This window comes from Nocardia sp. NPDC052254, from assembly GCF_040679495.1.
Taxonomy (GTDB): domain Bacteria; phylum Actinomycetota; class Actinomycetes; order Mycobacteriales; family Mycobacteriaceae; genus Nocardia.
The window spans coordinates 57,672-114,209 of the sequence record NZ_JBFAUW010000014.1; the positions used below are offsets into that span (position 1 = coordinate 57,672).

Here is a 56,538-nt window from a genome sequence, read left to right on the forward strand (position 1 = left end):
GCCAGACTGCCGTAGAACAGTGCGTAGCCGCCGAACGCGATCAGATGCGCCACGAAGTAGACCCCCGCGGCGGTGGCCAGCACCGTCAGCTGGGTGGCCCAACTCGGAACAGCCGGACCGCTCGCGGCCGTCACGGCCGCCGCCACCAACCCGACCAGACCGAGGCCGAAGGCGACCGGCAACGCGGTGATCGCCGCGAATCCCTCCCGGGATATCAGCGCTATCCCGTTGACCAGCAACGCGATACCGACCACGGTCGGCGGAACGGCCAGCACGGCGATCAGCCCGAGTTGTGAGGGCGTGTCCCGCGACAGCCGGACGATCACCGTCGCACTTCCGCTGCCCAGCAGCGTGAGCGCGGCCAGTAAGACGAAGGCCGACGAGAGCCGGCGCGGTTCCCGCGCCACCCGTAGCGCGCCGGCGAATGCCAGGACCACCCCCGCGGCCACCGAAAGCCCGCCGATCGACACGTACGCCACCGTCTGCATCTACCCACGACTCCTTCCGGCCACTGTCGGGCCTTCTCGCCGAAGTACGACGCCGTCGGTGCGGCGAGGGATCCGCGGCGACCGGCCGACGTATCCACGCTTTCCCGTTCCGGCGCCGCGGAAACAACCGGCCGGCGCGATGTGCCGACAGCGGGGGCGACAACGCCGCCGCCGAGCCGGCGCGGCCTCGAGGTCGCCGAGGCCGTGGCCGGGCACGCGCGACGCGCCCGCGCGTGTTCGGCCACGGGTCCCGGCAACGCCGTCTAGTCTTCGGATGACCGTCCCGGCGGCCGGCACGACATCCAGCTCACCCACCCATCCGATGCAGTGAGGTGTCCACCATGACGGGCTCCAGCCGAGTTGCCGCCGCAGTCGCGGCGCTGGCATTCATCACCGTGACCGCCGTCGGCGCGCCGAAAGCGGCTGCCGCCGCGGGGATCTGCCCCGGCGCGGGCCAGCCGACGGTGCAGGCCGGATCGGTACCCGGCGCGCTCGAAGGGCTCACCGTGGACTCTCGCGGCCGGGCCTACACCACCGATATCGTCACCGGGCGCGTATTCCGCATCGATGCGCCCGGCGCCGCGGCGGTACCCATCGCGACCGTGCCCAGCGGCGGTGCCGGAGCGCTCGCCTGGACGCCCGACGACAAACTCCTCGTCGGCTACGGCGCGGACCCCCGGGTGGTCATCGGTGACACCGCTCGTCAGGCCGGGATCGTGAAAATCGACCCGGACACCGGCGCGGTGCTGCCCTACGCGGCCGGCCTCAGTGCGGCCAATGGTATGGACGTCGCCGCGGACGGTACCGCGTACGCGACCAACGACTTCGGCAATCTCATCGGCCGCGTGGCTCCGGACGGTCGCGTGCAAGCGGATTGGGCGCGGTTGCCCAGCGCCAACGGCGCCGTACTCGGCGCCGGCGACGAATACCTGTATGTCTCACGCACATTCACCAACCCGGGGGTGAGCCGGATTCCCGTCGCAAACCCCTCGGCTCCCCAGTCGCTGCTGGATCTGACCGGTGCCGACGCGACGGCGGCGCCGGACGGCCTGACGCTGGACTCGCAGAATCGCCCGGTGGTCCCCTTCAATCCCTCGGGCCGGATCGTCCGGATCGATGCCCCGGGCCAATTCTGTGAGCTCGGTACCGGCAGCCCGCTCACCAGCGTCGTCACCTACGGCCGTGGCACCGGCGGATTCTCGGCGGGCCGGTTGTTCGCGGCGACGTTCACCGGTGTGGTCTACGAGATTCCCGGCGGGTTCGATCCGAACGCGCGTACCGCGACTCCCTGACCCGTGCGGACGGGATAACGGGTTCTTCGGCTGCAGGCCGATCCCCTGATTCCGCTCTCCAGAATTTCATGTTCTGATGCTCGGTCGCGCGTCACTGTAGGTGGCATGACCACGACTGACACCCCAGTCCGCTTGCGGGCGGTCGCGGCGCCGGGCCAGCCGGACGTGACTCCCGCGCTCGAGGAGCTCTATCGCGGTTTCGAGCAGGAGCTGCTGGTTCCGCTGTGGACCGAGATCGGCGATCTGATGCCGGCACATCCGCGTTCGCGCGCGGTCGCGCACCGGTGGCGCTGGGAGAACCTGCTACGCCTGGCCGAGAAGGCCGGAGACATCGTTCCGGTGGGGCGCGGCGGCGAGCGCCGCGCCATCGCGCTGGCCAATCCCGCACTGGGCGGGCGGCCGTTCGCCACCCCGACGCTGTGGGCGGCGATCCAGTACCTGATGCCCGGCGAAGACGCTCCCGAGCACCGGCACACCCAGCACGCCTTCCGCTTCGTGGTCGAGGGGTCGGGCGTGTGGACCGTGGTCGGCGGTTCCGGTGACCAGGCGGTCGGCGACGCCGTCCCGATGCGCCGCGGTGATTTCCTGCCGCAGGCAGGCTGGAACTGGCACGCCCACCACAATGCGACCTCGGAGCCGATGGCCTGGATCGACGGGCTCGACATCCCGTTCCAGTACGTCGTCGAATCGCAGTTCTTCCAGTTCGGCCGCGACGCGCTCGCCGACGACGAGCGGATCACACCGGAACGCTCACGCTCCGAACGTCTGTGGGGCCACCCCGGCCTGCGGCCGCTGTCGGTCGGCACCGTGGCGCCCGGCTCGCCGCTGCTGGCCTACAAGTGGGAGCACACCGACGCCGCGCTCGACGATCAGCTGCAGCTGGAGCAGGAGGGCTACGGCGGCACCGTCGAGCCCGGCCACGCGGCCGTCCGTTTCGCCAACCCGCACGACGGCACCGATGTGCTGCCGACCATCCGTGCCGAGTTCCACCGCATCGCCCGCGGCACACAGACCGCACCCGTTCGCGAGACCGGGTCATCGGTCTACCAGGTGTTCGATGGTTCCGGCACGGTGACCGTCGGCGACCGGACCTGGTCGGTCACCCGCGGCGATCTGTTCGTCGTCCCATCGTGGGAACCCTTCTGCGCCAAGTCCGAAGCCGGCCGCACCGACTCCGACTCCGGCGCCCTCGACCTCTTCCGTTTCTCGGACGCGCCCATCTTCGAGGCGCTCCGGCTCGATCGTCAGGAGACCATCCGATGAAGCTCGCCACCCTCCGCGTCGACAACGGCACCCGCGCCGTCCGCCTCGACGGCGACACCCTGGTCGACCTCGGCTACGACGACCTCGGTGTCCTGTTCGCCCAGGACGATTGGGCCGCCATCGCCGCCGCGGCCACCGGTCGGTCCTGGCCGGCCGAAGGCGCCGACCTCGCCCCGGTCGTGCCGCACCCGTCCAAGGTCATCTGCGTCGGGCACAACTACACCGACCACATCAAGGAGATGGGCCGCGAGCTGCCCCGCTACCCGACCCTGTTCCCGAAGTTCGCCGACAGCCTCATCGGCCCGAACGATGCGATCCGCAAGCCGGCCGAGACCGATGCCCTGGATTGGGAGGTCGAACTGGTGGTGGTCGTCGGCAAGCCGGTGCGCCGCGCGAGCGAGGACGAAGCCGCCGCGGCCATCGCGGGCTTCACCGTCATGAACGACGTGTCGATGCGGGACTGGCAGTTCCGCACCATCGAGTGGACCCAGGGCAAGATCTGGGATTCGGTCACCCCGGTCGGCCCCTACGTGGTGACCCCCGACGAGGTCGGCGGCGTCCGGCCCGCACTGGCGGTCGAGACGATCGTCGACGACACCGTGATGCAGCACGACGACACCGGCACACTGCTGTTCGATCCCGTGCGTCTGGTGCAGTACATCTCCACCGTCATCCGCCTCAACCCGGGGGATCTGATCGCCACCGGCACTCCCGCCGGCGTCGGTCACGCCCGGGACCCGAAGATCTACCTGACCGGCGGCGAAACCGTGGTCACGAGGATCGCCGGGCTGGGTGCGTGCACCAACCTGGTCGTGCGGCAGTCGTGACGACGCGCGGTCTCGCCGATTCCCTGACCTGGGCCGAGTACGGCACGCACCTGCTCACCGGGCAGGTCGCGACCCTCGACGAGCAGTCCATGTCGGCGCCGAGCATCCTGCCCGGCTGGACCCGCAAGCATCTCGTGGCGCATGTTGCCGCCAATGCCGACGCGCTCGGCAATCTCGTCCACTGGGCACGCACGGGCGAGCAGACTCCCATGTATTCCTCGATGGGGCAGCGCGACACCGACATCGAGACCGGCGCCGGGCGTCCGGCACACGAGCTGAGGACCTGGCTCACCGATGCGGCCGCCACCCTCACCACCTCGATGCACGCGCTGACCACCGCGGGATGGCAGACCGAGGTCGTCACCGCGCAGGGCCGGACCGTGCCCGCCACGGAGATCCCGTGGCTCCGGGCGCGCGAGGTCTGTGTGCACGCCGTGGATCTCGGCACGGGGGCGACATTCGCCGACCTGCCGGTGGAGTTCCTGTCCGCGCTGATCGCCGACATCCGGGCCAAGCGCGGCCTCGCACTCGCGGATGTTCCCGACGGGCCGCTGCCCGAGGTGGCCGCCTACCTCGCCGGACGCCCCCATTCCCTCGCCGAGGCCACAGCCCTCGGCCCCTGGCTCTAGAGGAGGCCGCCTCGTGCGTACCCCTGTCACCACCATGAATCCCGATGTCCTCGTCGTCGGTGGCGGAATCGGCGGTCTGAGTGCCGCTTTCGCCCTGTCGCGCCTCGGCCTGCGGGTCCGGGTGCTCGAACGCGCCAAGGAGTTCGGCGAAGTCGGCGCCGGTCTGCAGCTGGCCCCCAACTGCACCCGCATCCTCGACGACTACGGTCTGCTGGACGAGGCGAAAACCCGCGGCGTCGTTCCCGGACGCATGGTCATGCGCGACGCCGTCGACGGCGACGAGCTCACCGCCCTCGATCTCCGCGATCTCGAGCGCAGGTACGGCTTCCCGTATCTGGTCATCCACCGCAGCGACCTGCACGCGCTGTTCCTGCGGGCGTGCCGCGACGCGGGCGTCGAACTGCTCACCGAACAGAACGTCACCGGCTACGGCCGGCACGGCGATACCGCCACCGCCACAACGGAATCCGGCATCGTCCACGAGGCCGGCGTCGTGATCGCCGCCGACGGCCTGCACTCGGTGGCCCGCACGCTGTTCGTCGACGACGAGCCGGTGTCCTCGGCCTACGTCGCCTACCGCGGCACGGTGCCGATCGAGCAGGTGGACCGACCGGTCGACCTGTCCGAAGTCGTCGTCCACGTGGGCCCGCAGTGCCATTTCGTCCACTACGGTCTGCGTGGCGGCGCACTGCTCAACCAGGTGGCGGTCTTCCGGTCCGCCAAAGCCCTGGCGGGACAGGATGATTGGGGCACGCCCGACGAACTCGACGCCGCCTTCGCCCGGACCGGCGATTCGGTCCGGCAGGGTTTGCCGCACATGTGGCGCGACAAATGGTGGCGCATGTTCGACCGCGACCCGATCGACACCTGGGTCCAGGGCCGGATCGCCCTGCTCGGCGACGCCGCGCACCCGCCGCTGCAGTACATGGCCCAGGGCGCGATCATGGCGATCGAGGACGGCTGGGTGCTGGCCGCGCACGCCGAACGCCTGCGCGACGCGAACGGCGTGATCGACTGGGCGGGCACCCTGTCGGCGTACGAGGCGGTGCGGCCCGAGCACTGCCGCCGGGTACTGACCACCGCCCGCGCCTGGGGCGAGCTGTGGCACCTCGACGGCCGCGAGCGCGAACAGCGCAACCGGCTGTTGCGGGCCCGCGCGGTCGACGACTATTCGTTCATCGACTGGATCTACGGCCCGACCGCACTGTTTCCCGAGGACGAGGCGGCCATGTTCGAGCCCATCCCACTGGCTACGGCCGATCGGGCGGACACGATCGCATCCTGACGGTGGCCACAGCCTCTCGCCGCCGGACGCGTTGTCGCGTCCGGCGGCGAGTACCTATTCGCGCGCCGCGAGATCCAACGCGATGTCGACGATGAGATCTTCCTGACCACCGACCAGACCGCGGCGGCCGACCTCGAGCAGGATCGTGCGCACATCGAGCCCGAATCGCTCGGCGGCGGACTCCGCATGGCGCAGGAACGACGAATACACCCCCGCGTAACCGAGAGTGAGGGTTTCCCGGTCGACGCGCACCGGCCGGTCCTGCAGCGGCCGCACCAGATCGTCGGCGGCATCCTGCAGGGCGAACAGGTCGCTGTTGTGCTTCCAGCCGTACAGATCCGCCACCGCGACGAAGGGCTCGATCGGGCAGTTGCCCGCGCCGGCACCATGCCCCGCCAGCGACGCGTCGACACGAATCGCCCCCTCCTCCACCGCGATCACGGAATTGGCCACCGACAGCGACAGATTCTCGTGGGCGTGGATACCGATCTCGGTGGCCGGGTCGAGCAGGTCCCGGTACGCACGGACGCGCTCACGCACCCCCGTGAGCGTCAGGCGCCCACCGGAGTCGGTGACGTACACACAGTGCGCCCCATACGATTCCATCAGCTTGGCCTGCCGCGCCAGCTCCCCGGCATCGGTCATGTGACTCATCATCAGAAATCCGGACACGTCCATACCGAGTTCCCGCGCGGTGCCGATGTGCTGAGCGGCCACATCGGCCTCGGTGCAGTGCGTGGCGACCCGGACGGAACGAACTCCGAGGTCGTAGGCGTGCCGCAATTCCTTGATCGTCCCGATCCCCGGGAGCAGCAAAGTCGTCAGGCGCGCATGCTCCAGATTCGCCGCCGCCGCCTCGATCCACTCCCAGTCGGTATTGCTGCCGGGACCGTAATTCAAACTGCCCCCGGCCAGCCCGTCGCCGTGCGCGACCTCGATACCGTCCACGCCCGCGGCGTCGAGAGCGGCGACGATGCGCCCCACATCCTCGGGAGTGATGCGGTGGCGCACGGCGTGCATACCGTCGCGCAAGGTGACGTCCTGGATGAAGAGCTGTGTGGTCATCGTGTCTCCACTGTGTCGTTCGACGGCGTCCGCAGATCCGGTGCGACGGCCTCGGCGTAGCGCAGCGCCGCCGAGGTCATGATGTCGAGATTCCCGGCGTATGCCGGCAGATAATGCGCGGCCCCCTCGACCTCGAGAAAGACCGACACCTGATGAGTCGCACCGGCCGCGGTGGATTCGAGGGTGTGCACGGGCTGTCCGGCCGCGATCGGGGTGATCTGTACCTCGTGCTTGAGGCGATAGCCCGGAACGTACCGCGCCACCGCGGCGACCATGTCGGCGACGGACCGCGTGATCTTCTCGTGCACGGCCGGATCCGGATCGGCGATGAGGCACAGCACGGTGTCGCGCATGATCAGTGGCGGCTCGGCGGGATTGAGGATGATGATCGCCTTGCCGTGCGCGGCCCCGCCGACCGCTTCGATCGCGTGCGCGGTCGTCTCGGTGAATTCGTCGATGTTCGCGCGGGTGCCGGGCCCGGCGGACTTCGAGGCGATCGACGCGACGATCTCCGCGTACGGCACATCGGTCACCCGGGACACGGCCGCGACGATCGGAATCGTCGCCTGACCGCCGCAGGTCACCATGTTCACATCGGGCGCGGCGCGGTGCTCGTCGAGGTTGACCGCGGGAACGACGAACGGCCCGATCGCGGCGGGCGTCAGATCGACGAGGCGTTTACCGTACGGAAGCAGCTTCTCGGCATTGGCGATGTGCGCCCGGGCGGAGGTCGCGTCGAAAACGAGAGCCATCTCGCCGAAATTCGGGAGTTCGAGCAGACCGTCGACGCCGCGAGCGGTGGTGGGCACGCCGAGGCGCTCGGCGCGGGCGAGACCGTCGGAGGCGGGGTCGATGCCCACCATCGCACCCATCGCCAGATTCTTCGAGGTGCGGATCACCTTGATCATCAGATCGGTTCCGATGTTGCCGGACCCGATGATGGCGACCTTCACCTTGTCGCGATCGGTCATGCGAGACCCTCCTGTTCCACGAATCGAGCGGTCACCGAGCCCAGACCACTGATCTCGGTGCGGACGACGCAGGGCCCGGTGACCGCGACCATCGGTCCGAGTGCACCGGACAGGACGACCTCACCGGCCCGCAGCGGATCGCCGAATTCGCGCGCGGTGGTGGCCAGCCATGCCAGCGCATCGAGCGGATCACCGAGGCAGGCATCCCCGGTGCCGGTCGACACCCGGGCACCGTCGAGCGTCATCTCCATCACCGCCTCGACCGGCTCGAACTCGTCGAGGGTGCGCCGCGCGGCGCCGAGGACGAATCGGGCACTGGACCCGTTGTCGGCGACCGTATCGCCGAAGGTGATGTCCCAGTCGGCAATTCGGCTGTCGACGATTTCGATGGCCGCGGCCGCGTAGCCCACGGCATGGCGGATACGGTCCGGCCCCAGTTCACCGTCGGCCAGATCCTCGGTGAGGATGAACGCGATCTCGGCTTCGACCTTCGGTTGCATGAGCCGCCACAGCGGGACACCACCGGCCTCGGTGTCGGCCATATCGTCGAGCAGGACGCCCAGATCCGGCTGACCGACGCCGAGCTGGCGCTGTACGGCCGGGGAGGTCAGGCCGATCTTGCGGCCGACGACCCGCGCACCGGCCGCGACCCGCGCCTCGATCTGCGCTCGCTGCACGGCGTACGCGGTGACGACGTCGTCGCTGCCGATGAGGTCGCGGACCGGTGCGCAGGCGGTGCGGGTCGCTTGGGCTTCGCGCAGGCGAGTGGCCGCGCGCGCGATCGTCGACACGGTGGCGACGGGACCGGCGGAGGTCGGCAGCTCGGAGGGGCTCATGAATTGTCCAATGTCCGGGGATGTGAGGGCACCACCACTCTTCAGCGAGGGTTCGGCCGGCGCGAGCGAATGGTTCCGGCCAGCGGAACTCGGCGTAGTGTGGCGATATGCCGGAACCCGCACCTCCCAGCAGCACCCCCGCGCGGGCCGCGGCGGATCAATCGACGGTGCTCGGCAAGATCATGCTCGTGCTGCAGTCGTTCACCCTGGACGACGCCACGCTCGGTTTCGCCGAGCTCGGCCGGCGGACCGGGCTGTCGAAGGGGACACTGCATCGCGTCCTCGCGGATATGACGACCGCCCGGCTGATCGATCGCGTGGACGCCGGCTACCGGCTCGGTGGTTATCTGTTCGAACTCGGCATGCGCGCATCGGTGGAGCGCAGCCTCATCGAGGTGGCCATCCCGTTCATGGAGGATCTCTACGTTCGCACCGGCGAGACGGTCCACCTCGGCGTGCTGGACGGGGCCGAAGTCGTCTACCTGTCGAAGATCGGCGGCCATCGCCAGGCGGTGGCGCCCTCCCGGCTCGGCGGTCGAATGCCGTTGCACTGCACCGCGATCGGCAAAACCCTGCTCGCCTTCGGTGGCGACGAATTGCAGCAATCGGTGCTGGCCGGTCCGCTGGAGCGCAAGACGAAGCACACGGTCGTCACCGCCGGGGTGCTGCGTTCGCGACTGGATGGCATCGTCGCCGACGGCCTGGCCTACGAATTCGAGGAGTCGGCACTGGGCGTCGTCTGCGTCAGCGCCCCGATCCGGCAGGGCGGCCAGGTCGTCGCCGCGCTGAGTCTCACCGGACCCTCCCACCGCTTCCGCCCGCAGGCGCAGGCCGGGCCCGTGCGCGCCGCGGCCGAGAACATCGGCCACGCGCTGACGCGCCGCGACGAACTGCGCGCGACCGTATCCCACGACTCCCGGTAGGTTTCCGGCGCGATCCGGCTCGCCGACGACAGCCCGCTCGATGAGGGCGACCTTGCCCTCCACTCACCCGGTCATGACATACCTCATTGTCGTCGAATCCTGATCGATCGCTCAAATTCGAGCTCCCGAGACTCCGCCGCCGAGCGCACATATCCACTCTCACAAGCCGGTTGACGGAAATCAGATTCTCATGTTAGCTAGTTACCGTTATCGACATCTTGATCGATCGATCAGAAATGGTGGATCCGGCGACTGCGGCGATGACGCCGTTCGAACGCTCCCCGGTCCCATCACGAAAGGCCGGCCATGACCGATCTGGCATCCCTCGACTACTTCTCCGACGCCACGGTGGCCCAGGACCCGTACGAATACCTGGCCTGTCTCCGCAGCCGGAACCCGGTGACCCGCGACCCGCACCACGGTGTCATGGCCGTCACGGGCTACCAGGAGGCCAATGAGATCTTCCGGAATCCGGAGGCGTTCTCGGCATGCGTCTCGATCGGCGGACCGTTCCCGCCGCTGCCGTTCGTCCCGGCGGGCGACGACATCAGCGCGCAGATCGAGGAACACCGCCACCGATTTCCGATCTTCGAGCACATGGTCACCATGGATCCGCCGGAGCACACCCGCACCCGCACGCTGCTGAGCCGGCTGCTGACCCCCAAGCGGCTCGAGGAGAATCAGGACTACATGTGGCAGCTGGCGGACCGCCAGTTCGACGAGATCGCCACGGCGGGACACTGCGAGTTCCTGGGTGACTACGCCAAACCCTTCGCCACCCTCGTCATCGCCGACCTGCTCGGCGTCCCCGAGGGCGACCGCGACGAGTTCCGGACGCGGCTGGCCGGGCACACCGAACCGGGCAGCCGGGTCGGCGCCCTGGACCACGAACCGGTGGGCAGCAACCCATTGCAGTGGCTCGAAGACACCTTCGGCAGCTACATCAGCGAACGCAGAGCCACGCCGAGCGCGGACATCCTCGGCGTTCTGGCCGCCACCACCTACCCCGACGGGACACTGCCCGCACTCATCGATGTCGTGCGCCCGGCGACCTTCCTGTTCGCCGCGGGGCAGGAAACCGTCGCCAAGCTGCTCGGCTCCGCCGTCCGCGTACTCGCCGAACGTCCGGAGTACCAGCGCATTCTGCGCGAGGACCGACGCCTGGTCGCTCCGTTCATCGAAGAATCACTGCGCATCGAGAGCCCCACCAAGGTCGACTTCCGGCTCACCCGCAGGACCACCCGGGTCGGTGACGTCGACATCCCCGCGGGGACGGTGGTGATGTTGTGCATCGGCGCGGCCAACCGCGACCCCCGTAAGTTCGACGATCCCGACGAGTTCCGCCTCGACCGCCCGAACTCCCGCGAGCACATCGCCTTCGGGCGCGGTATCCACACCTGCGCCGGAGCCCCATTGGCCCGTACGGAGGGCCGGGTCACCCTCGACCGGATGCTCGACCGCGTCGAAGACATCGGGATCGACGACACCGTCCACGGTCCAGGCGACGACCGCCACTACTCCTACGAACCGACCTTCCTGCTGCGCGGATTGCAGCAATTGCACATCACGTACGGTCGGGCGCTGCGATGAAAGTTTCCGTCGACTCGGATCGCTGCCGCGGCCACGGCGTCTGTGTGGCCCTGTGCCCCACCGTGTTCGAGCTCACCGACGACGGCTACGCCACGGCACCCCGGGGCCAGGTTCCCGCCGAACACCACGCCGCTGTCACCGACGCGGAGAATGCCTGCCCCGAGTACGCCATCGTCATCGAATGACCGATCGGCACCGTTGCCGTCGCGGCGCCGAGTCACTCATGAGGAAGTCTCGCTCGGCTGGATGCGACGGCGAGCGAGAGCCAGCACCGGGCCGTCGAGCAGGAGTAGCGCCAGCGGCCAGTAGCCCACGCCGGGCACGACGAGTGCGATCACGAAGGCCAGCGTCAGGCAGGCCGCGTTTCCGATCAGGCCCTCGACTCCGGCCCGGTCCGGCGCCGACTCCGGCGGATTGATCCGGCGCAGCGCGATGGCGAGTGCGGTGAGAGTGAGGCTGCTGGCCAGGAGAACGCCGATATAGAGCGAGATGACGAAGTGGTCGGCACCGTACTCACCGACCATCTCGGTCGGGAAGGGCAGGATCACCACGCACAGCAACCACAGCGAATTGATCCGGACGACGCGACCGTTCGCCGGACACCCGGAGATCGATCGATATCTGCGCGACACCGTGCGCGGCCACGGACTCGAACACCTGCGTTCACTGGCCGGGTCGCGCCATCGGCTCACCGAAGACCGCTTCGACAGCGGACTCGAGGTCGTTCTCGACGGGCTGCACGCCCGCATGTTCGGCGGCGCCACACACTGATCGACACCCGAGCCTCGCACCGGACCGTACGCCCCCGGCACCGTCGATCACTATTGCCTGCGCCCGGGCCCACCCAGTCGGCGATTCCGCATGCGGTGCGGGAACCGAGGTCGAGGGTGTCGACCTCATCTGGGATGCGCCCGCCGGGGCGCAGGCCCTGTCCGTGCGTTTCGCACCCGCGGCACGACCGACGGCCCGGGCCCCGTGAACGGTTGTCACGCAGCGGGATCGGCCTGATCCAGCGGCGCGAAGAATGTGCTCATGGCCGCCTCCGTCATCGCGCCACCGAGAGCGACAAAGTCGAAAGCTCGATTGCCCCGCGAGAGCCTGCCCGCCGAGAGCGGCGCCTCCGAACCACGCCTCGGCAGTGCCGGCCAGCGCCGTCGCCGAGTCCCGCAGCGCGCGAGCGATCGCCGGATCCACTGGGGCGGCCGCACATCGCCCGCATCCACCACCGGCACCGGCTGGGGTTCGGATACTCACTCCGGCCTCCTGTCGATCGATGCGCCACACGCTGGATAGAGTCACGACAGTAACTATTACTGTATATAACACTTGCTGCGCCCCACAAGCACATCGAAGCCGATGCTGTAATACATACGATTGTCGAAACTGTACCGCCGAATCCGATCCTGCGATCAGACGACTCCGCCTACGCTTTGCTGATGTACGACACCACGAATGGCGATGTTGTCGAACACCCGGCCGCCCTCACCACCGCATGGCTCACGACCACGCTGGCAGCCGGGCCGGTGACCGGGTTCGGATATGAGCGCATCGGTACCGGCCAAGTCAGCGAGTGCTACCGCGTGCGGCTCGAATACGCGGCGGGCACGACCGGTCCGGCCACGGTCGTGCTCAAAGTCGCCGCGGCCGACCCCGTGAGCCGCCGGACCGGACATCTGATGGGGCTCTACGACAGTGAGGTCCGCTTCTATCGTGAGATCGCGCCTCATGTCGCCGACGGCCCGATCGCGCCCTGTCATCACGCCGCCATCGACACCGCGACCGGCGCGTTCGACCTGCTCATCGACGATGTCACCGACAGCGTCGTCGGAGACGAGATCCACGGCGCGACAATCGAACAGGCGCTCGTGGCCTGCCGGGAACTCGGCCGGATGCACGCGCTGCTGCTGCGCCGGCCCGAACTCGCCGAGGCAGCGTGGCTCGATCGCGGATCCATTCTGACCGGGGATCTGCTGAGCCAGTTGTACGACTCGTTCCTGGACCGGTACCACGACGCGCTCACCGCCGAGCATCGCGCGGTCTGCGATCCGCTGGTGGCCGCCTACGACACCTATGTCGCCGAGGTCGGCCGCGGCCGGACCGGCCTGATCCACGGTGACTATCGCATGGACAATCTTCTGTTCGGAAAGTCCGGCGCCGCACGGCCACTGACGGTGGTGGACTGGCAGGGCGTCATGTCCGGGCCGGCACAGGTCGATCTCGCCTACTTCCTCGGCTGTGCCTTGCCCACCACCGACCGCCGCGCGCACTACGACGAACTACTGACCGCGTATCACGCGGCACTGGGACCGGATTCGCCCAGCACGCTCGGCGAGGTCCGGCAGGCGGTGCGAGCGCAGAGCTTCATGGGCGTGATCATGGCCGTCACCGCGTCCATGGTCGTCGAGCGGACGCCCCGCGGCGACGAACTGTTTCTCACCACCCTCGACCGGCACTGCGCACATGTCCGCGATACCGGCGCACTCGACCTGTTACCGGGGACATCCGGCCGATCGGTGAACGATCGACCGGCGTGAACGACGCGACGACCAGCACCAGAGCGACGAGGAAACAGATCGACGCGTAAGCGAGGTTGCCGGTGGGCGTACCCGACGCGGTGATTCCGCCTGTCGCGCCGAGATATTCGGGCATTGCCGCACCCCAGCCGATCACCATCACCGCGAGGAAGGCCGCGCCGAAAATCCTGACGTAGCCGAGTTCGCCGGCACCACACCGCGCACCCAGCGCCCGGGCGACGGTGACCGCGCCACCGATCGCGACCACACCGATCTCCACCCAGTACACCCAGCCTTGAACAACGGGGCGGCCGGGAAAGATCCAGGCCGGAATGCCACACACGACGATGCCGATCGACGTCAGAATGCCGACCGATATCGTGCGGCACACAAGCGCCCCCGCACCGGGACGCTGCCCGCGGGCGAACGGCAACGCGACCAGTCGATGAACGAGATATGCCAGCAGCGCCGGGGCCAGGGCGGAGAATATCGCGATACTGGCGATCGGTACCGAGGCGAACGCCGGTCGTGTCGCGGCGTTGTCGCTGTTCCAGATCCACCATCGCAGTTGCGGCCCGAGGTGGTCGAAGATCTCGTAGAAGCAGCTGTGCACGAAGCCGACCGCGACCGCGCCGGCCAGTGGCCCGTACCGGTCGACGATGCCGAGACCGCGCACGATGTGACAGGCCAGTGTGAGCAATGCGGGATAGAGGGCGACGATGTAGAGCGGTAGCCGGTCGAACAGGAAGTCGACGGTGAACTCGTTGTGTACGAACACGATTCCGAGCTGATCCTCGACACCGAAAACCCGGGGAAAGTAGATCGGCGGTTCGATGATCAGCAGGTAGACCACACCGCTGAACCACAGGACGAGATCGGTGGGGTCACCCGTTCCTCGAAGGCGCCGCACAGCCGCCACCAGGGCCAGGACGGCGCCCGCGACGACGGTGAATTCCAGCAGTGGCAGGGTCCAGTTCGCCGGATGCAACGGATCGCGCAGCGTCACGAACGGTGATGCGTTCGCGCAGGAGAAGCCGAGTTCACCGGCGAGGCGCTCGACCTCGGCGAGACAGATGTCAGACATCGGCGGGTCCCTCTTCGTTGTCCGGACGACGCCCGGCCGATGCGTTCCGGATCACCACGGACAGCTCCCACCGCCGTAGCACAGATACTGTCATCCATACCGAATTGATGACGATACATATCTATCATAGACGTATCGTCTATGTTCGCATTCCAGGCCGGACCGGTGGTCCGGCCACAGCTACCGAGGTGAGCAATGAGCAATCTGCGGATCCGCAAGCTCCGGTTCGACTTCGACGACGAGGTCCCGTTCAACTGGAATCCGGGCAACCCGGCGTTTTCCACCTACATGAACATCGTGTCCATCATCGCGATCTGCTTCGAGAAGATGGTGGTCGCCGCGGTCAAGGAGGCCATGCCACTCCTCGCCGACCCCGAGGCCGCCGAGGAGGCCGACCTGTTCCTGCGTCAGGAGGCGCAGCACGCAGCGGCCCATCGAAAACACGTGCGCGCCTTGATTCGTCACCATCCCGGACTGCAGCACACCCTCGACGAGGCGATCGCGGCCTACGACGAGCTCACCGCGTCCACCCCACTGCGCTACCGCCTCGCCTACATCGCCGATCTGGAGGCGACCTTCACCCCCTTCTTCACGATGATGCTCGACCACGAGACCAGCCTGTTCCGCCCCGGCGACGATCGGGTCGCGTCGCTACTGGTCTGGCATTTCGTCGAGGAAGTCGAGCACCGCAGCTCAGCACTCGTCGTCTACGACGCGGTGGTGGCCGATCCGTTCTACCGCACCCGGGTACTTCCCCGGGTGGTGGCACACCTGTTCCGAGTCACCCGGCTCCTCTGCGCAGGTATCAACGCGCACGTCCCACCCGCCGAGCGCGCGATCGACGCGCACACCATCAGGCCGCTTCCCGGGATGATCGCCGCCATCCGGAACCGCCCCGGCCCCGCCGGTGGCACGGCGATCGAGCGTGCGCGTCCCGCATTCGCCGGTATCGGGCGGCGAACGAAGCTGCGCACGGCGCGACGAGTCCTGCTGAGCCAGAATCCCTTTCACGATCCGGCGCGCGAACCGCTGCCGGAGTTCGCCGATCGCTGGTTCGAGCGCTTCGCGCGCGGCGAGGACGTCTGCCACTGGTATTCGAGTTCACCAGGGTGATCACGTGTCGGCCCGGCCTCTAGAGTGACCGGTATGCGGACCCACGGCTGGAACGGCGCACCGCCCAGCACCGACGAGGAGGCCGTCGCCCGGATCATCGCGGCAACCCATCGGTGTGTACAGCAGCGTGGCGGGCAGACCACCATCGCGCATGTGGCGTCGGAACTCGGAGTGAGCCGGGCGACCGTCTATCGGTACTTCCCCAGTACCAGCGCGATGCTGATGGCGGCCGCGCAAGACGGCACCCGCCGATTCGTCGAGAAGCTCGGCGCGCGCCTGCGGTCGGTCGACGACATCTCCGAAGCGGTGATCGAAGGCATCGTCCACACGGTGACCAATATCGCCGACGAACCGTATCTGCAGGTGCTGCTCAACGAGCCCACACATACACTGCTGCGCGGCATGACCTCGGATTCCGCTCGCCGGATCGCCCATTCGGTTCTGGTGGACAACACGGCGATCGACTGGACCGAAACATTCTCGGCGACCGGCAGTTTCGATGAGCTGATCGAGTGGGCGTTGCGCGTGGTCCAATCGTTCATGTACGACTCCGATGCCCCGCCACGAGATGCCGAGGATCTGCGCGACTACCTTCGCCGCTGGCTCGCCCCGGCGATCCGCGCCCAGACCGGCTCCGTATCCGGCTGAATCGATTCCGCGCACTCGAGCCCGTGGGTCGCGACGCTCCCGTTCTCCTCACTTGAACCATGCATGGTCCGCGTTGCCGCGCGCGCTGGACGAGCGGCTGAAGGTGCAGCTTCTCCAGGAGATCGACGTCGCCGATCTCGCCGCGGTTGCCGGAGCCGGCCGCTCGGCGTTCTACTTCCATTTCGAGGACATGGCGGCGTGCGTGACCGCGCTCGGTGTTCAGGTGTATGAGTAAGTCCTTTCTCCCACAAGCATTCTGGCTGATGGATCCGGATCACCCCGGCACCGTCTACTGTGGGACAGCGTCCGACTTTCGTTCGTCGCACCGCTGGCGGCGATGATCGACGGCGAACGCGCCGCGGGCATCGCCAGCGCCCGGGCCGGACACTTCGGTGTCGGGCCCGTCTCACCGCGCACACCTATCGCTCGCTGTGCGGCCCCGCCTACTTCGGCTGGAAACGCTGGGCTCCGTCGATGCGGACGACTTCACCGTTGATGTACGGGTTCTCCAGCAGATGCTGCGCCAGCGAGGCGTACTCGTCGGGTGCGCCCAGCCGCTTCGGAAAAGGCACCGACGCAGCGAAATTCGCGAGCTTCTCCTCGCCGAGGAATTCCATGATGGGGGTCCGCATGGTTCCCGGGGCGATGCTGTTGAGCCGGATACCGATGGCGCTCAGGTCGCGCGCACCCGCCAGCGTCAGGCCGATCACCCCGCCCTTGGCCGCCGCGTAGGCGGACTGCCCGATCTGGCCCTCGTAACCGGCGATGGAACTCGTCATCACGACGGCGCCGCGCTCACCGTTGTCCTTCGGGTCCAGTGTCGCGATCTTCGCCGCCGCCAGCCGCAGGACGTTGTAGGTCCCGCTGAGATACAGGGCGATCGTGTCGGTGAAACCCTTGAACGTATGCGGAGTGCCGTCGCGGTTGACGACCTTCTCCAGCACTCCGAAACCGCCGTGGGCGATCACCGCGTAGCGCAGCGTGCCCAGATCGTCGGCGGCGGCCAGCGCCGATTGGATGGCATCCTCGTCGAGCACGTCGGTCCGGACGTAGACGGCCTTGTTGCCGAGTTCATCGGCCAGCGCCTTGCCCTTCTCGTCGTTGACATCGGCCACGACGACAGCGGCTCCCGCACCGTGCAATCGGCGAACCGTCGCCGCGCCCAGACCGCCGGCACCGCCGGTCACCAGTACGACTTCACCTTCGAACGACACTGTGTCTCCTCACTTCGTGATTGTTCTGCTCGGACACGGCGGTGGTTCCACCGTCCGAAGTCCTTACGCGCCGGTCCATTCGGGCTTGCGTTTCTCGGCGAAGGCGGTCGCGCCCTCCTGGGCGTCCTTGGACTGGAATACCGGGATGACCAGTTCCAGCTGCTTGCGCCACATCTCTTCGGTCGTCCAGTCCGCGGAGCTGACGAGGACCTCTTTCGTCTTCGCCACCGCGAGTGGTCCGTTCGCCGTGATCCGCTCGGCCAGGGCCAAGGCCCGCTCCAGCGCCAGTCCCGGTGCTGTCAGTTCGTTGACCAGGCCGTATCCCGCGGCTTCCGCGGCAGTGAAGCTGTCGCCGGTGAGCGCGAGCTCCATCGCCTTCTGATAGGGGATGCGATGCTGCAGGCGCAGCAGTCCGCCGCCCGCGGCCACCAGACCGCGTTTGACCTCAGGTATTCCGAACTTCGCCGTCTTCGAGGCGACGATCAGATCGGTGGCGAGCACGACCTCGGTGCCGCCCGCCAGCGCGTAGCCCTCGACCGCCGCGATGATCGGCTTGGTCGGCGGCTTCTCGGTGAACCCGAGGCCACGCCCCGGAACGATCACCACCTCACCGGCGGCGAAGGCCTTCAAATCCATTCCCGCGCTGAAGTTTCCTCCCGCCCCGGTCACCACGGCCACCGACAGCTCCGGGCTCGCGTCCAGCTCGTCGACGGCATCGGCCAAACCTCGACTGACCGCGGTGTCGATCGCATTGCGCGCATCCGGCCGATTGATCGTGATCACCAGCGTGCGCCCGCGACGTTCCCGCAAAACTTCGTCCGACACCGGACCCTCCCTCTTTCCGTTCACCAGACGGTGATGTTGACGACAAGAAACTTCGGCAGCAGTCGCTCAGACCTCGACGACGAGCGCGCCACCCTGACCGCCGCCGGCGCACATCGCCGCGACACCGATACCGCCGCCCCGGCGCCGCAGTTCGTACAGCAAAGTGGTGACCATCCGGGCTCCGGACGCCGAGATCGGATGTCCGAGACTGCATCCGCTGCCGGAGAAGTTGACCAGCTCCTCGTCCAATCCGTGCTCGCGGCAGGCAGCGATCGGCACCGAGGCGAAGGCCTCGTTGATCTCCCAGAGCGCGACATCGGAGGCTTTCAGGCCGGCGCGGTCGAGTACCTTGCCGATGACCTTCACCGCCGCGAGGCCGGTGTCGGCCGGGGTCATCGCGGCATTGGCCCAGGCCCGGACCTTGCCCATGACCTCGAGCCCCTCGGCCGCCGCGAAGTCGTCACCGACCAGCGCGACCGCGGCCGCGGCGTCGTTGATGCCGCTGCTGTTGCCCGCGGTGATCGAGAAGCCCTCGATTTCGGGATGCAACACCGGCAGCGATGCCAGCCGCTCCAGGGTGGTGTCCCGGCGCGGGAATTCGTCGACCGCGAAATCGAGGACCGATCCATCGTGTTGCTGCACCTTCAACGGCACGATCTCGTCGACGAACTTGCCGGCATCGATGGCCGCGACCGCGCGCTGATGCGACCGCAAAGCCCAGGCGTCCATCTCCGCACGGCTGATACCCGCCTTCTTCGCCGTGTTCCACCCGACGGTGACCGCCATGTCCAGCGTGGGCGCGTCGGGCGTCTCCGGATGCGAGGGCGGCATCCACGGTTCGACGAACCGCATCTCGGCGGCGTCCGGAACGCGCCATTTCATCAGCGGCGCGGTGGACAGCGACTGCACTCCCCCGGCCACGATGACCCGTTCCATGCCGGCGACGATGTGCGCGGCGCCATTGGCGATGGCGGTGAGGCTTCCCGTGCAGTGCCGGTTCACGGCCTGCCCGGGAACAGTGGTCATGCCACTGGCGACCGCGGCGTGCCGGGCGAGATCACCACCGCCGTAATTCAATTCGGCCAGGATCACATCGTCGACGATCGCCGGATCGATACCGGCACGGCGCACCGCTTCCGGCACGATGGTGGTCGCGAGCGTCTCCGAGGCAACATTGGCCAGGGCCCCTTTGAAGGAGCGTCCGATCGCGGTGCGGGCCGCGCTGACAATGACGGCTTCGGCCATATCTATCAACCTCTGAGGTTTCGGGCCACCTTGCCGGAAGGCAAGGCGGCTGCGGTTGTCTACGCCATACAGTATTGTTTACTGTATATCTTATAGGCGGGGTGGTCCAGGACGCCTGGTCCACTCGGCCACGGCCGCCGCGGCACCCGTCCCGATGATCGGGATCCGACCGTCGGGCGCCACCGTCACCGCGGGACCTCCACCATCTCGAAATCGGACTTCTCGGCGCCGCAGTCCGGGCAGGTCCAATCCTCGGCAATGTCGTCCCAGCGGGTGCCGGGCGCGATACCGTCGTCGGGCCGGCCGAGCTCCTCGTCGTACTCGAATCCGCAGATGACACAACGGAACAGCTGGTACTTCGTCGTCGTCTCGTTCATCGGGCCCCTCGCGGATGTCGCGCTGTCACGCCGGTGCTCAGCTGCCCCACGGCACGGCCTTCACGTAGCCGCCCGCGTCCACACGGATCTGGCTTCCGGTGATGTATGTCCAAGGCGATGATCGAAGCGCCCTCGGCGGCCGGGCTCACCGCGTGGGATCGCCCCTGCCCGCGCGCGGCGCCCGGGACCACGGCCACCTTGCCACTCAATTTTCCCATGCGTGAGGACCTTTCGTGTTGTCGTGTCTGCGTCGGCCGCTCAGCGCTGCCGCGGTATCCGGTACCCGATGGTTTTCGTCTCCAGGTACTGCTGGAAGCCCTCGAGCCCGCACTGGCGCCCCACCCCGCTGTTCTTGTAACCGCCGAACGGGGCGTCGGCGCCGTAGAACATGCCCCCGTTGACCCCGATCGCTCCGGTGCGGATCCGCCGGGCGACGGCCATCCCCCGCTCGGCCGAGCCCGACAACACCGCACCCGCCAGTCCGTAGACGCTGTTGTTCGCGATGCGTATCGCGTCCTCGTCGTCGGCGAACGGGATCATGACCAGCACCGGCCCGAAGATCTCCTCCTGGGCGATCGGCAGGGCCGGATCGTCGCAGGCGAACACCGTGGGCCGCACGAAGTGGCCGCGGGCCAACTCCGGCGGCAACGCGTCCACGCCACCGCCACCGGTGATCAGCCGGGCGCCGTCGGTGACGGCTCGCGTGCACGCGTCGAGGACTCGATCGCGTTGGGCCGCACTGATCACCGGCCCGACGACCGTGTCGGGCCGGGCGGGATCGCCGACCGGCACCGCGTCGAACGCGGCCGCGACCGCGGTCACCATCTCGTCGAATACGCTGCGGTGCACCAGCATCCGGGTCGTCGCCGCACAGGCCTGCCCGGCGTGCACACAAGCGCCGACCGCACCGCGCAGGGCAGCCGCCGGATCGGCGTCGTCGAGGACGATCAGCGCCGACTTGCCGCCCAGTTCGAGAAATGTGCGCTTCATCGTGTCCGCGCCCAGCCGCATCAGGGTGCGCCCGACCGCCGTCGAACCGGTGAAGGAGATCATGTCGACCCGCGGATCGGTCGCCAGGACGGCGGCCACGTCGTTGGCCGGTGTGGGAACGACGTTGACCACACCCGGTGGGATATCGGTCTTCTCGGCGATGATCCGCCCGATCCGGGTGGCATTCCACGGGGTGTTCGGATCCGGCTTGAGTATCACGGTGTCACCGGCCGCCAGGGCGGGCCCGAGTTTGTTGAGGATGACCTCGACCGGAAAGTTCGACGGGCAGATGGCCGCGACCACACCGACCGGCTCCTGCACCACCGTGCGCACGTTGCGCTCGCCGAACAGACCACCGCCGTGCAGCGTTCGCTCCCAGGCGAACTCGTCGATCAGACCGGCCGGATACCGCAGCGATTCGGCCAGCGGCCAGTCCAGCTGAGCGGTGCTCAGCGTCATCGCCGGGCAGCCGACCTCGGCGACGAGTTCGGTGGCGAACTCCTGCCTTTCGGCTTCGAGTCCGCGCTGCAATTGTTCCAGGCACCGCCGCCGCAACGGCCCATCGGTCGACCAGGTCGTCTCGTCGAACGCGCGGCGTGCCGCGGCGATGGCGCGCGCCATGTCCTCGACGCCCGCGGCCGCGGTGGTTCCGAGCAGCGCGCCGGTGGCCGGGCTGACGTTGTCGAATGCCGCTCCGTCGGCGGCGGGCGACAAGGCGCCGTCGACGAGCATGCGGAATTCGGCTCGCTCACCCGCGCGGCGCCCCGATTCCACGCTGGTGGCCGGTATCTCCCCGACGGTCTCGCTCACATCGTCTCCTGATCCATCCTGGAGGAGTAACTGTAATGTTTACCGTATAGTACTTCAAGACACTGTGTGACAAGGAAGAAGGGAGCAGCCATGTCGGGCCTGCTCAACGGCATCCGGGTGGTCGAGCTGGCGTCCTGGACGTATGTCCCCTGCGGCGGCGCCGCGCTGGCGGACTGGGGCGCGGATGTCATCAAGGTCGAGGACACCAAGGGCGGGGATCCGTGCCGCTACCTGGTGGTCGGCGGCCTGGACCCGGCGACTGCGCCGGTGCGCGCCAATTTCATGATGGAACTGGGCAATCACGGTAAGCGCAGTATCGGCATCGACATCAAGACCGAGAGCGGCCGCGAGATCCTGGGCAAGCTACTCGCGAGTGCCGATGTCTTCCTGACCAATTGGCTTCCCGGCACCCTCGAGCGGGCCGGCCTCACGATCGACAAGCTGCGCGAATACAACCCCGGCCTCATCATCGCCCGGGGCAGTGGTCAGGGCAGCCGCGGCCCCGACAAGGATCGCGGCGGATTCGACGCCTCCGCCTACATGGCCCGCGCGGGCGTCGCCTACGCGTTGTCACCGACCGATATCGAGTATCCGGTGACCCAGGGCCCGGCATTCGGCGATCTCCAGGGCGGGATCACCCTCGCCGGTGGTATCGCGGCCGCGCTGTTCCACCGCGAACGCACCGGCCACGCCCCCCTCGTCGACAGTTCGTTACTGGCACAGGGCATGTGGGCCATCGCGCCGGATCTGGCGGCCGCCGACTACTACGGCGTCGACCGCCTGCCCGCCGGCCCCGCCGGAACCGCGCTCAACCCCGCCGTCAACCGCTACCGGACCCGCGACGGCCGCTGGGTCCAGCTGATGTTCCTGCAGACCGACCGCTACTGGCGCGGCTTCTGTGAGCGCATCGGCCGACCCGACCTCGGCACCGACGAGCGTTTCGTCCCGCTGGCCAACCTGGTCGCCAACCAGGAAGCGGCCACCGCCGAACTGCGCAGGACCTTCGCCGAGCGCGACCTGGAACAGTGGAAGAAGATTCTCGCCGACGAGCCCGGCGTGTGGTCGGTCCTGGCCAGCCCGCAGGAGGTGCTCGAGGATCCGCAGGTCACCGCGAACGGCTACCTGATGAGCGTCACCGACGATGCCGGCAAGACCTATCGAACCGTCAGCGCCCCGGTGCAATTCGACGAGACCCCGGCACCGCCGACCCGGTCCCCCGAGCACGGGGAGCACACCGAGACGATCCTGCTCGAACTCGGACTGCAATGGGACGACATCATCGCCGCCAAGGATGCGGGTGCGGTCCTCTGATCCAGGATTCCCAGCTATATTGTAAGCCATACTGTAACTCACTCGAAGGAGTGTGATCGTGGACAAGAACGACATGGTCCTGATCAGCGTCGATGACCACATCATCGAACCGCCGGACATGTTCGCCAACCATCTCCCGCGGAAATACGCCGCGGACGCCCCGCGGCTGATCCACACCGACGACGGCGCCGACGTGTGGAAATTCCGCGAGGTCGTCGTGCCGAATGTGGCACTCAACGCCGTCGCGGGGCGCCCGAAGAACGAGTACGGCCTCGAACCGGAAGGACTCGACGAGATCCGCCCGGGCTGTTACGACGTCGACGAGCGCGTGAAGGACATGAACGCCGGCGGCATTCTCGCGTCGATGAACTTCCCCTCGTTCCCCGGCTTCGCGGCGCGCCTGTTCGCCACCGAGGACCCCGAATTCTCCCTGGCGCTGGTCCGCGCCTACAACGACTGGCACATCGACGAGTGGTGCGGCGCCCACCCGGGCCGGTTCATCCCGATGGCGTTGCCGGTGATCTGGGACGCGCAGGCGTGCGCCGCCGAGGTGCGCCGCGTGGCCGACATGGGCGTACACTCGCTGACATTCTCGGAAAACCCTGCGGCCCTGGGCTATCCGAGCTTCCACGACGAGTACTGGAATCCGCTCTGGAAGGCTCTGGTGGACACCGACACGGTGCTCAGTGTGCACATCGGATCCTCGGGCAGGCTCTCGATTCCGGCCGTGGATTCGCCACCGGATGTGATGATCACCCTGCAGCCGCTCAACATCGTGCAGGCCGCCGCGGATCTGCTGTGGTCCAAGCCGGTCAAGGACTACCCGGATCTGAAGATCGCGCTCTCCGAGGGCGGCACCGGATGGATCCCGTACTTCCTCGAACGTGTCGACCGCACCTTCGAGATGCATTCGGCCTGGACGTTGCAGGACTTCGGCGGCAAACTGCCGTCGGAGGTGTTCCGGGACCATTTCCTGACCTGCTTCATCAGCGATCCGATCGGTGTCCGGTTGCGCCACGAGATCGGTGTCGACAACATCTCGTGGGAGATGGACTATCCGCACAGCGACTCCATGTGGCCCGACGCCCCCGAGGTGCTTTACGAGGTGCTGCGGACCGAACAGGTGCCCGACGACGAGATCGACAAGATGACCCACCTCAATGCCATGCGGTGGTACTCCTTCGATCCCTTCGCCCACGTACCGCGGGAGCGGGCCACCGTGGGTGCCCTGCGGGCGGCCGCCGCCGACCACGACGTGAGCATCCAGGCCCGCAGTCACAAGTCCACCTCCGCCCAGGAGAAGTTGCGGGCCTTCCAGTCCCAGATCCAAGCGGCCACCGCGCACACCGCGAGTTGATCCGGACGCCGCGACACGACCTGTCGCGGCGCGGCCGTGCGCCCACGCACAGCCGGACGGAGGGCCGCCCCGGCGTGAACCACCACCGACACCGCGTCCGGTGCGGTGCGAACGACTGCGCGGGTCCCGGACCCCGGACCGCGTCGAGTTCACCGACCTGCTGCCCACCACACCCACGGGGAAAATCCTGCGACGCAGCCTCGTCGAACAATTCAGCCCATCGGACGACACCATCGAGGAAGTATCGTGATCAAGTCCGGAGCCCGTCTGCAGAGCCAGGTCTGCGACACCCAGATCATCGTCATCCGCGCGAGCGAGAACCTCACACATCTGCGCTGCGGTGGCGCCCCCATGGTCCCGGTCGGTGAATCCACCACTGCCGCCGCCGGTCCCGACCCCCGCTTCGCGGACGGTTCGGCGATCGGCAAGCGCTACACCGACGAATCCGGCGCCGAATTGCTGGTGACCCGCGCCGGGGCGGGCACACTCACCATCGGCGACATCCCATTACAGCTCGAGCAGGCCAGGGCCTTGCCGTCCAGCGACTGACAGCCGAATCCACAGCCACGATCGAGGCCCGCGTCGGGCCCGTCAGCTATGCCCGCGGGCAGGTAGGAGGTCCGCGGTCGTGCGGATCGGTATCCAGACCAACCACGCCGACGACTTCGTCGGCGTCGTGGACGAGATCGCCGAGATGGAGCGTGCGAAGGCCGGTGTCACGACGTTGAACGTCCGCCCGCTCGCCGAGTCGTCCGGCGCGCGCATCGGCCGGATCGAACAGCTCGCCGCCCTGATCCGGGCCGCCGGTTCGCCGCGCGGACCGGCGGTGGTCGCAGCCACCGACCAGTGGCCGGATGGGACCGCCCGGCAGGAGTAGGCGACTACTTCTGCCAGGCGGCGATCACATCGGCGGTCGTCATGACGGTCGCCAGCAGTGACAGGGTGTTGTCGATGACCGCGGTCGCGTACGCACGTGGCACCCCGGCCACCGCATCGCGCGGCAGGACCACCCGGTAGGCGGAATTGACCGCGTCCATCACGAGATTCGGAATGGCCACGTTGAGCGAGACCCCGACGGCCACGATCGTCGTCACACCGAGATTGCGCAGTACCGCGTCCAGGTCGGTGCCACCCATCGGGCCCAGGCCGTGTTGCCGGGTCAGCACCAGATCCGCCGGCTCGGGCCCCAGTTCCGGCAGGACCGCCGCACCGGCGCTGCCCGGTGTGATCGTGACACCACGGCGTCCGATGTCGAACAGCCTCGCATTGTGATTGGCGCCCTGCCCGTCCGCGCGCCGGGTGACCACACAGTGCACCACCCGGACACCGGCGGTGCGGGCGGCGGGCAGCAGTGAGCCGATGTTCGGCAGCGCCTCCCGCCGGGCTTCGGCCGCGAGTGCGGGCAGCCCGGCGTCCGGGCCGACCACCGCGCCCTGACACTCCTGGACGACCACGGCCGTGTGGGCCGGTGCGAGCAGATCCGCCGGGCGCGGGACCTCGGTCACGTGTGGTCGCCCACCAGGCCGGGCGGCGGCACGTCGTAGAACTGCGTGGCCCACTTGCGCAGGGACATATACGGTTTCGCATCCTTGGGCGACAGCGGTGGATGCTCGACGTATTCCTGGTACCGCCAGATGCTCAGGTCCTCCCAGACGGTGACGAGGAACTGCTTCTCCACGCGTTCGCGCACCTCCGGCGGCGGTACCTCGGACTCGTCACCCGGATTGCGGGGCCACCAGATCGAATAGAACATGTCCGAGGATTCGTCGTCGACCGGTGTGGTGCAGAAGATCAGGCGGTGCTTCGACGACCCCTCGAAGGCGCTGATCGACCCACCGAGCCCGAACATGTGCGCGTGGATCCGCAACGCCATCTTCTCCGGATCGTCGCTGCGCGCGTCCGGCCAGCCGGTGAGAAACGACCACGTCTGCCCGTCCTCGTTCCAATCGAGCATCTGCGGGGTGACGGTGGCGCCGTGCACATATTCGAAATGCAGGCTGTCCGGCCCGTTTTCGAGCGCCACCTGTGGATGCACCGGTTCGCGCTCGGTTTTGCGGGAGAACTCCGGATACGGGCGGTAGTAACCGGTCGGCGCGGTCCCCACCTCGGGAAAGAGCTCGAAGATATCGGGCATGTCCCAGTTCGGTGCGGCACCGTCGGGCTGGTGCCACATGAAGACACAGCCGTGCTGTTCGGCGACCGGGTACACCCGTAGCCGCAGTCCGCGATTGACCCGGTTCTCACCGGGGATGTTCTTGTTGCGGCCGTCGGGGCCCCAGCGCCAGCCGTGGAACGGGCATTCGACGCAATCACCGACGACCTTGCCGCCATGGCCGATATGGGCGCCGAGATGACGGCAGTGGCCGGTGAGGATGTGCAGTTCACCGAAGTCGTCGCGGTAGGCCACCAGGTCCTCGCCGAAATATCGCAGCGGTGTGGCCTCGCCCTGCGGAAATTCGGCCGACCACCCCACCATGAACCACCCGGTCACCTTCCAGGTGAAAGGAACCTTCACATCACACCTCCAGTCCCGTCCAGGACGATTCGGATCGATACCGATCAATACTGTTAGACTTACAGTAATACATCACAGAAGGTGCTGCGGCCTTCTTGCCGCATCGGCTCGCAGCGCGGGTGCGCGGGCCTCAGGGCGACGGCGGCGAATCCGCCCTTCTCGGCCGCCGACGCGAGACCGCCGATCACCTCGGATCGCAGGAGGACATCGGAGGCGCTCGGGTACCCGAGAACGTATTTCATTGTGGCGCTTCCCGTTCAGCTCGCCGCAAGCACTCCGCCACGAACGACAACAGGCCGAGGTGATAGGCCGTGGCGGCGAATCCGACGCTCAGGTTGTGACCGCTGTCGGCCTGGGTGCGCGCGACGAATCGTGGGGCGCCGGTGCACAGGGCCCGGATCTCGGCGAGTGCGGGCGGATCGGTGCGCCAGAAGCGTTCGTGGTCGGCCAGCCGATGGTATGCCTCGACGCGCCGGTCCGGGTCGGCGAAGATGTCGTCGTGCCCGGCCGAGGCGCCGTAGCCGGGCCGGTCGACCGCGAGCACCGTGCAGCCCAGCGACGCGGCCGGCCGCATCAGCGACAGGTCGGGATGACCGGGGCAGTCGAAGTACCGGGCCGTGGTCGCTCCGCCGTGCAGAACCAGCAGGACCGCACGGGGATCGGCGACCCGGGCGCACAACGCCGACATGGGTATGCCGTCCACCTCCAGGACGCAGCGGGTGACCGCGCCGGCGCCGGTCCGGGCCGCGACGATCTCCGCGGTCATCGGTCGGCTCGCAGGAGCAGGACACCGCTGGGCGTCAGGCCGCCGCTGGTGACGACGGCCACGCGGGCATCGTCGATCTGGCGCGCGCCGGCGTCGCCGCGCAATTGGGTGACGGCCTCGTGCACCAGCCCCATCCCGTGAGTGCGTCCGTGCGACAGCTGTCCCCCATGGGTGTTCAGCGGCAGCACGCCGTCGCGGGCGATGTTGGTTCCCTGATCGAGAAAGTCCTTGCCCTCACCGATTCCGCAGAATCCGAGCGCCTCGATCCAGGACAGGCAGTTGAAGGTGAAGCCGTCATAGAGCTCGGCCACATCGACATCGGCGGGCCGCAGGTCGGTGCGGGTCCACAGGTGCGCGGCCTGTCCGAGGACCTGCGGCTCATGGGTCAGGGTGCTCTGATCCCATTCCAGGCGTTCGATGATCTGGGTCCCCACGGCCTCCACCAGCACCGGCGGCCGGGCCAGGTCCGCCGCCGTCGCGCGGGCCGACACGATCACCGCGACCGAACCGTCACACGGCACATCACAGTCGTAGAGGCCGAACGGCGTGGTGATCGTGCGGGCGGACAGATAATCCGCCATCGTGAGCGGATCGCGATAGATCGCCGTCGGATCGAGTGCGGCATTGGCGCGCTGGTTCAGCGCGATCCACCCCAGCGTCTCGCGATCGGTGCCGTAGGTGTGGAAGTGCCGTTGCGCGGTCTGCGCCAGCAGATGTGCCGCGGAGATCGCGCCGAACGGCACGAGCCAGCTGTCGGCGATCGCGCCCGAGGGCGAAATCCGCCCGGCGCGAACCAGTTCCGCGTAGGTGGACTCCCACACGGTGCGGAAACACAGCACGTGCCGGGCGAATCCGGCGGCCACGGCCAGCATCGCGGCGATCACCGAACCGCCCGGCCCGAAGGTCTCCCCGCCGCCGTTGTACCAGGTCGGCCGGATCCCGAGCGCCGATTCCACCGCGGTGACACCGCCTTCGGAGAACGGCCCCGGCGCCCCGGATCCCGGATAGGTCGACAGGCCGTCGACCTCCTCCAGCCGCAGACCGGCATCCGCCACCGCCGCGCGGCAGGCCTCGACGGTCAGCGACAGCGGGTCGGCCATCAGCCGGCGGCCCAGCCGCGACATCCCGATGCCGGTCAGCGCGACCTTGTCCTCGAACTTGGTGTCGGTGGCCATCGGCCGGACCCATCGGCGCATCTCGGCGGGCGCGATCTCGTCGACCGGCAGCGGCGCAGGCGATGTCGCCGCGTCGGCGGCCGGACGGAACAGTGGCAGCCACACCTGCCCGGCCGGTTCGAAGACCACTTCCATCCGCTGCCCGAGTTCCAGCTCCGCGGGCTCGCAGTCGACCGCGTTGGTGGTGAGCCGGACGCGCGGATCCTCTTCCAGCGCCACCTGCGCGACCACATAGGGCGCGGGCATCGCGGGCATGCTGAAGCGGTGGTTGACGGTGAATCCGATGAGTGTGGCGTACCCCGACACCACCCGCACCCCCCGCCGCTCGCCCCGGCAGTATCGACAGATCGGTTGTGGCGGATGGATCAACGCCGAACAGGACAGGCATTGCTGTATCCGCAGGCGGCCGTCGGCGCCGGAGGTCCAGAAGAACTCGGTTTCCGGCGTCGTCGACGGCACCGGGCGCATCACCGCATCGGACACGGGACCTCCTCGCTTCACGGCGCGCCCCTCGCGCCCCGTCATCGCTTCTGCTGGGAGACTTCGCCCTTCATTCCGTCCAGGGCCATCATGACGGGCTGGCCGGTTTCGGAGATGGCGTGGGCGTGCCCGAGCTGGTGGATGTCGAACACCGATTGCACCGCGGTGGTGAAGCCCTGGATGTCGAGGGTCTGGTTGACCGCGCGTTTGGCGGCGCGCAGGGCGAACGGGTGTTTCGCGGCGATCTGGAGTGCGAGTTCCCTCGTGGCGGAATCGAGTTCGTCGCGGGCGACGACCTTGTTGACCATTCGGATGGCGAGCGCTTCGTCGGCGTGGATCGCACGGCCGGTGAACAGGATCTCCTTGGCCAGGCGCGCGCCCAGTTCCCAGGTGTGGCCGTGGTATTCGACGCCACCGATACCCATCGCCACGACCGGATCGGAGAACCGGGCATTGTCGGCGGCGACGATCAGATCACACGGCCAGGCCAGCAGCAGCCCACCGGCGATACAGACCCCGTGCACCGCGGCGATCGACGGCTTGGGAATGTTGCGCCATTTCAGCGAATAGCCCACATACCGGCGCGCTTCGACCTCATAGATGTCGGAGACCAGCCACTTGTCCTTGTTGTCCCAGGTCTTGGGGTCGATGTCGTGGCCGGCGGAGAAATGTTTGCCGTTGGCGCGCAGGACGATCACGCGCACCTCGGGATCGTCGGCGGCGCGGGTCCACGCGGCGTCGAGTTCGTCCAGCAGCTCCATGTTCTGCGCGTTGTGCACGTCGGGACGATTGAGCGAGATCGTGGCGATGCCGTCGGCCACGTCATGGAGAACGAGATCGGTGCTCATCAGAAGCCTTTCAATGTGATTCGATGCCCCATTCGATGCCCAGTAGCCGCAACATGTTGCCGCCCATGCTTTTTCGAATGTCCGGCTCGGAGATGCCGTCGAAATGATCGAGCAGGCTCAGCCTCGCGACCACCGAGAAGGTGGGATTCGGGATGAACTCGCTGATCACATTGCGCACCACGATCTTGGTCCGCCCCGTCGATATCGACGTATCGGATCGTGCTCTTCGCGTGTTCGGGCAGATACTTGGTCAGCGCGTCACGCGTTTCGTACATGTGATTGTCGGCGTCGAACACCGGGAAACCGACGGGACGTGAGGCCACGGCCGCGCACTCCTCTCAGCCGGCCGCCGCCTTCGGCGGGGAATAGTCGGGCCGGCCCAGGCCGAGGATGTGCTGGGCGATCATGTTGCGGAACACCTCGAGCGTGCCGCCGTAGATGCCGAGCAGCGGCGCCCAGCGGTAGACGTATTCCATACCGCCCTCGTCGGCCGCGCCGTCGGCGTCGATCGGCAGCGCCGCCGCCGCGCCCAGCACATCCATCAGATCGGGTGCGACGTCCCGGATCGCCTGTGCCAGCGCCACGCGCCCGAACATGTTCGGGGTGGCCAGCGCCGCCTCCATCCGGGCGATGCTGCGGCCGAGCCGGTACGCCACCGCACCGTCGTCGACCGGACGGCGCCCATCCGGGCCGGGCCGCCCCGCCAGCCTGGTCACCCGGTCCATCGCGGTGGCGGCCATGGTGCCCTGGTGGATCATGATCGAGATGTCGTCGAGTCCGTCCGCGGCCGCGTCGACCACGCCGTGTTCGTGGGCCAGCGGTGCCAGGAGCACCTGCCAGCCGTTGTTCACCTCGCCCAGCCGGTACTTGTCGTCGATGCGGACGTCGGTGTAATAGACGATGTTGGTGCGGTCACCGTCGACCGTCCGGATGCCCTGGATGTCGATGCCCGGGGTATCGAGCGGAACCAGGAACATGGTGAGGCTCTTGTGCTTTCGCGCCTCCGGGTCGGTATTGGTGATGAGGAAGACGTACTGGCAGTTGTGCGCACCGGTGGTGAACATCTTGGAACCGTTGATCACCCACTGGCCACCGTCACGCACGGCCCGGGTCTTGCACATCGCGATATCGGATCCACCGTCGGGTTCGGTGTAGCCCAGGCACAACCGCACCTCGCCGGTGGCGACCCGGGGCAGCACATCGGCCTGCAGTTCGGGTGAGCCGAAGTCGCGCACCGATTCGGTGACGATGGCGGTGGTACCCCAGGTGACCCACGGGACGTGGACGCGGCGACGCTCCAGATCCCAGATCCGGCGCTGCACCCGGGTCAGCGCGCCGGGATCCAGTTCCGCGGCCAGCCGGCCGTCGGCTCCCATCGCGAGATGTACGCCCTCGTCGAAGTTGTCACCGGTCTCGCGGTCGCGGCGGCGCACCTCGTCGGTGACATGGGTGTCGAGGAATGCCCGCAGGCGATCGCGGTATGCCGCGTCTTCCGCGGACAGCTCGACCAGTGAAAAGTCCATCGATATCTCCTGAATCTATTGCGCCGCAGCCGATTCGATAGGATCGTGCGTCAGTTCGACGCCGCCGCGAACAATTCCGCGGCGCGAACCGCGCTCGCGCCCGGATCCCCGGCGGCCAGCGGCCAGCCCCGCGCGCGCAGCAGATACGCCGAGGACGCCGATTCGGCGCTCACGCCCAGCCCGCCCTGGATGTGCACGGCCATCGTCGCGGCCTTGGCCGCCTCTTCGGAGGCGTGGACGAATGCCGCGGCCGCGAGGCCACGCTGCGCCTCGGGTTCGTTGTCGAGGAACCATGCCGCACGCCGGGCCAGATTGCGCCCGCCCTGGACGAAGATCTCGATATTGGCCAGCGGATGCGAGATGCCCTGCAGTGTCGAGATCGGCACTCCCATGGTGTACCGGTTCTTGGCGAATTCCACTGCCACGGAGAGTGTTTCCGATACCAGGCCGACCAGTGCGGCGGCGGTGAGTGCCCGCCATTCGTCGAGGGCGAACTCGTAGGCCGCGAGCGCCCGCGCGCCGGAGCCCACGACGGTGCGCCGGTCGGCGGCGGCGGGATCGACCCAGGCCATCGGCAGCCGCCCGATGTTGTCGACCTTCGCCGGGCGGGCGTCGAAGCTCAGCTCGACGACATCGCCGCCGTCGCGCACCAGGATGTGATCGGCGACCGCGCCCGCCGGAATGAGCCGCCGCCCGGATGTGGCGTCCACCCGTGCGTCCAGCGCGACGATCCGGCGGCCCTCGGCGATGGCGGCGGCGTGTTCGGCCTCGGGCCGCAGCGCGTCCAGGCGTGCCAGCAACCTGCTGCCGACCACGTGATCGATCCACGGCACCGGCGCGATGGTGCGGCCGAGTTCCTCGGCGACGAGCACGAGGTCGACGAGGGTGGCGCCGTCACCGCCGGCGGTTTCGGGCAGTGCCATGGTGGTGGCACCGGTGGCGCACAACTGTTCCCACAGATCCTTGTCGAATCCGGTCGCCTCGGCCGCGCGCACCACATCCAGCGGGCATCGGGTGCGGAAGAACTTCGCGTACACCGCCTGCAGTTCGGTCTGGTCGCCGGACAGGCTGTAATCCTGACGGCGCAATTCGTAGCGGTTCATCCCTGTGACTCCTCGTTCCGCTGCCTCTGAGTCGGTGCGGTTCGGTCGGCGAAGAAGAATTCGTGTGCGTTGCGGTAGAGGTAGTTGTCCAGTGCGTCGTCGGGCAGTTCCAGGGCGAGTGCCTCGGGCACCACCCGGCGCATACGCAGCACCGGCCAGTCCGAGCCGAACATCACCTTCTGCTTGCCCCGGGTCCGCATGAAATGGATCAGGCTGTCCGGCAACCGTTTCGGTGACCAGGCCGAGGTCATCAGTCGCAGGTTCTCGTATTTCATGAGCAGCCGGATCGCGGTGTCCCACCACGGATCGGCGCCGTGGATCATGCACAGGCGCAGTTCCGGGAAGCGGTAGCAGACCCGGTCGAGGTAGATCGGATTCTGGACCTCACCCGGGATCGGCGGACCGGGCAGCCCGGTGTTCATGCACAGCGGCAGATCCATTTCCGCGCACTTGTAGTACAGCGGATGGTAGGCGGCGTCGGTCGGCGGGTACTGCCCGTCGCCCCAGAAGCTCGCGCCCACCGTCGTGTACACCACCGGCAGATCACGGACCATCGATTCGAGCTCGCGCAGTGAGGCGACCGGATGCAGTAGATCGACCCCGTTGATCGCCAGCGAGAATCGATCCGGGCGTTCCTCGGCGAACTTCAGCGCGGTCGTCGACGGCTTGGCCATCGAATACATCAGCACCGCCTGCTCGACCCCCTGCTCGTCCATCTCCTCGAGCAGTTCGCCGAGTTCGACCTGTGTGTAGAGCGAGGCCGGCCCTTTGAAATAGTCGTCGCGGACCTTGTGCATCCACCCGGGCTGCTCACGCTCGCCGAAGTGCACATTGACCAGACCGTCGATCACCTTGCGCATCTGTCACGCTCCCATTTCTCGCGCGGCGTCCGGGGCCGCGTCGCCCACTTGCCCCGCGGCCCATCGGTAGTCGGGTTTGCCGTTGCCCAGCCGCCGGATCTCGGGCACGACGACGATCGCCTTCGGCACCTTGAATCCGGCCAGCCGGGTTCGGCAGGCGGCGCGGATCTCGGCGTCGCCGGGGCGACCGGCGGGGTCGCCGCACACCAGTGCGACCACTTCCTGACCCCAGCGCGGACTCGGTCGTCCCACCACCAGCGCGTCGCCGATTCCGGGAAGTCCGCGCAGGACCTCTTCGACCTCCTCGACGAAGACCTTCTCCCCACCCGTGTTGACCACCAGCGCATCCCGGCCGAGCAGCCGGAGGTTCCCGTCGGCGTCGAGCGTCGCGCGATCGCCGGGAATCGCCATTCGCGTCCCGTCGATCTCGGGAAAGGTGCGTTCGGTGGCATCCCGGTCGTCCAGATAGCCCAGTGGCACCCGGCCGGTGCGTGCCGCCCAGCCGATCTCGGACTCTCCCGGCCGCAGGAATCTGGTGCGGTCGTGCGATACCGCGGTACCACCGGGCATCGGCGCGAACGCCTCCACCTCGGCCCCCCGGGTGCTGCGCCCGAACCCCATTCCGCCGGTTTCCGAGGAGCCGTAGCCCTCGACCAGGTAGGCGTGCGGAATGCGTTCCAGCAGTTCGTGTTTGTGGACCGGATTGGTCGCCGCGCCGCCGGTGCCGATGGCGAGCAGTGCCGACAGATCGTAGGTGCGTTCGCACAGCGCCCGCACCAGCGGCGCGGCATACGCGTCCCCCACGATCGTCATCAGCGCCGCGCGTTCGCGTTCGGCGACCGACAGCGCCAGGTGCGCGTCGAACCGGCGGCGGTCGTCGTAGAGCAGGATCGTCTGCCCGGCGAGCAGTCCGGCGAACGACGTCCAGATCCCGGCGGCATGCGACAGCGGCGAGGCCGCGAACCAGACGTGGCCGGTCATCGCCGCCAGCGCGCGCAGCGGGTCCGCCGACTCGTGGTCGGCGCCGTTCATCGACGACACGTACATGTCGCCCTGCCGCCACAGCACACCCTTCGGACGCCCCGTGGTCCCGCCGGTGCACAGCATCACAAGATCGTCCGGTGACGTCTCGATGACCGGGTCGGCGGCGCCCGCGCGGACGGCGTCCTCCATCGTGACCGCGCCGGCGAGTTCCGTCGCGCCGCTGTCGTCCTCGACGGAGATCAGCAGTTCCACTCCGTCGGGGGCGGCCTCGGCCACCACCGGGCCGAAGCCGCGGTGGTAGACGATGCCTCGCGGCCGCAGGTAGGCGAGCAGATCACGAACCTCGCGCGCGGTGTAGTGCGGATTGACGTTGATCGGCACCACCCGCGCTTTGAGGCAGCCGATCATCGCGTCGAGATACTGGTCGTTGTGCATCAGCAGGGCGATGCGGTCCTGGCCGCATTCCCAGCGCCGCAACCGCGCGCGCGGCATGTGCTCACCGAATCCCTTGTCCGCCAGGAAGTTCGCGAGGCGGCGAGTGCGTAGCGCCGCCTCCCCGAAACTGCGGCGGTGATCACCACAGATGGTCATCGTGCGGCCGGGCACCGCGGACGCGATCGCGTCGAACACGGCGGGAATGGTCCATTCCGTCAACAGAGGCCTCCGAGATCACGACCGCCCGCCACCACGTGTCGGCAGGGCCGGGCGGCTGGTCGAGCACACATCGCTGCGCGTCCTTCGCGACTATCGCGCGGCCGAGGCGACGGGCACGCCGAGGAATTCCGAGGCGTTGTCCCGCATGATCTTTCGCACGTCGGCGGCATCGAACCCGGTCAGCTCGCCGGTGAAGGCCACCGGTTCCTCCAGGCCCTCGCCGTGCGGCCAGTCCGAGCCGAACAAGATCCGCTCGACTCCGATCGCCTCGGCCAGCTTCGGCAGATCGTCCTCGTAGTACGGGGCGACCCAGACGTGCTCGCGCAAGGTGTCGATCGGATCGTTCGGGAACGACCGGGGAGACTGGTTGGCGAGCTTGCGCATCCGCTTGCCGAGCCGGTGCACGAAGTCCGATCCGTTCTCGATGCTGGCGACCCGCAGGGCCGGGTGCCGGTCGAAGACTCCGTGGATGATCAGCGACGCCATGGTGTCGTGAATGGCGCGGTCGTCGACGAGGATCTTGTCCAGTGCGTCGCCCGGACCGCCGAAGGGTTCGAAGGTGTCCTTACCGCCCCACATCGCCGCGATCTTCAGGTAGCCGCTGTCACCGAGGTGGAAGGCGACGGGCACGTTCGCCTCGGCGAGGCGCGCCCACACCGGGTCGTGGGCACGGTCGCCGAGCGAGCGCGGCTTACCGACACCGGGTACCGGGGCGGGGCGGATGTGGATCACGCGTGCGCCCCGGCCGAGGACGAAGTCGATCTCGGCCACCGCCGCCTGCGGGTCGGCCAGCGAGATCATCGGCGCCGCGATGATGCGGTGATCGGGACGGTCGAATCCCCAGTCCTCGTCCAGCCACAGGTTGAACGCGTGCAGCGACGCCACGGTGGCCTCGACATCGCCCTTCAGCGCCTCTTCCACACCGCAGCCGAAGGTGGGGAACATGACGACCGTCTCGATGCCCTGCTCGTCGACCACCGCGGCACGCGCGTCCCGATCGCGATACTCCGGGCGCAATTGGAGGCTCTCCACCTTCATCAGCGTCGCGGGGTCGACTCCCTCCGGAACCTGTCCGCGGAAGATCAGGTCCAGGCAGCCGGGCACGATGATCGGGTCGAAGGTCGGGTTGGGGATGAAGCGGTTCACCCGGTCACCGATGATCGCGGTGTGGTACTTGCCGTCCTGGACGATCTGGACACCACGACGGCGAAACCTCTTGTCCAGGTGCCGGGTGAACGCATCCAGTGGCTCGTAGTAGTGATTGTCGACGTCGATCGCCTTGTAGTCGAGCGCGGTCATCGCCAGTCCTTTCAGTTCACCGTGTTGTCTGTGTGCGGCCTGCGCGGACTGCGCCGAGTCGCGTCGCCGCACGGCAGGAGATTCCGGTCCCGAACGGCCCCGGGCGCCGTCACTGCGGCCGGCACCGAGACCGGTACACCCTCCCGCGAGTCGAATAGATATACCTACTGTATACCTATCAGTATAGGGCCGCACAAGACTCGCACGGCCCGGCCGGATCCCGATCAGGGCACGATCACGCTGCGGGCCACCGGCTCGGCGGCCACCTGCCGCGCGTACATCGCCCGTTGCAGCGACAGCAGCAGCGCATTGCGGGTCTCGGCCGGTCCGATGAGCTCGTCGAACCCCATGTGCTCGGCCGAGTGATAGGAGGCCTGCAGCTCCATCTCGCGCAGCGAGGCCGCGACATCCTGTTCGGCATTGGACGCGTTGCTCAATGCCGCCGCGCTCATCGCCCCCATCGTCGCACCGGGATAGGCGAAGGTCCCCACCTGATTGTCGAAGCTGATCAGCGACATGACCATGGATCCGAACCCGTAGGCCTTGCGCAGTGTCACATGCAGTTTCAGTGTCGTCGCCGCGGTCTGGGCGACGAACATCCGTGCACCGCTGCGCAGGACGCCATCGGCTTCGGACTCGCTGCCCGGCAGCATGCCCGGATTGTCGGCGAGGAACACCAGCGGCAGATGGAACGCGTCGGCGACGCTGATGAAATGGGCGGCCTTGTCCGCGGCGTCGGCGTCGATCGAACCGGCCAGCACCTGAGGCTGATTCGCCACCACCGCGACCGGATGCCCGCCCAGGTGCGCGAGCGCGCAGATGATGGCCGGCCCGAACTCCGGCTGCACCTCGAACCAGTCCGTACTGTCGAACACCGCGTCCAGCACCGTGCGCATGTCGTAGGTGCGGCGATTGTCGCGGGAGATGATCTCGAGCAGTTCCGGTGTGCGCCGTGGTGCGCCGGCGGCGTCGGGCGCCAGCGACGGCGGATACGACCACGCACTGGGCGGGAAATACGACAGGTAGCGCCGGATCTCGTCCAGTACCGCCTCATCGGTGTCGGCCAGATTGTGGATCAGCCCGCTCGGCAGCGCCACATCGGGTCCGCCGAGATCCTCCTTCGAGATGTCCTCGCCCGTCGATACTTTCACCACCGGCGGGCCGGCGGTGAAGATCGCGCCGTGGCCACTCATGATCGCGAAATCCGAAACCGGCGCGATCAGCGCGCCGTGCCCGGCCGAGGCGCCCAGCACGCCGGTCACCATCGGAACCTTGCCCGAGCATTTCGCCTGGGCGAGCAGATCGGTCGGCGTGCGCCCGTAGTGGTCACCGGTCGGACGGAAGCCCGCGCCCTCCAGCAACATCACCAGCGGCACGCGGTTGCGCACCGCCAGTTCGGCCAGGCGATACCGTTTGGAATTGCTGCCCGGCGCGATACTGCCGGCCAGCGTGGTGAAGTCCTCCGCGCCCACCATCACCGGCGAACCGTCGATCAGTCCGGAGCCGGCCACGATCGCGTCCGCGGCGACCTCGCCTCCGACCAGTGTGCCGAACTCCTGGAAGGTACCCGGATCGAGGAGGTGCTCGATCCGGGCCCGCGCGTCCAGCTTGCCCTTGCCACGATGTGTGGCGACCCGCTCGGGGCCACCCATGGCCTGTACTCGCGTGCGGCGCTGCTCCAGATCGATGAGGGTGTCGTCCCAGGTCCGGGAATTGGTCATGTGCGCGTCCTAGATCAGTGAGTAGCGAATCGGCAGATGTTTGAGTCCGCCCACGAAGGTGGTCGCGGTGAGTTCGGGGGCACCGTCGAGTTCGATGGACTTCAGCCGCGGCAGCAATTCGGAGAAGAACTTGTTGATCTCCATGCGCGCGAGTCCGGCGCCGAGACAGAAGTGCACGCCGAAACCGAAGGCCACGTGCTTGTTCGGCTCGCGCCCGACGTCGAATCGGAACGGATCGTCGAAGGCGTCCTCGTCCCGGTTACCGGAGACGTAGGACAGCAACAGCGAATCGCCCGCCGCGATCGGAACTCCGCCGACGGTCGCGTCCTGGGCGGCGGTGCGCATGAATGCCTTGACCGGCGTCACCCACCGGATGATCTCCTCGGTCGCGCGCGGCATCAGATCCAGGTTGTCGCGCAGGCGATCTCGCTGCTCCGGATGCTCGACCAGTGCGCGCAGACCACCGGAAATGCTGCTGCTGGTGGTGTCGTGCCCGGCGGTGGCGATGATCGCGTAATACGACATGGTGTCGATGTCCGACAGCGGCTCACCGTCGACGCGGGCGTTGGCGATCGTCGAACCCAGATCGCCCGTGGGATGTTCGCGCCAGCGCGCCGTCAGATTCTGGAAGTACTGGAACAGTTCCACCAGGGAGTTCATCGCCTCGTCGGACTGCGCGCTGCGCTGCATCTCGTCGTCGTCGCTCCCCATGAGCTCCTGGGTCAGCTTCAACATCAGCGGGAAGTCCGCCTCGGGCACACCGAGCAGCGACATGATCACGTACAGCGGGAAATTGACCGCGACCTCCTGCACGAAGTCGCACTCCCCGCCGGCGTCGCGCATCTGATCGACGTATCGCTTCGCGAGTTGCTCGATGCGCTCACCCATCGCCTTCATCGCCTTGGGGCTGAACCAGTCCGCGCCGATCGCACGGACGACCCGGTGCTGTGGGTCGTCCATGTGGATCAGGGTACGGATCCCGACCGCGGCCTGCATCTCGTCCGAGGCGGTGGTCATGAGCACCGGGCGCGGCCAATTGGTGAACAGCTGATTGGCTCGTTCGACCGCCATGATGTCGGCATGCTTGGTGATCGCCCAGAACGGTGTGTAGTCGGGCACGGTCACCAGCGAGACCGGCGCCTTGGCACGCAATCCGGCCAGGGCCGCGTGCAACGCCGGTTCGTCGGTGTAGGACTTCGGATTCGCCAATACCTTCGCGGCGTCGTCGACGATCGGCATGCTCATGAGCGACTCTTTCGGTATGTGGGCCTTCATGTTCCACCGCCCCGCCACACACTGGCAGCGGTCCGTTGTGGCGGCCACTAGAGTGATTTATAGTGACCCTTACTGTCAAGCATTCTATAACTAGTCCGGACAACCGAACGGTGAAATTCATGGGATCCGATCAACGCAAGGTCGTCGTGGTCGGCGCGGGCTCGGGCATCGGCGCGGCGGCCGCCGCGCACTTCCACGACAGTGGCGATCACGTTCTCGCAATCGACTTGCGCCCCAACAACACTCCGGCCGCGCGGCACGAACGGTGCGATCTGCGCGACCCCGCCGCCATCGCCGCTCTGCTCGAGCGTATCGAGCCGGGCTGGGACCTGCTGGCCTACGTCGCCGGCGTTCCCGGCACCGCACCGGCCGGTGACGTCCTGCGGGTGAACTATCTCGGCATGCGGCTCATGGCCGAGGGCATGCTGACGCGACTGCGCGAAGGCGGCGCGATCGTGACCGTGGCCTCCGTCGCGGCACTCGGCTGGCAGGAACGCGTGGCGGCGCTGTCGGGCCTGCTCGCGACCACCGACCCCGGCGAGATCGACCGCTGGCAGGCGGATCAGGACCCGAACTATCCGGTGTACAGCACCTCGAAACAGGCCGCGATCATCTTCGCCAAGCGGCTCGCGCCCGCGGCCTGGCAGAAGTTCGGGATCCGGGTGAACACGGTGAGCCCCGGGCCCACCGAGACCCCGATCCTGGCCGATTTCGAGACCTCGATGGGTAAAGACGTGCTCGACGGCGTGAAGGCGACGATCGGACGGCACGCCACCGTCGACGACATCGTGCCCGCCATCTCCTTCCTGGGCTCCGCACAGGCCCGCTGGATCAACGGCCAGGACCTCCATGTCGACGGCGGATTCGTCGCCCCACTGGTCGCCGGGCCGCCGATTCAGCTGTAGCGAACACGACCGGTCGGGCGCCGGTGACACCGCGAAGACGCACGGTTCGCATGACATCACCCTATACTGTATTACTTACAGTAATTAATTCCGCCCAAGCCGTGCGAGTGACCATTACGAGGTGAGCTGTGGACATCCCTGTTCAGGACCAATCAGCGACGGCCGGGGACACCCTCGACCTGCGCGACCCCTACCCGTACTTCGCCGCCAAGCGGCGCGGGGGCCCCGTGTTCCACGGCACGGTCATGGACTACTCCAAGACCCCCGAGTCGCTGCGCCCCTCCGATTCCTATGCCGCGGTGTCCTATTCGGCGGTCAGCTCCGCCCTGCGCAACAACCGGGTGTTCAGTTCACAGCTCTACGACTCCACCATCGGGGTCTTCATGGGCCCCACCATCCTGGCGATGGACGGCGCCCGCCACCGCGCGCACCGCGGACTGGTGTCCACCGCGTTCCGGCCACAGGCCCTGATGCGCTGGGAACCGGAGATCGTCCGGCCGGTGTGCAATGCGCTGATCGACGAATTCGCCGAGCGTGGCAGCGCCGATCTGGTCAAGGAATTCACCTTCGAATTCCCGACCCGGGTCATCGCCGCGCTGCTCGGCCTGCCGGAGGAGGATCTGCCGTTCTTCCGCCGGGCCGCGGTGGCGATCATCAGCTACGCCGACAAGGTGCCGCGGGCACTGCAGGCGTCCAAGGACCTGAAACACTACTTCCTCGGCCAGATCGAACAGCGCCGGGCGAACCCGACCGACGACATCATCAACGATCTGGTGACCGCCGAGATCGACGGCGAGAAGCTCACCGAGGAGGCCATCTACTCCTTCCTGCGATTGCTGCTGCCGGCGGGATTGGAGACCACCTACCGTTCCGCGGGAAATCTGCTGTGGCTGTTGCTCGATCACCCGGAGCAGTTCCGTGCCGTACAGCAGAACCGGGATCTGCTCCCGCAGGCCGTCGAGGAGGGCCTGCGCTACGAGACACCGCTGACCTTCGTCCAGCGCTACGTCACCGAGGACACGCGCCTCGAGGGCACCGACATTCCACAGGGCGCGGTCCTGGACCTGTGCCTGGGATCGGCCAATCGCGACGAGAACCGCTGGGAGCGCCCGGAGGAGTTCGACATCTTCCGGACGCACATCCCGCACATCAGCTTCACCGCGGGCGCGCACACCTGCCTGGGACTGCATCTGGCCCGGATGGAGACCCGCGTCGCGATGGAATGCCTGTTCGACCGGCTCACCGACTTCACCCTGAGCTCCGAGGGTGATCCGCACATCTTCGGTCAGCCGTTCCGCTCCCCCAACACGCTGCCGGTGACCTTCGATGTCGTCACCTGATCACCGTCGTCCACCCGGAACATCGGGCGCCCGAGGAGTATTCGATGCGACGCTGCCGCGATGTTCGCCACAACCACCGAGGAATCCGTGCGGCGTCCGATCGACATCCATACACCGACATCGTCCTGCTCGCGGCGGGATTCGACGCCCTCGAGATCGGCGCCCTGCGGGAGCGCGGTGCGCTCGGTCCCGCTGCCGGTGCAGCCGCCGGCGATTCCGGACACGAAAGGACGACACAGTGACAGATCGATCAGAGATTCTGCGGCACAGCCGAACCGGCGGCGTGCTGACGCTGACCTTGAACCGCCCGGCGCTCAAGAACGCGATCAACACCCGGTTGTGGGACGAACTGGGCGAGGCACTGCACGCCGTCGCGCGCGGCACCGAGGTCCGTGCGGTCGTCGTCACCGGGGCGGACGGAAACTTCTGCTCCGGAGCCGACATCTCCGATGCCGCCGGGGCGGAGGGGTTTTCGGATCCTAGCCGGATGATCCGCGCCATCAACGACGTGATCCAGCAGCTGCACGATCTGCCCGTCCCCACCATCGCCAAGGTGCGGGGCGTGGCGGCCGGGGCGGGCTGGAACATCGCCCTCGGCTGCGATCTGGTGGTCGCCACCCCGCAGGCCCGGTTCTGCCAGATCTTCACCAGACGGGCGCTGTCACCGGATTGCGGCGGCAGCTGGCTGCTGCCCAAACTCGTGGGCCTGCAACAGGCCAAGCGCCTGACCCTGCTGGCCGACACCATCCGCGCCGAGGAGGCGCATTCTCTCGGCCTGGTCACCTGGGTGCAGCCCGAGGAGTCGATCGATTCCTTCGTCGGCGATATCGCCGCCCGGCTCGCCGCCGGGCCGCCGCTGGCGCTGGCACAGACCAAGGCACTGGTCAACAACGGCGCCGACCGCACGCTGCGCGACGCCCTCGCCGATGAGCTGCGCGCGCAGACGATCAATCTGTCGGGCGCCGACGTCATCGAGGCGTTCGCGGCCTTCGCCGAGAAGCGTGACCCCGTCTTCACCGGGGCCTGGGGAACGGGAGGCCGGCCATGATGGCCAAACGCGTTGCGGGACACAAGCGTCAGCGTCGCGAACGCGGCTCGCTCAATCCCGAGGACATCATCAACGGCGCCTTCGAGCTGGCGCAGGAGGTCTCCATCGACGGCCTCAGCATGCCGCTGCTCGGCCGTCATCTGAATGTGGGGGTCACCAGTATCTACTGGTATTTCCGCAAGAAGGACGATCTGCTCAACGCGATGACCGATCGCGCCCTGCGCCTGTATGTCTACGCCATGCCGTTCCCCTATGTCCACGCGTCGAATTGGCGGGAGAGCCTGGTCAATCACGCGCGCACCATGCGGCGCACATTCCTGGACAATCCGATCCTGTGCGATCTGATCCTGGTGCGTTCGGCGCTGAGCCAGCACGCGGGCCGGGTCGGCGCCGACCAGGTCGAGCGGACGGTGTCCAGTCTGGTGAACGCGGGGCTGTCGGTCGACGAGGCCCTCGACACGTACTCCGCGATCAATCTCCACATTCGGGGATCGGTGGTGCTGCAACGGCTCTACGACAAGAACCGGGATCCCGACGGCGCTCCGCGCGCCTATTACGACAGCATCCTGATCGAACCGGAGACCACGCCCCTGCTCGCGGAGGCGATGGCCAAGGGGCTGCGCTCGGGAGCACCGGACGAACACAACTTCGAATACGGCTTGCGGTGCATCCTCGATCACACCGGCCGTCTGATCGAACGCAACCGGGGATCGCGGGCCAACGGTGCGGCGGCGAGCTGAATCACGCTGCCGCCGCCCCCTGGCGCGCACACGTCAGCGAGGGCCGGGCTCCGGAACGTCGAAGTGCTCGTCGCGCAACCGGAACGCCTGTTTCGTGCCGTGTTCGGCACGGGTCTTCACGAAATTGAACTCCCCGGCGGAGAACTGCAGGTTCGTACCGAAGGCGTGGAACAGATAGCTGGCCACCTCCTCGCCCTGATAGGCCTGACTCTGCTCCACCAGCCGGAACGCCTCCTTGGCGATCACCACGCCGTCGGCCGGCATCTTCGCGGCCTTCTCCGCCCAGTACCGCGCCCGCGCGCCGACCACCGCCGGATCGCAGACCTCGGTGAAGACGCCGAGCTGTTCCAGCGTGCTCACCTCGACGATGTCGCCGGTCAGCAGCAGCCGGCGTGCCAGCACCGGGCCGAGCCGGTGGAAGAACATGTGCAGACTTCCCAGCGCGGGTCCGAGGAAGCGGGCCGCGGGCATCCCGATCCGGGTGTCACGGGCGACCACCGAAATATCGGTCATCAGCGCCATTTCGAAGCCGCCGCCCAGCGCGTAGCCGCTGATCTCACCGACGGTGACCTTCGGAAAGCCCAGGAAATTGTGGTAGAAGCCGAAGGATTTCCGGTCCACCGCGAGGCGGCGGCGCTGACTGGGCCGGCTCTTCTCGGGCCTGTCGCTGCCGCCTTCCCCGTACCAGCCGTAGGCATTGTTCATATCGGCGCCGGTGCTGAACACACCGTCGGCGCCGCGCAGCAGGACCACGACGATGTCGTCGTCGGCGGCGATATCGTCGAGATACCGTGCGAGGCCGTCGCGCATGGCCGCGTCGTAGGAGTTGCGCTGGGCGGGGTTGTCGATCGTGACAGTGGCGATCCGCCGGTCGGGATCCACCTCGCACAGTATGCGGCCGTCGGCGGTGCTGGAGCTGCTCATCGGGTTGCCTCTTCCTGGTTGTCGCACGGCCCGCCAGTGCGTGCCCGCCCATTGCCGGGACACTGCCGGTACTATCTACTGTAGTTATAACAGTATCGGGTACGCGACGAGTCCGTCACCGCGCTCCGAGCACCTCCGCTTCCATCGCCCGACCAGCACGTGAAGGAATCTCCATGCCGTTCGACACCATCGAATACCGCGTCGACGGGCATACGGCCACGATCACCCTCGACCGGCCGGACGCACTCAATGCGCTGAGCCCGCACATGATCTCCGAACTGCGGGCCGCCTACGCCGAGAGCGAGAACGACGACAAGGTCTGGACCGTCGTCGTGACCGGGAACGGCCGCGCCTTCTGTACCGGCGCCGATGTCAAGGCCATCCCCGGCGACGGCAAGGTGATCAACGAACAACCGTATCTGTCCACCTACGAACAGTGGGAGGCGCCGCAGGAGGGCACCCCGCCGTTCCGGACGATGACCAAACCGGTACTGGCCGCGATCAACGGATTGTGCTGTGGCGCCGGACTGGACTGGGTCACCACCGGGGACATCGTCATCGCCTCCGACCGCGCGCAGTTCTTCGACCCGCATGTGAGTATCGGCCTCGTGGCCGGTCGTGAGGTCGTGCGGCTGTCGCGGGTGCTGCCCCGCACCGTCGCCCTGCGCATGGCACTGATGGGCAAGCACGAGCGCATGGACGCCCGGCGCGCGTACGAACTCGGCATGATCACCGAGGTCGTCGAACACGATCGGCTGCTCGAGCGGGCGCACGAGATCGCCGGCATCGTGAATTCCAATGCACCCCTGGCCGTTCGCGGCACCCGCCTGGCGATCGTCAAGGGCCTGAACGTACCGCTGCACGAGGCCGAGATGCTCGCCGAATCGTTCCGTGAGCGGGTGACCCGCACCGAGGACGCGCTCGAGGGACCGAAAGCCTTCGTGGAGAAGAGGACCCCGAATTGGCAGTGCCGATGAACCACACGACCCATGCGCTGAGCCGGCGGATCGCCGCCACCCTCGCGCTGCGACCGGACGGCCCCGCGATCGAATACGAGCAGCGGTGGGTCACCTGGCGCGAACTCGGCGATCTCGCGCAGCGCATCCGCACCTTCGTCACCGCACATCCCCTGGGCCGTCGCGAGATCGGCATCCTGCTGCGCAATCGTCCCGAACATGTCGCCGCGCTGCTGGGGGTACTGCTGGGCGGCGGAACGGTCGTGGTGATCAACCCGTCACGCGGCGACGAGCGGACCCGCGCCGATATCGCCGCGCTGCGGTTACCTCTGCTCATCGGCGCGCCCGGCGATCTGGCCGCACTGGTCACCGCGGCCCCCGGCACGGCGACCCTGGCGATCGAGGACACGGCCGCCGAACCGCGGCTGCACGCGTCGCCCGGCCGCCGCGCACATACCGGTGTCGCGCAGTCCGGGGTGGCGGTGCGCATGCTGACCAGCGGCACCACCGGACCGCCCAAACGCATCGACATCACCTACGACATGCTGGCGCGCAGTGTCATCGGCCCGGACCCCGAGCACACCCCCGTTCCGGCACAGCCACGCTCGGGGATCGCGGTCGTGAACGCCCCGCTGGTGCACATCGGCGGCGTCTTCCGCATCCTGCAGTGCGTCGCCGAGGCCCGCTCGTTCGTCCTGCTGCCGCGCTTCCAGCTCGAACAGTGGGCCCGCGCGGTACGCGTCCATCGCCCCAAGGCCGTATCCCTGGTCCCCGCCGCGGTGCGGGCGGTCCTGCACTCCGAGCTGACCCGCGAGGACCTGTCGAGCATCCGGGTCGTCACCTCCGGCACCGCGCCGCTGTCCGCGGACGACGCCGACGCGTTCTGCGAGAAGTTCGGCATTCCGATTCTGACCTCCTATGCCGCAACGGAATTCGGCGGCGGCGTGGCCGGTTGGACACTCGCCGACCATCAGCGGTTCTGGCAGGACAAACGCGGCAGCGTCGGACGCGCCACAGGCGGGGCCCGGCTGCGCGTGGTCGACGAGGACGGCGCCGAGTTGCCCGCCGACCGCCCCGGACTGCTGCAAGTGGCACCCGGCCAGCTCGGTCCGGGCGCGACCTGGATGCGCACCACCGATATGGCCCGCATCGACGCCGACGGATTCCTCTGGATCCTCGGCCGGGCGGATCAGGCCATCATCCGCGGCGGGTTCAAGATCATGCCCGACGATGTGCGCAACGCCCTGGAAAGTCATCCGGCCGTCCTGGGCGCCGCCGTCGTCGCCCGGCCCGATCCTCGCCTCGGCGAGGTTCCGGTCGCGCTGGTCGAAGCGGCCACCGGCGCGGACCTCGACAGCGCCGTCCTGCTGGGCCATCTCCGAGACAGACTGGCCCCCTACGAGATTCCCGCCGACATCGTGATCGTCGACACCATCCCCCGCACCCCGTCGGGCAAGGCGGACCTGACGGCGGTACGCGCCCACTTCGAGGCGGCCGGAGTCGGCGACGTGGACGCGAGTTGATCGCCCGGGCACCCGGCAGCGATTCATGTCGACAGCGCTTCCGCCAGAGGACGCGGCATCCCGCACAACCATCCGAGGACCGGAGACGTCCATGAAAACCACTCGCCCCGCATCGACGGAACAGATCACCGCCTTCATGGACTACATCGGTTTTCGATCCACACTCGATGCCGACGGCACCCGCATCTGGGAACTGCCGGTGGCCCCGCACGTGGTGAACACCTCCGGCGGCCTGCAGGGCGGACTGATCGCGACCCTCGTGGACGTGGCCGCCGGAACCGTCGCCCTCCAGCAGCGGCCTTCCGGCAGCGGAGTGGTCACCTCGGATCTGCACGTGCGGTACTTCCGCGCTGTCACAGCGGGTGCCGCGCAGGCCCGGACCAGGATCGTGCATTCGGGCAGGCGGAGCGTCGTCGTCGAGGTGGAGGTCGTCCAGCCGGGCTGTGAGCGGCCGGTCGCCTTGGCCACGGTCAGTTTCGCGACGGTCGAATTCGACACCGGCGCACGATCTTCCGCATCCGCGGAGTAGTCATCCGGCGGGGCGGCGTCAGTCCCGGCGGTACAGCGCGGCGACGTCGTCGATCTTCGCTTTCAGTGCCGCATTGCGCGGCAGCCGGTCCACCACGGCGATCGCCACCGGTACGTGATGGCTCGGCAGCGCGTCGCGGACCGCCCGGCGTAGTTCGTCCTCGGTCGGCGCCGGGCTGCCGTGGCGCGTCTCGACCGCCGCGAACGGCACGTGCCCCAAGCGCGGATCGGGTACGCCGACCACACACGCGTCCCGGACCGCGGGATGGGCGAGCAGCACCGCGCGCACCGTCTCGGGCAGGATCTTGAACCCGCCGCGGTTGATCGCACCGTCGCCCCGGCCGTGAATGGTGATGAATCCGTCGGAATCCACCGAGGCGAGGTCGCCGGTACGAACCCAGTCGGGGCCGAGCACGGCGACGCTCGCCTCGAGCAGGCCCTGCTCATCGGCGGCGAGCTCGTCGCCGGTATCGGGATCGACGATGCGAACGTCCACACCCGGCAGTGGCCTGCCCGCACTGCCCGCCTTCTCCGCTCCGAATCGCCGGTGCAACTCGGGCGTCCACGCACAGACCGAACCGGCGAATTCCGTTGCGCCGTAGGCCCACAGCAATGGAATGCCGTAACGGCGCTCGAACTCCTCCCGCAATTCCGGTTCCAGTGGCCCGGAACCACCGGGAAGATATTCCAGCGAGGCCAGATCCGCGCGGGGCACATCGGCTTCCAGCAGCATGCGCAGAATGGCCGGCTGCACTCCGGTACGCCGGATCCGATACGTGCGCACCGCCCGCACCCACTGCGCGACATCGAACTTCTCCAGCAGGACCATCCGCTTGCCGAGGAACGGGGCGGCGAGCAGCTGGCAGATTCCGACACTGCCGAACGGCCAGTGGACCAGTTCCGGCGGATCGTCGGGTGCGGCCGTCGCGCCGCCGGTCATCGTGGCGACCGTGTGCGCGAGTGCGGCGGTGGGTATCGGAATGCGTCGGGGCGGACCGGTTGTCCCACTGGTCAGCAGATGCAGGCCCGGGACGTCGCCGACCGGATCGGCGATCACACCGGAGTCGCGTTCGGCGATGATCCGGACATCGCCGAGGGCCGGGGACAGCACCAGTCCCGCGCATCCTGTCCGTGCACACGCGTCGACGACCGGCGCGGTCCAATCCTCGGCCGCGGCGATCACCGCACCGGGCCGGATCCGTTCGATATCGCGCCCCATACCGGCACCGGACTGGTAGCAGTCGATCACCGCGAGTGGCCGATTGCCGGCGATGGATCCCAGGACCGCGGCGGCGTGCGGGACTCGATTGCGCACCACCACGGCGATCCGGGCGGAGACCGGCACACCGGCGCCCGCGAGTCGCCGATCGATCTCGCGCATCGCGTTCGTGAACTCCGCTCCCGAATACCAGCGCTGCTCGTATTCGATACACGGCCGGTCACCGTAGTCGGCCAGGTGCGTGGACAGCTCGGCAGCGAAGGCGGTCCCGGCCACGTCGCGTCCCGAATCCGCGCGCTCTGGCGCGGTTTCGTCCGGTGTCTTCATGGTTGCACCCCGATCCGGTGATGAACTCGGTTGTCCCGGCGGACCGTCCGAAGGAGATTCCAGCACGCTTACCGCTAGACTTACAGTAATGCTATACACAGCGGTCGGGACGTCAAGGCGCCGCCGCATCACCGGTTGGTCCGCACCCCACCGCGACATCGGCCGCACGCCCGGCCACGAGGAGGTATTGCCATGACGAGCACGTCCATCGGAGCCGGCACCGTCACCGCGGAGGACTTTCGCGTAATCCTGGAGCAGACACGAAGTTTCGTCCGCTCGGTGGTGTTGGCGCAGGAGACGCGGATCGCCGAGGACAACCGGATGCCGGACGAGATCATCCAGCAGGCCAAGGCGATGGGCCTGTTCGGCTACGCCATCCCGCAGCAGTGGGGTGGGCTGGGATTGAATCTGGCCCAGGACGTCGAATTGGCGATGGAACTGGGATACACGACGCTCGCGCTGCGATCGCTGTTCGGCACCAACAACGGGATCGCCGGTCAGGTTCTCGTCGGATTCGGAACGAACGAACAGAAGTCGGCGTGGCTCGAACGCATCGCCTCGGGTGAAGTCGTGGCCTCGTTCGCGCTCACCGAATCCGGCGCCGGATCCGATCCGGCAGCGCTGCGAACCACAGCGCGGCGCTCCAGCGACGATTGGATCATCAACGGCGAGAAGCGGTTCATCACCAACGCGCCGGTGGCGAATCTCTTCGTCGCCTTCGCCCGGACCCGCCCGGCCGATGCCGACGGGCCCGGCATCTCGGTATTCCTGGTGCCGGCCGACGCACCGGGTGTGGAGGTCGGACCGAAGGACCTCAAGATGGGGCAGGAAGGCGCATGGACCGCCGAAGTCCGGTTCTCCGATGTACGCGTCGGCCCCGAGGCTCTGGTGGGCGGCAGTGAGGACATCGGCTACCGGGCCGCGATGACCTCCTTGGCCCGCGGCCGCGTGCACATCGCCGCACTGTCGGTCGGCACCGCACAGCGCGCACTCGACGAATCGGTGTCCTATGCGGCGAGCGCCACGCAGGGCGGCACGCCGATCGGGCAATTCCAGCTGGTGCAGGCACATCTGGCCGATATGCAGACCGGGGTCATGGCCGGGCGAGCTCTCGTGCGCGACGCCGCCCGGGCCTGGGTCGCCGATGAGGACCGCCGCATCGCCCCATCGGCGGCGAAACTCTTCTGCACCGAAATGGCCGGGCGCGTGGCCGATTCGGCGGTGCAGATTCACGGCGGCACCGGATATATGCGCGGTGTGGCGGTCGAGCGGATCTACCGCGATGTGCGACTGCTGCGACTCTACGAGGGCACCAGCGAGATTCAGCGTCTCATCGTCGGCGGGCGGCTGATCGGCAATGCCCGCAGGAGTCTGTGACGCCACAGAGTCACACACCGGCGGCGGGCCCATTTTCGGGCCCGCCGCCCGTGGTGTCGAGATCTACGCCGACGGTCTGCGCGCGCACGCCAGCCAGTTGCACGACGCCCGCTCGGTCCTTGCGCCGCGCGGCCCGGTCGCACTCCGCGCCGGTCGGTCCTACACCGCACCACTCGGTCGCACACCTCGCCGGTCGGTCCTACACCGCACCACTCGGTCCTACACCGCACCACTCGGTCGCACACCGCACCGGCCCAGCGATCATGGGCCCGCACCGCCCCAGATCAGCCGGCGGCGACCGCCTGATCGCGTGCCCACCGGTAGTCCGCCTTCCCCACCGGGCTGCGCTGGATCTCGGGCCGGAACACGACGACCTTCGGGAGCTTGAACCGCGAAATCGACTGCGCGGCATGGGCGATCAACTCGTCTGCGGTGGGACTCGCGCCCGCGGCCGGTGCCACGATCGCCACGACCTCCTGTCCCCACTGCTCGCTCGGCCGTCCCACCACGACGACGTCGGCGACGCCCGGATGCGAGGAGATCGCCACCTCGACCTCCTCGACGAAGATCTTCTCCCCGCCGGAATTCACCGTGACCGAGTCCCGCCCGAGCAGTTCGATCGCTCCGTTGTCCAGCTGCCGGGCCCGATCCCCCGGCAGCACGACCCGGACCCCGCCGATGATCGGAAAGGTCTGCGCGGACTTGGCCGCATCGCCCTTGTAGCCCAGCGGGGTGAACCGCTTCTGCGCCAGCCAGCCGATGCCGTCGTGGCCGGGTTCCAGTACCGCGGACAGATCCTCGGAGACCACGCAGGTGTCGACACCGGCGGCGAAGGTGCCCGAGGAGACGAGACCGGCCGCCGAGACATGATGCATCTGGGCGCCGGTTTCCGACGCCCCCACGGCGTCGAGCACCACCAGTCCGGGAACCGCGTCGATCCAGCGCTGCTTCACCGCCGGACTCAGCACGGCACCACCACTGGCGAGGGCCACCATCGCCGACAGATCCGGCTTCTCCGCCTCGACCACCGCCAGCAGCGGACGCGCCACCGCGTCACCGACCACGATCACCACCGAGGCCCGCTCACGCGCGATCGTGCGCACCACATCCCGCGCGTCGAATCGATCGACCACCGACGGGAAGATGATGGTCTGTCCCGTCGTCATGGCGGTCAGGAAGGCCCATTGCGCCGCACCGTGCATCAGCGGCGGCAGGATCATCAGGTTGACACCGGGATTCGCCGCGGCACGTTCGCCCACCTCGGCCGCGGATTCGACCACCGCGCCGCTCTGGTTGTCGCGGCCACCGCAGCCGGCCATGTAGATGTCGTACTGCCGCCACAGCACGCCCTTGGGCATACCCGTCGTCCCACCGGTGTAGAGCACGTACAGATCGTCGGGGCTCGGCTCCGGTAGCTGCCGGGGTGCGGTCTCCGCGATCACGGTCTCGTAATCGACCGCGCCGTCCAACAGTTCGCTACCCGAGTCGTCGGCGATCTGGATCAGGACCTTCAGCTGCGGAAGGTCCGGCAGCACCTGGGCGAGGACCGGCGCGAAGGCGGCGTGGTAGACCAGCGCGGTCGCACCGGCGTCGGTCAGCAGGTGCCGCAGCTCGGCGCCGACGTAGCGGTAGTTCACATTGAACGGCGCCACCCGGGCCCGGAAGGAGCCGATCGTGGACTCGATGTACTCGTTGCCGTTGTAGGCGTAGATGCCGAGCAGATCCTGACCGACCTCGTGGCCCGCGAGTTCGGACCGCTCGGTGTGACATCCCAATCCGCGGCTGCGCAGATAGGCCGCCAGCCGCTTGGACCGCTCGGCGATCTGGGCGTAGGTGAAGCGCCGGTCGCCACGGACCACCAGGTCCCGATCCGGCAGTGCGGCCGCCGCGGCATCGGCCGCCGCCACGATCGTCAGGGCTGATGTCGAGGTCTGGGAATCGGTCACGGACTGAGACAACGGGGCCTCCTTCGGTTGTCCGCCGCGCGGGCGAAATCGAATACTTCTGCGCGCCATCAGCTTCGGGGTGACCGGCGGCGCGTGGTCAGGGGTTCAGGCGGCGGTGGGTGCGCCGGCGGGCTCGGCGCAGGGCGATATCGATTCCCCGGCGCAGCGCGGCACCGTAGGGTGGTGCGGCCATCGAGGTGATGACGAACGGCAGATCGGTACCGACCACCGTCCGGTAGTGGGTGAAGGTGTCGAAACCGGCCTTACCGCGATACGCCCCCATCCCGCTGTCGCCCACCCCGCCGAACGGCGCGTCCTCGGGAAACATGTTCAGCGCGAAGTCGTTCCGGGAGACGCCGCCGCTGCGGGTGCGGCGGACGAAGTCGTCGAAGCCCGCGCCGCCGGGTCCGTACCAGTAGGCGACCAAGGGGGCGGGACCCGCATTCAACGCGTCGACGACCTCACCCAACGTCGAGTACGGCCGCACCACCAGGACCGGGCCGAAGATCTCTTCGGCCGCGATCGCCATATCACCGGTGACATCCCGGACAATGGTCGGTGCGATCTTGCGGCGATCCGGATCCGGCAGCGTCTCACCGCGCGGAACAACGTCCTCGACGCGCGCACCGCGTGCCCGCGCATCCTCGACGAGCCCGAGGACGCGTTCGTAGTTCGCCTGATCGACACAGGCGGTGTAGTCGTCGTTCCCGGCGATTTCGGGCATCAGGTCGTGAAAGGCGATGCGCGCCGCCGCCACGAAGGCGTCCACCCGGTCGCCGGGGACGAAGACGGCGTCCGGGCTCACGCAGACCTGACCGCCGTTGATCAGACGGGCCCGCGCGATGCGGGCCGCCGCGCGTTCCAGGTCGGCATCCGGCGAGACGACCACCGGATTCTTTCCGCCGAGTTCCAGCGTCACCGGCACCAGATTCGCCGCCGCCGCCCGCTGCACCAACCGGCCCACCCGGGTCGAACCGGTGAAGAACAAGTGGTCGAACGGCAATTCGGAAAAGGCCGCGGCGATATCCGGTCCGCCGGTGACCACCGCGAGCTCGGCCGGGTCGAAGTAGTCGGGTGCGAGCCTGCGGGTCAGCTCCGCGGTGCGTGCGGTGATCTCCGACATCTTGATCATGACCCGGTTGCCCGCGGCGAAGGCCGCCGCGGCGGGCACCACGACCAGCTGCAACGGAAAATTCCACGGCCCGATGATGCCCACGACGCCCAGCGGGGTCGGCCGCACCTGTGCGCGGATACCGTACAGGCGCGCAAGGGGTTTCGGATTGCGCGGACGCATCCACCGGTCGATGTGGGCGCGGGTGTGCTCGATGGTGGTGAGCATGCCCATCACCTCGGCGAACAGGACACCGGTCCGTGATCGTGTGCCGAAATCGCCGACCAGGGCGTCGACATATTCGTCGATGTTGTCCAGCACCATGGCCAGCAGGCGATCGATCCGGTTGCGCCGCAGCGCGGCCGAGGGCGGTCCCTCCTGCAGGTAGGCCCGGCGTTGCCGGCGCAGCAGTGCCGCGGCGTCGGTCACCGCACCGCCCGATGCGGTGGCGTCGCCGGTTCGCCCGGTGGTTTCACTGTTCATCCGTGCCACTTTCCGTGCGGTTCAGCCGAGTTCGAGCGGACCGTCGTGGATCACCGCGGCCAGCTGCCCCAGCTCGATGCCCGCGTCGGTGGTCGCGGCGAGGCACGCGGCCACATCCTTGCGGAGAAACGGCGCGGCCAGATGCTGGAATTTCTCCAGCCCGCCGGTGCGCTGGATCGACTCGGCGGCGTAGCTGCGACCGCTGCTCGCCCGCAGTGCGTGCAGCAGTCCCGTCGGCTCGATCCCCAGTCGCCGGCCGATATCGGCGGCCGCGGCGACCAATTGCGCGTTCGCGGCGAACAACGCGTTGTTCACCAGTTTCACCGCCAGCGCACTGCCCACGGGACCGGTCGCCACGATGGTGTCGGCGTAGGACTCCAGGGCCGGGCGCACCGCCGCCACCGACTCGGGCGGTCCGCCCAGCAACACGGTCAGCCGGCCCGCCGCGATGTCTTCGGCCGAGCCGCTCACCGGACCGTCGAGCAGCACCGGACCGTCCGGAAATCCGGAGGCCAGAGCCTGCACTGTCGACATGGTGCCGGTCGTGTGCGAGACGACGACACACTTCGCACTCGCCGCGGCCAGCACACCGGCCGGCCCGCCCAGCACCTCGACCAGCTGCGCGTCGGAGAAGACACAGACGATCACCAGATCGGCACCGGCGGCGGTGGCGGCGACGGACTCCACCAGCTCGGCTCCGGCCGCGAGCAACCGCTCCCGCACCGAGTCCTTGCGCGCGAAGACCCGCACCGTATGGCCGGCGCGTAACAGCCGCGAGACCATCGGCTCCCCCATCTGTCCCGCACCCACGAAACCGACGACCTGCGACATCCGAACTCCTCAACAGCCTTCGCCCCGGCGGAACACCACCGAGCCGAAGTAGGACAGTCACTTATCCAGTAAGACAAACTGTAACACCGACTACGGGTGCTGCCGCTGCGGATTCCGAGACCCGGTCGCGACGACCGGCCGCCGCGACGACCCCGTGAAGCGATCCGCGAGGAACCGCCCACCGGAGCTACCGTTGCGCTTACGATATGTGCGACGATATCTACTGTCCGGTTACTTCCGAACCACCACGGCCGCAACTACGATCACGTCCGGACCGGAAGACGTCCGACGAACACCAGGAGGGCACGTGACAGGCCGACACGAGGGCAAGGTCGCATTCATCACCGGAGCAGCGCGCGGGCAGGGACGGGCCCATGCCCTGCGCCTGGCCGGCGAGGGTGCCGACATCATCGCCGTCGACATCGCGGGCCCGCTGCCACCGGTGGTGTCCTACGAGTCCGCGACACCGGACGACCTGGAGGAGACGGTCCGCCTGGTGGAGGAGACCGGCCGTCGGATCATCGCCGCTCAGGCCGACACCCGGGATCTCGACGGCCTGCGCAAGGTGGTCGCCGAGGGCGTGGCGGCGCTGGGCCGTCTCGACACCATCGTGGCGAATGCCGGGATCTGCGCACCCGAGACATGGGACGAGATCACCCCCGAATCCTTCCGCGACGTACTCGACATCAATGTCACCGGCACGTGGAACACCGTTGTCGCCGGGACCCAGTACATCATCGACGGCGGCCGCGGGGGTTCGATTTCGCTGATCAGCTCGGCGGCCGGACTGAAGATGCAACCGTTCATGGTGCACTACACCGCGAGCAAGCACGCGGTCACCGGAATGGCCCGGGCACTGGCAGCCGAACTCGGCAAGCATTCGATCCGGGTCAACAGTGTGCATCCCGGTGCGGTCAACACCCCGATGGGCGGCGGCGAGATGGTCGCCAACCTCGGACGGACGCTGGAATCCAATCCTGGCCTGGCGCAGATGATCACACCTTTTCTTCCGGCCTGGATCGCCGAGCCGGAGGATGTGGCCGCCACGGTCGCCTGGCTCGCCAGCGACGATGCCCGATTCGTCACCGCCGCGGCCATCGCGGTCGATCTCGGTTCCACGCAGTACTGACCCGGAAGGGGTTGTGCAACCATGTCGCTGCTCGAAGGTCGCGTCGCGGCCGTCACCGGTGGTGCGCGGGGCATCGGATTCGCCATCGCCGAGGCGTTCGTCCGCGAAGGTGCCCGGGTCGTCGTGGGCGATCTGAATCCTGGTGACGCGCACCGGAAGCTGGGGGCCGATCGGGTCCGTGCGGTGCCGTGCGATGTCACCCGCGCCGCCGACGTCGAAGCGCTGCTCGCCACCGCTCGCGCCGAGTTCGGCCCGGTCGACGTCATGGTCAACAATGCGGGGATCACCCGCG

The 56,538-nt window shown here is 68.0% G+C and carries 56 protein-coding genes and 2 pseudogenes (2 of these 58 running past the window's edge); 27 read left to right on the plus strand and 31 right to left on the minus strand.

The window, feature by feature from the left end; translation table 11 throughout:
* Positions 1-488, minus strand: the start of a protein-coding gene (locus AB0L57_RS27285; RefSeq protein WP_364967860.1) for a YdcF family protein. It extends 556 nt beyond the left edge of the window; the window shows 488 of its 1,044 coding nt (coding positions 1-488); the start codon lies at positions 486-488; its stop codon lies beyond the left edge, outside the window.
* A 341-nt stretch (positions 489-829) separates the two neighbouring features.
* Here AB0L57_RS27285 and AB0L57_RS27290 point away from each other — a divergent pair, with 341 nt between their 5' ends.
* The 5 genes from AB0L57_RS27290 (at position 830) to AB0L57_RS27310 (ending at position 5,784) form a co-directional block, all read left to right on the plus strand.
* The gene (locus AB0L57_RS27290; protein WP_364967863.1) at positions 830-1,780 is read left to right on the plus strand and encodes an SMP-30/gluconolactonase/LRE family protein; all 951 of its coding nucleotides are present in this window, start codon (positions 830-832) and stop codon (positions 1,778-1,780) included.
* A 105-nt stretch (positions 1,781-1,885) separates the two neighbouring features.
* Positions 1,886-3,043, plus strand: coding sequence for a cupin domain-containing protein (locus tag AB0L57_RS27295; RefSeq protein WP_364967866.1), 1,158 nt, complete (start codon positions 1,886-1,888; stop codon positions 3,041-3,043).
* Positions 3,040-3,870, plus strand: a complete 831-nt coding sequence (locus tag AB0L57_RS27300) for a fumarylacetoacetate hydrolase family protein (RefSeq protein ID WP_364967869.1) — start codon at positions 3,040-3,042, stop codon at positions 3,868-3,870. Before AB0L57_RS27295 ends, AB0L57_RS27300 begins: the two co-directional genes overlap by 4 nt.
* Positions 3,867-4,499 (plus strand): maleylpyruvate isomerase family mycothiol-dependent enzyme, encoded by a 633-nt coding sequence (locus AB0L57_RS27305; RefSeq protein WP_364967872.1) that lies wholly within the window; start codon positions 3,867-3,869, stop codon positions 4,497-4,499. The genes AB0L57_RS27300 and AB0L57_RS27305 overlap by 4 nt, the downstream gene beginning before the upstream one ends.
* A gap of 13 nt (positions 4,500-4,512) precedes the next feature.
* Positions 4,513-5,784, plus strand: a complete 1,272-nt coding sequence (locus AB0L57_RS27310; protein WP_364967875.1) for an FAD-dependent oxidoreductase — start codon at positions 4,513-4,515, stop codon at positions 5,782-5,784.
* 54 nt (positions 5,785-5,838) lie between these two features.
* On the opposite strand, the gene dmpG is transcribed toward AB0L57_RS27310, so the two are convergent.
* From dmpG to AB0L57_RS27325, 3 genes are read right to left on the minus strand one after another with little or no spacing between them, the layout of a single operon-like run.
* Entirely contained in the window at positions 5,839-6,849 is a 1,011-nt protein-coding gene (dmpG, locus tag AB0L57_RS27315; protein ID WP_364967878.1) for a 4-hydroxy-2-oxovalerate aldolase, read from the minus strand.
* Positions 6,846-7,820 carry an acetaldehyde dehydrogenase (acetylating) gene (locus AB0L57_RS27320; protein WP_364967881.1) on the minus strand — a complete coding sequence of 325 codons (975 nt, stop codon included), beginning with the start codon at positions 7,818-7,820 and terminating at the stop codon, positions 6,846-6,848. The genes dmpG and AB0L57_RS27320 overlap by 4 nt, the downstream gene beginning before the upstream one ends.
* Complete coding sequence (locus tag AB0L57_RS27325; RefSeq protein WP_364967884.1) at positions 7,817-8,656, minus strand: fumarylacetoacetate hydrolase family protein; 840 nt, start codon at positions 8,654-8,656, stop codon at positions 7,817-7,819. The genes AB0L57_RS27320 and AB0L57_RS27325 overlap by 4 nt, the downstream gene beginning before the upstream one ends.
* Positions 8,657-8,763: 107 nt before the next feature.
* On the opposite strand from AB0L57_RS27325, the gene AB0L57_RS27330 reads away from it, so the two are divergent.
* From AB0L57_RS27330 to AB0L57_RS27340, 3 genes are all read left to right on the plus strand, one after another.
* Complete coding sequence (locus AB0L57_RS27330) at positions 8,764-9,579, plus strand: IclR family transcriptional regulator (RefSeq protein WP_364967887.1); 816 nt, start codon at positions 8,764-8,766, stop codon at positions 9,577-9,579.
* A 306-nt stretch (positions 9,580-9,885) separates the two neighbouring features.
* A complete protein-coding gene (locus AB0L57_RS27335) occupies positions 9,886-11,169 on the plus strand; it encodes a cytochrome P450 (RefSeq protein ID WP_364967891.1) in 1,284 nt (427 codons plus the stop codon).
* Positions 11,166-11,354, plus strand: a complete 189-nt coding sequence (locus AB0L57_RS27340; RefSeq protein ID WP_364967894.1) for a ferredoxin — start codon at positions 11,166-11,168, stop codon at positions 11,352-11,354. The genes AB0L57_RS27335 and AB0L57_RS27340 overlap by 4 nt, the downstream gene beginning before the upstream one ends.
* A gap of 36 nt (positions 11,355-11,390) precedes the next feature.
* On the opposite strand, the gene AB0L57_RS27345 is transcribed toward AB0L57_RS27340, so the two are convergent.
* On the minus strand, positions 11,391-11,720 hold the full coding sequence (locus AB0L57_RS27345; protein ID WP_364967897.1) for a hypothetical protein: 330 nt from the start codon (positions 11,718-11,720) through the stop codon (positions 11,391-11,393).
* A gap of 19 nt (positions 11,721-11,739) precedes the next feature.
* Here AB0L57_RS27345 and AB0L57_RS27350 point away from each other — a divergent pair, with 19 nt between their 5' ends.
* Together AB0L57_RS27350 and AB0L57_RS27355 are read left to right on the plus strand one after the other, a co-directional pair.
* Positions 11,740-11,940 carry a hypothetical protein gene (locus AB0L57_RS27350; RefSeq protein ID WP_364967899.1) on the plus strand — a complete coding sequence of 67 codons (201 nt, stop codon included), beginning with the start codon at positions 11,740-11,742 and terminating at the stop codon, positions 11,938-11,940.
* A gap of 665 nt (positions 11,941-12,605) precedes the next feature.
* Positions 12,606-13,703 carry a phosphotransferase gene (locus tag AB0L57_RS27355; RefSeq protein WP_364967902.1) on the plus strand — a complete coding sequence of 366 codons (1,098 nt, stop codon included), beginning with the start codon at positions 12,606-12,608 and terminating at the stop codon, positions 13,701-13,703.
* Here the strand turns inward: AB0L57_RS27355 and AB0L57_RS27360 are convergent.
* Entirely contained in the window at positions 13,603-14,766 is a 1,164-nt protein-coding gene (locus tag AB0L57_RS27360; protein ID WP_364967905.1) for a hypothetical protein, read from the minus strand. The genes AB0L57_RS27355 and AB0L57_RS27360 overlap by 101 nt on opposite strands.
* Positions 14,767-14,961: 195 nt before the next feature.
* On the opposite strand from AB0L57_RS27360, the gene AB0L57_RS27365 reads away from it, so the two are divergent.
* The 3 genes from AB0L57_RS27365 (at position 14,962) to AB0L57_RS27375 (ending at position 16,762) form a co-directional block, all read left to right on the plus strand.
* Complete coding sequence (locus AB0L57_RS27365) at positions 14,962-15,879, plus strand: metal-dependent hydrolase (RefSeq protein ID WP_364967908.1); 918 nt, start codon at positions 14,962-14,964, stop codon at positions 15,877-15,879.
* Positions 15,880-15,912: 33 nt separating this feature from the next.
* Positions 15,913-16,527 (plus strand): TetR/AcrR family transcriptional regulator, encoded by a 615-nt coding sequence (locus tag AB0L57_RS27370; RefSeq protein WP_364967910.1) that lies wholly within the window; start codon positions 15,913-15,915, stop codon positions 16,525-16,527.
* A 73-nt stretch (positions 16,528-16,600) separates the two neighbouring features.
* Positions 16,601-16,762 carry a hypothetical protein gene (locus AB0L57_RS27375; RefSeq protein WP_364967913.1) on the plus strand — a complete coding sequence of 54 codons (162 nt, stop codon included), beginning with the start codon at positions 16,601-16,603 and terminating at the stop codon, positions 16,760-16,762.
* A 208-nt stretch (positions 16,763-16,970) separates the two neighbouring features.
* Here the strand turns inward: AB0L57_RS27375 and AB0L57_RS27380 are convergent, their stop codons facing one another.
* The 6 genes and pseudogenes from AB0L57_RS27380 to AB0L57_RS27405 form a co-directional block, all read right to left on the minus strand.
* Positions 16,971-17,741 (minus strand): SDR family NAD(P)-dependent oxidoreductase, encoded by a 771-nt coding sequence (locus AB0L57_RS27380; RefSeq protein ID WP_364967916.1) that lies wholly within the window; start codon positions 17,739-17,741, stop codon positions 16,971-16,973.
* Positions 17,742-17,804: 63 nt separating this feature from the next.
* Positions 17,805-18,566 carry a crotonase/enoyl-CoA hydratase family protein gene (locus tag AB0L57_RS27385; protein WP_364967919.1) on the minus strand — a complete coding sequence of 254 codons (762 nt, stop codon included), beginning with the start codon at positions 18,564-18,566 and terminating at the stop codon, positions 17,805-17,807.
* Positions 18,567-18,632: 66 nt separating this feature from the next.
* Positions 18,633-19,811 carry a thiolase family protein gene (locus tag AB0L57_RS27390; RefSeq protein ID WP_364967921.1) on the minus strand — a complete coding sequence of 393 codons (1,179 nt, stop codon included), beginning with the start codon at positions 19,809-19,811 and terminating at the stop codon, positions 18,633-18,635.
* 185 nt (positions 19,812-19,996) lie between these two features.
* Entirely contained in the window at positions 19,997-20,188 is a 192-nt protein-coding gene (locus AB0L57_RS27395; protein ID WP_364967924.1) for a rubredoxin, read from the minus strand.
* Between the two features lie 104 nt (positions 20,189-20,292).
* Positions 20,293-20,406 (minus strand): annotated as a pseudogene (locus AB0L57_RS27400) (SDR family mycofactocin-dependent oxidoreductase); the annotation flags it as partial.
* Between the two features lie 40 nt (positions 20,407-20,446).
* A complete protein-coding gene (locus AB0L57_RS27405) occupies positions 20,447-21,988 on the minus strand; it encodes an aldehyde dehydrogenase family protein (protein ID WP_364967927.1) in 1,542 nt (513 codons plus the stop codon).
* Between the two features lie 90 nt (positions 21,989-22,078).
* Here AB0L57_RS27405 and AB0L57_RS27410 point away from each other — a divergent pair, with 90 nt between their 5' ends.
* The 4 genes from AB0L57_RS27410 (at position 22,079) to AB0L57_RS27425 (ending at position 25,533) form a co-directional block, all read left to right on the plus strand.
* Positions 22,079-23,299, plus strand: a complete 1,221-nt coding sequence (locus tag AB0L57_RS27410; protein ID WP_364967930.1) for a CoA transferase — start codon at positions 22,079-22,081, stop codon at positions 23,297-23,299.
* A 58-nt stretch (positions 23,300-23,357) separates the two neighbouring features.
* Positions 23,358-24,656, plus strand: a complete 1,299-nt coding sequence (locus AB0L57_RS27415) for an amidohydrolase family protein (RefSeq protein WP_364967933.1) — start codon at positions 23,358-23,360, stop codon at positions 24,654-24,656.
* A gap of 246 nt (positions 24,657-24,902) precedes the next feature.
* On the plus strand, positions 24,903-25,205 hold the full coding sequence (locus tag AB0L57_RS27420) for a hypothetical protein (RefSeq protein ID WP_364967936.1): 303 nt from the start codon (positions 24,903-24,905) through the stop codon (positions 25,203-25,205).
* 79 nt (positions 25,206-25,284) lie between these two features.
* Positions 25,285-25,533: a hypothetical protein gene (locus AB0L57_RS27425; RefSeq protein ID WP_364967939.1), complete on the plus strand. Its 249-nt coding sequence runs from the start codon at positions 25,285-25,287 to the stop codon at positions 25,531-25,533.
* Positions 25,534-25,537: 4 nt separating this feature from the next.
* On the opposite strand, the gene AB0L57_RS27430 is transcribed toward AB0L57_RS27425, so the two are convergent.
* The 13 genes and pseudogenes from AB0L57_RS27430 to AB0L57_RS27490 all read right to left on the minus strand — a co-directional run bounded on the left by AB0L57_RS27430 (position 25,538) and on the right by AB0L57_RS27490 (position 39,829).
* Positions 25,538-26,161, minus strand: coding sequence for a cysteine hydrolase (locus tag AB0L57_RS27430; RefSeq protein ID WP_364967942.1), 624 nt, complete (start codon positions 26,159-26,161; stop codon positions 25,538-25,540).
* The gene (locus AB0L57_RS27435; protein WP_364967944.1) at positions 26,158-27,171 is read right to left on the minus strand and encodes a Rieske 2Fe-2S domain-containing protein; all 1,014 of its coding nucleotides are present in this window, start codon (positions 27,169-27,171) and stop codon (positions 26,158-26,160) included. The genes AB0L57_RS27430 and AB0L57_RS27435 overlap by 4 nt, the downstream gene beginning before the upstream one ends.
* Positions 27,172-27,409: 238 nt before the next feature.
* Positions 27,410-27,937, minus strand: a complete 528-nt coding sequence (locus AB0L57_RS27440; protein ID WP_364967947.1) for an alpha/beta fold hydrolase — start codon at positions 27,935-27,937, stop codon at positions 27,410-27,412.
* Complete coding sequence (locus tag AB0L57_RS27445; protein ID WP_364968052.1) at positions 27,934-29,580, minus strand: OB-fold domain-containing protein; 1,647 nt, start codon at positions 29,578-29,580, stop codon at positions 27,934-27,936. The genes AB0L57_RS27440 and AB0L57_RS27445 overlap by 4 nt, the downstream gene beginning before the upstream one ends.
* Positions 29,581-29,633: 53 nt before the next feature.
* Positions 29,634-30,440, minus strand: a complete 807-nt coding sequence (locus AB0L57_RS27450; protein ID WP_364967949.1) for an enoyl-CoA hydratase — start codon at positions 30,438-30,440, stop codon at positions 29,634-29,636.
* Between the two features lie 121 nt (positions 30,441-30,561).
* Positions 30,562-30,763: pseudogene (locus AB0L57_RS27455) on the minus strand (amidohydrolase); the annotation flags it as partial.
* Between the two features lie 15 nt (positions 30,764-30,778).
* Entirely contained in the window at positions 30,779-31,963 is a 1,185-nt protein-coding gene (locus AB0L57_RS27460) for an acyl-CoA dehydrogenase family protein (protein ID WP_364967952.1), read from the minus strand.
* A gap of 50 nt (positions 31,964-32,013) precedes the next feature.
* Positions 32,014-33,066, minus strand: a complete 1,053-nt coding sequence (locus AB0L57_RS27465) for an acyl-CoA dehydrogenase family protein (RefSeq protein ID WP_364967954.1) — start codon at positions 33,064-33,066, stop codon at positions 32,014-32,016.
* A complete protein-coding gene (locus AB0L57_RS27470) occupies positions 33,063-33,926 on the minus strand; it encodes an amidohydrolase family protein (protein WP_364967957.1) in 864 nt (287 codons plus the stop codon). The genes AB0L57_RS27465 and AB0L57_RS27470 overlap by 4 nt, the downstream gene beginning before the upstream one ends.
* 3 nt (positions 33,927-33,929) lie before the next feature.
* Complete coding sequence (locus AB0L57_RS27475) at positions 33,930-35,564, minus strand: AMP-binding protein (RefSeq protein WP_364967960.1); 1,635 nt, start codon at positions 35,562-35,564, stop codon at positions 33,930-33,932.
* A 90-nt stretch (positions 35,565-35,654) separates the two neighbouring features.
* Positions 35,655-36,863, minus strand: a complete 1,209-nt coding sequence (locus AB0L57_RS27480) for an amidohydrolase family protein (RefSeq protein WP_364967963.1) — start codon at positions 36,861-36,863, stop codon at positions 35,655-35,657.
* Positions 36,864-37,087: 224 nt separating this feature from the next.
* Positions 37,088-38,584 carry a carboxyl transferase domain-containing protein gene (locus tag AB0L57_RS27485; RefSeq protein WP_364967966.1) on the minus strand — a complete coding sequence of 499 codons (1,497 nt, stop codon included), beginning with the start codon at positions 38,582-38,584 and terminating at the stop codon, positions 37,088-37,090.
* Positions 38,585-38,593: 9 nt separating this feature from the next.
* Positions 38,594-39,829, minus strand: a complete 1,236-nt coding sequence (locus tag AB0L57_RS27490) for a cytochrome P450 (protein ID WP_364967968.1) — start codon at positions 39,827-39,829, stop codon at positions 38,594-38,596.
* Between the two features lie 149 nt (positions 39,830-39,978).
* On the opposite strand from AB0L57_RS27490, the gene AB0L57_RS27495 reads away from it, so the two are divergent.
* On the plus strand, positions 39,979-40,764 hold the full coding sequence (locus AB0L57_RS27495) for an SDR family oxidoreductase (RefSeq protein ID WP_364967970.1): 786 nt from the start codon (positions 39,979-39,981) through the stop codon (positions 40,762-40,764).
* Between the two features lie 128 nt (positions 40,765-40,892).
* Positions 40,893-42,104 carry a cytochrome P450 gene (locus AB0L57_RS27500; protein WP_364967973.1) on the plus strand — a complete coding sequence of 404 codons (1,212 nt, stop codon included), beginning with the start codon at positions 40,893-40,895 and terminating at the stop codon, positions 42,102-42,104.
* Here the strand turns inward: AB0L57_RS27500 and AB0L57_RS27505 are convergent.
* A complete protein-coding gene (locus AB0L57_RS27505; protein ID WP_364967976.1) occupies positions 42,050-42,328 on the minus strand; it encodes a hypothetical protein in 279 nt (92 codons plus the stop codon). The genes AB0L57_RS27500 and AB0L57_RS27505 overlap by 55 nt on opposite strands.
* A gap of 14 nt (positions 42,329-42,342) precedes the next feature.
* Here AB0L57_RS27505 and AB0L57_RS27510 point away from each other — a divergent pair, with 14 nt between their 5' ends.
* Complete coding sequence (locus tag AB0L57_RS27510; protein ID WP_364967978.1) at positions 42,343-43,152, plus strand: enoyl-CoA hydratase-related protein; 810 nt, start codon at positions 42,343-42,345, stop codon at positions 43,150-43,152.
* Positions 43,152-43,892: a TetR/AcrR family transcriptional regulator C-terminal domain-containing protein gene (locus tag AB0L57_RS27515; protein ID WP_364968054.1), complete on the plus strand. Its 741-nt coding sequence runs from the start codon at positions 43,152-43,154 to the stop codon at positions 43,890-43,892. The genes AB0L57_RS27510 and AB0L57_RS27515 overlap by 1 nt, the downstream gene beginning before the upstream one ends.
* A gap of 33 nt (positions 43,893-43,925) precedes the next feature.
* On the opposite strand, the gene AB0L57_RS27520 is transcribed toward AB0L57_RS27515, so the two are convergent.
* Positions 43,926-44,816 carry an enoyl-CoA hydratase/isomerase family protein gene (locus AB0L57_RS27520; RefSeq protein WP_364967980.1) on the minus strand — a complete coding sequence of 297 codons (891 nt, stop codon included), beginning with the start codon at positions 44,814-44,816 and terminating at the stop codon, positions 43,926-43,928.
* A gap of 173 nt (positions 44,817-44,989) precedes the next feature.
* Here AB0L57_RS27520 and AB0L57_RS27525 point away from each other — a divergent pair, with 173 nt between their 5' ends.
* From AB0L57_RS27525 to AB0L57_RS27535, 3 genes are all read left to right on the plus strand, one after another.
* A complete protein-coding gene (locus AB0L57_RS27525; RefSeq protein WP_364967983.1) occupies positions 44,990-45,793 on the plus strand; it encodes an enoyl-CoA hydratase/isomerase family protein in 804 nt (267 codons plus the stop codon).
* Positions 45,790-47,295: a fatty acid--CoA ligase family protein gene (locus tag AB0L57_RS27530; protein WP_364967985.1), complete on the plus strand. Its 1,506-nt coding sequence runs from the start codon at positions 45,790-45,792 to the stop codon at positions 47,293-47,295. The genes AB0L57_RS27525 and AB0L57_RS27530 overlap by 4 nt, the downstream gene beginning before the upstream one ends.
* Positions 47,296-47,386: 91 nt before the next feature.
* On the plus strand, positions 47,387-47,824 hold the full coding sequence (locus AB0L57_RS27535; RefSeq protein WP_364967988.1) for a PaaI family thioesterase: 438 nt from the start codon (positions 47,387-47,389) through the stop codon (positions 47,822-47,824).
* An 18-nt stretch (positions 47,825-47,842) separates the two neighbouring features.
* On the opposite strand, the gene AB0L57_RS27540 is transcribed toward AB0L57_RS27535, so the two are convergent.
* Positions 47,843-49,369: a fatty acid--CoA ligase family protein gene (locus tag AB0L57_RS27540; protein ID WP_364967991.1), complete on the minus strand. Its 1,527-nt coding sequence runs from the start codon at positions 49,367-49,369 to the stop codon at positions 47,843-47,845.
* 192 nt (positions 49,370-49,561) lie between these two features.
* On the opposite strand from AB0L57_RS27540, the gene AB0L57_RS27545 reads away from it, so the two are divergent.
* Entirely contained in the window at positions 49,562-50,746 is a 1,185-nt protein-coding gene (locus AB0L57_RS27545; protein WP_364967993.1) for an acyl-CoA dehydrogenase family protein, read from the plus strand.
* A 284-nt stretch (positions 50,747-51,030) separates the two neighbouring features.
* On the opposite strand, the gene AB0L57_RS27550 is transcribed toward AB0L57_RS27545, so the two are convergent.
* The 3 genes from AB0L57_RS27550 to AB0L57_RS27560 form a co-directional block, all read right to left on the minus strand.
* Positions 51,031-52,704, minus strand: coding sequence for an acyl-CoA synthetase (locus tag AB0L57_RS27550; protein ID WP_364967996.1), 1,674 nt, complete (start codon positions 52,702-52,704; stop codon positions 51,031-51,033).
* Positions 52,705-52,789: 85 nt separating this feature from the next.
* The gene (locus AB0L57_RS27555) at positions 52,790-54,214 is read right to left on the minus strand and encodes an aldehyde dehydrogenase family protein (RefSeq protein ID WP_364968058.1); all 1,425 of its coding nucleotides are present in this window, start codon (positions 54,212-54,214) and stop codon (positions 52,790-52,792) included.
* Between the two features lie 93 nt (positions 54,215-54,307).
* Positions 54,308-55,117 (minus strand): NAD(P)-dependent oxidoreductase, encoded by an 810-nt coding sequence (locus AB0L57_RS27560; protein WP_364967999.1) that lies wholly within the window; start codon positions 55,115-55,117, stop codon positions 54,308-54,310.
* 307 nt (positions 55,118-55,424) lie between these two features.
* On the opposite strand from AB0L57_RS27560, the gene AB0L57_RS27565 reads away from it, so the two are divergent.
* Positions 55,425-56,246 (plus strand): mycofactocin-coupled SDR family oxidoreductase, encoded by an 822-nt coding sequence (locus AB0L57_RS27565; protein WP_364968001.1) that lies wholly within the window; start codon positions 55,425-55,427, stop codon positions 56,244-56,246.
* A gap of 21 nt (positions 56,247-56,267) precedes the next feature.
* On the plus strand, positions 56,268-56,538 hold the 5' end (the start) of the coding sequence (fabG, locus tag AB0L57_RS27570) for a 3-oxoacyl-ACP reductase FabG (RefSeq protein WP_364968003.1). It continues 458 nt past the right edge of the window; 271 of the gene's 729 nt are visible here — the first part of the coding sequence; its start codon is at positions 56,268-56,270; its stop codon lies off the right edge, out of view.

Bases quoted from the DNA above. Each gene is read 5' to 3' on its own strand.
- AB0L57_RS27525 (WP_364967983.1), top strand. From the start codon at position 44,990: ATGCCGTTCGACACCATCGAATACCGCGTCGACGGGCATACGGCCACG.
- AB0L57_RS27470 (WP_364967957.1), bottom strand. From the start codon at position 33,926: ATGCGCAAGGTGATCGACGGTCTGGTCAATGTGCACTTCGGCGAGCGT.
- AB0L57_RS27355 (WP_364967902.1), top strand. From the start codon at position 12,606: ATGTACGACACCACGAATGGCGATGTTGTCGAACACCCGGCCGCCCTC.
- AB0L57_RS27360 (WP_364967905.1), bottom strand. From the start codon at position 14,766: ATGTCTGACATCTGTCTCGCCGAGGTCGAGCGCCTCGCCGGTGAACTC.
- AB0L57_RS27370 (WP_364967910.1), top strand. From the start codon at position 15,913: ATGCGGACCCACGGCTGGAACGGCGCACCGCCCAGCACCGACGAGGAG.
- AB0L57_RS27365 (WP_364967908.1), top strand. From the start codon at position 14,962: ATGAGCAATCTGCGGATCCGCAAGCTCCGGTTCGACTTCGACGACGAG.
- AB0L57_RS27335 (WP_364967891.1), top strand. From the start codon at position 9,886: ATGACCGATCTGGCATCCCTCGACTACTTCTCCGACGCCACGGTGGCC.
- AB0L57_RS27540 (WP_364967991.1), bottom strand. From the start codon at position 49,369: ATGAAGACACCGGACGAAACCGCGCCAGAGCGCGCGGATTCGGGACGC.
- AB0L57_RS27390 (WP_364967921.1), bottom strand. From the start codon at position 19,811: ATGGCCGAAGCCGTCATTGTCAGCGCGGCCCGCACCGCGATCGGACGC.
- AB0L57_RS27320 (WP_364967881.1), bottom strand. From the start codon at position 7,820: ATGACCGATCGCGACAAGGTGAAGGTCGCCATCATCGGGTCCGGCAAC.
- AB0L57_RS27520 (WP_364967980.1), bottom strand. From the start codon at position 44,816: ATGAGCAGCTCCAGCACCGCCGACGGCCGCATACTGTGCGAGGTGGAT.
- AB0L57_RS27485 (WP_364967966.1), bottom strand. From the start codon at position 38,584: ATGACCAATTCCCGGACCTGGGACGACACCCTCATCGATCTGGAGCAG.
- AB0L57_RS27560 (WP_364967999.1), bottom strand. From the start codon at position 55,117: ATGTCGCAGGTCGTCGGTTTCGTGGGTGCGGGACAGATGGGGGAGCCG.
- AB0L57_RS27480 (WP_364967963.1), bottom strand. From the start codon at position 36,863: ATGACCGCGCTCGACTACAAGGCGATCGACGTCGACAATCACTACTAC.
- AB0L57_RS27340 (WP_364967894.1), top strand. From the start codon at position 11,166: ATGAAAGTTTCCGTCGACTCGGATCGCTGCCGCGGCCACGGCGTCTGT.
- AB0L57_RS27290 (WP_364967863.1), top strand. From the start codon at position 830: ATGACGGGCTCCAGCCGAGTTGCCGCCGCAGTCGCGGCGCTGGCATTC.
- AB0L57_RS27460 (WP_364967952.1), bottom strand. From the start codon at position 31,963: ATGGACTTTTCACTGGTCGAGCTGTCCGCGGAAGACGCGGCATACCGC.
- AB0L57_RS27535 (WP_364967988.1), top strand. From the start codon at position 47,387: ATGAAAACCACTCGCCCCGCATCGACGGAACAGATCACCGCCTTCATG.
- AB0L57_RS27325 (WP_364967884.1), bottom strand. From the start codon at position 8,656: ATGAGCCCCTCCGAGCTGCCGACCTCCGCCGGTCCCGTCGCCACCGTG.
- dmpG (WP_364967878.1), bottom strand. From the start codon at position 6,849: ATGACCACACAGCTCTTCATCCAGGACGTCACCTTGCGCGACGGTATG.
- AB0L57_RS27410 (WP_364967930.1), top strand. From the start codon at position 22,079: ATGTCGGGCCTGCTCAACGGCATCCGGGTGGTCGAGCTGGCGTCCTGG.
- AB0L57_RS27300 (WP_364967869.1), top strand. From the start codon at position 3,040: ATGAAGCTCGCCACCCTCCGCGTCGACAACGGCACCCGCGCCGTCCGC.
- AB0L57_RS27295 (WP_364967866.1), top strand. From the start codon at position 1,886: ATGACCACGACTGACACCCCAGTCCGCTTGCGGGCGGTCGCGGCGCCG.
- AB0L57_RS27440 (WP_364967947.1), bottom strand. From the start codon at position 27,937: ATGACCGCGGAGATCGTCGCGGCCCGGACCGGCGCCGGCGCGGTCACC.
- AB0L57_RS27530 (WP_364967985.1), top strand. From the start codon at position 45,790: ATGAACCACACGACCCATGCGCTGAGCCGGCGGATCGCCGCCACCCTC.
- AB0L57_RS27465 (WP_364967954.1), bottom strand. From the start codon at position 33,066: ATGAACCGCTACGAATTGCGCCGTCAGGATTACAGCCTGTCCGGCGAC.
- AB0L57_RS27330 (WP_364967887.1), top strand. From the start codon at position 8,764: ATGCCGGAACCCGCACCTCCCAGCAGCACCCCCGCGCGGGCCGCGGCG.
- AB0L57_RS27450 (WP_364967949.1), bottom strand. From the start codon at position 30,440: ATGAGCACCGATCTCGTTCTCCATGACGTGGCCGACGGCATCGCCACG.
- AB0L57_RS27490 (WP_364967968.1), bottom strand. From the start codon at position 39,829: ATGAGCATGCCGATCGTCGACGACGCCGCGAAGGTATTGGCGAATCCG.
- AB0L57_RS27395 (WP_364967924.1), bottom strand. From the start codon at position 20,188: ATGAACGAGACGACGACGAAGTACCAGCTGTTCCGTTGTGTCATCTGC.
- AB0L57_RS27495 (WP_364967970.1), top strand. From the start codon at position 39,979: ATGGGATCCGATCAACGCAAGGTCGTCGTGGTCGGCGCGGGCTCGGGC.
- AB0L57_RS27445 (WP_364968052.1), bottom strand. From the start codon at position 29,580: ATGCGCCCGGTGCCGTCGACGACGCCGGAAACCGAGTTCTTCTGGACC.
- AB0L57_RS27545 (WP_364967993.1), top strand. From the start codon at position 49,562: ATGACGAGCACGTCCATCGGAGCCGGCACCGTCACCGCGGAGGACTTT.
- AB0L57_RS27515 (WP_364968054.1), top strand. From the start codon at position 43,152: ATGGCCAAACGCGTTGCGGGACACAAGCGTCAGCGTCGCGAACGCGGC.